Origin of the sequence: Streptomyces sp. NPDC091292 (assembly GCF_044757265.1) — a bacterium.
Lineage (GTDB): Bacteria > Actinomycetota > Actinomycetes > Streptomycetales > Streptomycetaceae > Streptomyces.
On the sequence record NZ_JBIVUQ010000031.1, the window covers coordinates 1 to 48,609 of the forward strand.

Here is a 48,609-nt window from a genome sequence, read left to right on the forward strand (position 1 = left end):
CGCCATCCTCGCCGGACAAGGCCGCGTCCTCGGCAACGACCTCGCCCACACCCCCACCCACACCCACTGCGAACTCGCCCACGGACACCCCGGCCCACACGCCGACCACGTATGGGACTGGAACCACCAACCCACCCACGCCCTCTGGGCCCGCTGGGACACCGAAAACACCACCCCCCACTACGACAACCTCCCCTGGTGCGAAACCCCCGGCGGCCCCGACGCCGACGCCTGCACCCTCTACCTCAACCACCCCCACCCCCACTCCTGGACCCTCACCGACGCCTGATCAGCGGCAGCGTCGAGCCGTCATATCTCAGTGCCCGATTGTCCCCGCCATGCCATACGCTGCACCTCCGGCAAGTGTCCACACACCCTTCACAGGTGTGAGGGGGGACGCGCGGCCGGTTTGTCTCAAGTCCGGGGTGCCGGGCTTCTTCTGTGGGGGGTCTCATCACTGTGCGTACGCGCAGCATCTCCATCGCGACGGCGCTCGCCGTCGTGCTCAGCTCCGCGGCTCTGGCCGTGGGTACGGCGGGTCCGGCGGCGGCCGACTCCGCCAAAGTGCTTCCGGTGAAGTCGGTCGGCGACATCGTCGTGGACGGCACACACCGGCGGGTGTACGTCTCCGATCCGACCGGAGGGAAAATCGTCGTCACGGACTACGCGGGCACCGTGAAGGCGACACTGACCGGGCTCTCCGGCGTGACCGGCCTCGCGCTGTCGGCGGACTCGGGGCAGGTGTACGCCGCCGTGAAGAACACCAACCGGATCGTCTCGGTGGAGACGGGCACGTACACCCAGACCGCGAACTACCCGGTCGGCGCGGCCCCGGGCGACCTGGAGGTCGTGGACGGCCGGATCTGGTTCGCCCACGGCACCGACTTCGGCTCGCTCGACATCTCCGGCGCCGAACCCGTCGTCCACCGCGCCCAGCGCGGCGACGTCGACTTCTCCGGCGCCTTCGGGATGTTCCTGGCCGCCGATCCGGCCGTGCCGGGCGTCCTGGTGGCGGGCAACGGCGGCAGGCTCGCCGTGTACGACGTCTCGGCCGACGGCGCCACCATGCGGGTCAAGGGCGACATGGACACCGGGGTGAAGCAACTGGACCTGACGCCCGACGGCAGCCAGGTGCTCACCTCGTGGGGCAACCCGGGCTACGGCTACGGCATCGGCGCCTACGCGACCACCGACCTCTCCAAGCAGGCCGGCTACCCCATCGACGCCTACCCGAACGCCGTACGGGTCGCGCCCGACGGCAGCGTCGCGGGCGGCAGCGACTCCTCGTACGACCCCGACGTCCACATCTACCGGCCCGGCGACCCGGTGCCGGTGCGGGAGTACGACTTCCCCAACACCGGTAACAGCAGCGGCGCCGACCCGCTCGTGGACGGCGCGCTCGCCTGGGCGCCCGACGCCAGCCGCGTCTTCGCCGTCTCGGTGAACACCTACGGCACCTACACCCTGCGCGCCCTGACGGACCCCACCAAGGAACTGCCCACCCTCAAGGTGTCGGCCCCCGCCAAGTCGGAGCGCGCCAAGAAGCTCACCGTCACCGGCAAGCTGACCTCGAAGACGCTCCTCGCCGCGGGTACCGCTCTGACGGTGACCCGTACGGACCTGGAGTCCCCGAACGGCAAGGCGCTGCCCGCCGTCAAGACCAAGGCGGACGGCACCTTCTCCTTCACGGACACCCCGCCCGCCGGCGGCAAGGTCACCTACAAGGTCGCGTACGCGGGCGACAGCACGCACGCCCCCGCCGCCGGCTCCGACGCCGTGGAGGTCTCGCGCAAGGCGACCTCGCTGACCCTGAACAACAACGGCAAGCTGTACGCGTACGGCAAGGACGTCACGTTCACCGCGCACCTCGGTTCGACGTACAAGAACCGCACCGTCTCGCTCTACGCGGACCCCTTCGGCACCGACAAGCCGAAGAAGCTGCTCAAGACGGCCAAGGTCAACTCCCGGGGCAATGTGTCGGCGACCGTCGACATGACCCGCGACACCACCGTCACCGCCGTCTTCGCCGGTGACGCCCGCTCGGCCGGCAAGACCGCGAAGTCGGTCGCGTACGCCCACGCGAAGGTCTCCACCTCCGTCTCCAAGCACTACAAGACGGGCAAGATCGGCTCCACGACGTATTACTACTTCCGCAAGAACACCGACCCGGTGTTCACCACGACGATGAACTACTACTCCGGCCGCAAGCAGCGTTTCCAGCTCCAGGTGTACTACCAGGGCCGCTGGTACGACGCGGGCTACGAGTACTTCCGCCTGGGCACCAACGGCAAGTCGACCGTGCGCCTGGAGGCCCCGGGCGAGTCCGGCATCCGCGCCCGTATGCGCTCGTCGTACATCAACGGCTCCTCCGGCGACAACGTCAACTCCACGACCCACGGCTCCTGGAAGTACCTCAACTTCACCGACTGAACCTCACCGACTGAATCTCACCAACTGGACCTCACCAACTGAACCCGCCCCGCCCTTTGCGGTGGGGCGGGTTCAAATATGAAGATATTCTCGTGGGCTCGGTGAATTGATTATGCCGAGGCCATAGGTGTTACGTGGCTCAAATTCGCGCTTTTGTCGCGGGGTTTTCTTGGGGAAACTGCCGAGAGGAAGGCGGTGGATTTCCCGATGATTCCGGGTCCGTTTCCAGGCGCCAGGACCGACACCGGTAACAGCGCCCACACCGACACCCCTACCCGTCCCCGTACCGCCACCGCCCTCCTCCGCGCCGCCGGCCTCCCCGCATCCTCCTGGGCCGCCGCCGGCAACCCTCACCTCTTCGCGCGGGCGACCGCCTACCACCGGGCCCGTCAAACCCTCGCGGAGCGGGCCCGCACCCTGGCCGACCTGCTCGGTACCACCGTCGTCCCCCGCCTCCCGCCGCACTCTCCGCACCGCCGCGCGGTCATCGCGCTCCGCAGACGCCTCCACTCCGGCGCCGCGCCCGACGCCGCCGACTGCCGCCTGCTGGCGCTGGGTACCGGGGTGCCCGCGGCCCGTTGGCGACAGGCGCATGATCTGTACGTCGCCGACAACGCGCTCGCCGAGGAGTACGACGCCCTCGCACGCGCCACGGCCGAGGAGTGGGAGCGAGTCGGGGAGCTGTGCTGGGAACTGGCGCGCGCCCACCCCGTCATGCGTGTCTTCCTCGACAGCACCGCCCCCGAGCTGACGGAGACCGTGCAACGCAGGCTCGACCGTGGGGAGCACTGGTCCAGCGCCCGCCTGCGCAGGAACAGCACCTTCCTGTGGCGCGCGCTGGCACGGGCCGCCATCAAGACGACCCCGCGTGACTGGGTGGGGCAGATCGCCCCCCTGCCCATCACCCCGACCCTCGATCGGACCCTGACCGTCCCCCGCCTCCTCACCCCCGGCTCCGTCCTCACCGCCATGGCCGCCGAGGTCTCCCACAACGTCCACACCCTCCGCACCCGGCTCAACGCCCTCGACCTCACCACCGCCGACGCCACCACGATGATCGCCCCGGCGCCGCTCCACTTCACCACCCCCGAAGGCAACGGCGCCTCGAAGAACGGCGCCCCGCACGGACACCTCCACTACGGCGTCATCGACCCCGCCCACCCCGGCACCCTCCGCCGGATCGACCTGGTCCGCACCCCCGCCCTGGACGCCGTGATGGCACGCCTCGCCACCGGACCCAGACCCGTCGGCGAGATCGAGACCGAACTGCTCGCAGGGATCACGGGCGAACGCGCCGAAACCGCCCGCCACGCGCTACGGAACTTCCTCGCCCACCTCCACCGTCTCGGCGTACTGGAGACCTGCGCCCCGCCCCACCGGGTCCACAGCGGCTGGACCGCCCCGCGCCCGAGAGCCGCCCCCCTTCCCCACCCCGCCCCCTGGCCCGGCGGCGTCACCACGGCCGTCCCCTCCGACTGGTTCCTCGACTCCTACCGCCGGGCCGAGACCCCCGGCCGCCGGCCCCTCACCGTCCCCGCCGAGGCCGTCGACATCATCCACACCGGACTGCGGACCGCCGCCCGGCTCACCGCACTCCGCCGAGCCGACCGCGCCGACACCCCCGACACCGGCACCCCACCCGACCCCCTCCCCGGCCTCGACACCGAGCCCCGCCCGCTCAGATCCTTCCTCGAACCCCCGGAACACCAAGGGCAGTCGGCGACGAGGAGGCCCTGCTACGAGGGCTGGCACCCCGCCCGCACCCCCGACTCGGGCTACGCACGCCTCCTCGACCACCTCCGCGACCAACGCGACCAGGACGGGTACGCGGACTCCTTCGACATCGATGACGCCCTGCTCGACGCGGTGGGCGCACCCCGCGCCGAGGAAGCGATGCCGCCCTGGCCGCTGGACTGTCTGGTACGACCGCTCGGCGGCCACGGACCCCTCGCCGTACTGGAGTCGGCGTCCCCGGCCGCCGTCCTGGACGCCCGCTTCGCCGACACCCTGGACACCCTCATCACCGGCCACGACAACACGGCTTACGACAACACGGCTTACGACAACACGGGTTACGACAACACCGCGCACTACCGAGGCTTCCTCACCGCGGTGGAACGCACCGCCGACATCCACTTCGTAGAAGTCCTCGTACCGCCCCTCGCCGAACGCGCCGCCAACGCCGTCCGCCGCCCCCGGCTCACCTCCTGGTGGACCGGCGACCCGGATCCGGCGCCGTACTACGGCACCACAGGGCTCACCGGCGCCCGGTACCTCCCCCTCGACCGCATCACCCTGCGCCGCGAGGGCACCCGGGTCGTCGCCGAGGCGGACGGGCGCCGTATCGTCCCCGTCCACCACGCCACCCGCACCCCGATGCCCCCGTACGACCACCTCCTGCGCGTCCTCCTGACGGCCCGTCACCCCGGCACGGGCACCGTCCTGCGGTGCGACGGGCTGGCCGGTGCCTTCCCCGGCGCCCGCCGTGTGCCCCGGCTGACCGTCGGCGGGCGGCTCGTCGTCGGCCCGGCGAGCCACCGCATCGCCGATACGCGGCTCTGGGACCCCGGCGACACCGACCGCGACAAGGTCATCCGGCTCGCCGCGCTGCGGGACGTGGACCGCCTGCCACGGTTCGGCTTCGTACGCGTGCGTAGGGACACCCCGCAGACCCCCGTGGACTTCGACGCCCTGCCCGCCCTCCGCACCATCGACCGCCTCCGTGCCCGGTACGGCAGAGACGGCGGTCTGCTGGTCGAGGAGGCGCTGCCCGCCCCCGGCGACCACCTCCTGCGCGACCGCGCACACCCCGGCGACCGCGCCACCGTCGCCGCCCAACTGCTCCTCAGATCACCGCACACCCTCGACACGCTGATCGAGGCGGCAGCGGCGGCACTCAACGCCTGACCCCCCTGAACGCCCCCTACGAGGCCGAGGCCGGGGCCGGGGCCGGTGTCTGCTTCATCCCGTCCACCACCGCCCGCTTGACGATGACGCTGGTGTGGTTGACCGTGCCGGGCTTGACCAGGCCGTCGTCGCCGCTGAGCTGCTTCACCTGGATGTTGCGCTCGCCGAGGAAGACATGGGTCTTCTTGTCGAAGATCCACTCCTCGCGCTGACCGCTGTACTCGTCAAGGCGGGCCACCGCGACACCGGGCCGGCCGATCGCGTCCTCCACGTCGTTCACGACGACGACCCCGGGGATCTTCGCGGCGGTCCTGAACAGCGCGGAGTACAGCTCGGCGGGCGGGTAGCTCTCGCCGAGCAGGTCCCCGATGGTGCTGAACGCCTGCTGGTCGGGGGAGTTGCCCTGCCCCTCGGTCTCCTTGTAGATCTTCGCGAGGAGCTTGTCGGGGTCGGTGGTCAGCTTGGTCAGGTAGTCGTACGAGGGACCGTTGATGTTCGCCTTCGGGATGTTGCCCTGCTCGTCGGGCAGGCTCAGGGTCTCGCCCTCGGGGCCGTCGTTGACCGCCGGATCGATCAGCCAGCCCTTGGTGCCGTCCGGGGACTTCCACACCTGGCGCTTGTGCAGCGCGTAGCTGGCCAGGCTGCTCTTGCCGTCGACGGTCTTGACGAAGGTGTCGGCCGTCCTGGACTCGATGTAGATGTACTGACCGGGCTTCACGGTCGGGCGGGACGAGTCGGCAGCCGCCGCCAGCGAGATCTGGTCGAGCAGGTGGGGCAGGCCGTCGGTGCTCGCGGCGCCGACGGTCGTCATCAGGACCGGTCCGGTGGCGACCCCGCCGTCCCTGACCCCGCCGCTGTCGGTCATCGCCGTCGCGGCGACGACCGCGCCCGCGACGACCGCGGCCATCGCGGGCAACGCGATGGCGGGGCGCGGCAGCCGGAACCGCCGCTGGCTCCGCTGGTCGTTCTGCCGCATGTCGTTGATCTGGGCCATCAGATGCTCCTTGTGGAACTGGTGACGGCCCGGTGGCAGGTCGCGCGCGGTACGGGACAGCAGATCCGCCGTCTCATCCGGGTGCTGCCGGGACGAGGTCTTCCGGGACGGGTTCGCGTTCATGGGCTTCCTTCCTGTGCGGGCCGGATCGCGTGTTCGTGATCGCCTCTTGTCTGTCGGGCGGGGCGGACGACTTCCCGATTCCCGCGAACTTTCCCGCGAACTTTCTCCCGGACCTTCCCTCGTACCTTCTTGTGCGCCGTCTCCGCCTCGGGCCGCGACAGCTCGGTCGCCGGGCGGGCCGTCGCGCTCAGGGGACGGGCCAACTCGGCCTCGGCCAGCGCCCGCAGCTTCTTACGGGCCCGGGACAGCCGGGACGCGACCGTGCCGACGGGGATGCCGAGCGCTTCCGCGGCTGCCTCGTAGTCCAGGCCCTCGCCGAGGCAGAGCGCGATGACCTCACGCTCCGGTCTGCGCAGCGCGGCGAGCGAGGTGAGGACGGTGGCGAGCCGGCGGCGGTCGTCGAGCCGCCCCGCCACCTCGTCGGCGTGGTCGGGCACCGACAGCTCGGCCGCGGCTGCGGCACCGGCGGCGGCCCGGTACCGGCGGTGGGAACGGAACTGATTGCGTGCGGTGTTGGTGGCGATGCCCAGCAGCCAGGGGCGCAGCGACCCGCCCTCGGGATCGACCCGGTCACGCAGCCGCCACGCCTCCATGAAGGTCGCGGCCATGACGTCCTCGGCGGTCGCCCAGTCGGCGCTCAGCCGGAAGGCATGGTTGTAGACCGCGCGCGCATAGCTGTCGAACAGCTCCGCGAACGCGGCCGAATCCCCGGCTCTGATCCGGGTACGCAGTTGAGTGCTCACCTCAGACAGCTGTCCGGCACCCCTCACCGACTTCCCGTGATCTACGCCACACGTACGGCTGTGGATGAGTGCGTACGGGTGTCAGCCGCGCGGACACCGCTCCTCGGTCTTGACCACCGTCACCGCGATCAGGGTGGTGAGGGAGTGGTCGCCGGGCTCCGGTATCTGGGAGCACACCTTCCAGTTGTCGCCGAACAGTTGGCTTCGGTCCTCCCGGGTGGCGTCCTGGGATTCGATGCGGTTGAAACCTTCGGCGCGGGCCTTGCTCTGGGCGAGGGACAGCTTGAGGCCGCGCAGGTCGGGCAGGGTTCCCCGCTGGCTCTTGCTGTGGTTCGACAGGGCCAGCAAGGCGGCGATGATCACGACGGCGACGAGTAACTTGCGCATCGGGCGCTCCCCCGGTCAGTGTCTGGGCCGGACGAGGCCGGCGTCGTACGCGAGGATCACGGCCTGGATGCGGTCGCGTGCGCCGATCTTCGCCAGGACCCGGCTGACGTGCTTCTTCACGGTCGACTCGGACAGGACGAGCCGTTCGGCGATCTCGGTGTTGGTCCAGCCGTTGCCGATCGCGACCAGGACTTCGTGCTCCCGGAAGCTGAGGTCCCGCAGCCGGGGGTCCCCGGCCGATGTGGGGTCGGGGGCGAGGACCTGGTGGGCGTAGGCGTCCAGGAGGCGCCGGGTCAGGCTCGGGGCCACGACGGCGTCGCCGGTCGCCACCGCCTGGATGCCCGCCACCAGCTCTTCCGGGCGGGCGTTCTTGAGCAGGAAGCCGCTGGCTCCGGCCCGCAGACCCTCGTACGCGTACTCGTCCAGATCGAAGGTGGTCACGATGAGGACGCGGGTACGCCCGCCGGACGCGACGATCCGGCGGGTGGCCTCAAGACCGTCCATGCCGGGCATACGGATGTCCATGAGGGCGACGTCCGGCCGCAGTTCGGCCACCAGACGTACGGCCGCGGCCCCGTGCGCCGCCTCGCCGACCGGGGTCACCCCGGGGGTGCCTTCGAGGAGCATGCGGAAGCCGAGGCGTTGCAGGGGTTGGTCGTCGACGATCAGCACGGTGGTGGTCATGGAGCGGGTCGGCCCTCCGTCCGGTGTGCGGGGTCGGTGCTCGGGTCGGTGCTCGGGTCGGTGGGCGCCTCGGTGCCCGCCCCGGCGCTCGCCTCAGTGGTGCTCGCCTCAGTACTCGCATCCGTCGTCGCGTCCAGCTGGACGTCCACGATCCAGCCGGGCCGGTCGTCGCGCGGGCCGAGGGTGACATTGCCGCCGTAGAGCGCGGCGCGCTGGCGGATGCCGATCAGGCCGTGGCCGGGCTCGTCGGCCGCCGACGCGGGCATCGCGGGCGCGGCGGCGCCGGGCGGGGTGCCGGTGTCGGTGACCCTGACCCGTACCGTCCCTGCCTCGGCGGTCACGGACACCTCCGTACCGGCGGCCGTACCCGCGTGTTTGAGGGTGTTGGTCAGGGCCTCCTGGACGATCCGGTACACGGCGAGTTGCAGCCCGCTGCCCAGCGTGCCGAGGGCGCCCGTGGTGCGGTACGTCACCGGGAGGCCCGCCGCGCGGACCCGGGCGAGGAGCGCGTCCAGGTCGCCGATGCCGGGCTGCGGGCTGAGCCGGGGGCCCGCGGCGCCCTCGTCGTCGCGCAGGATGCCCAGGACGCGCCGCAGCTCTCCCATCGCCTGCCGGCCGGTGTCGCCCAGGAGGCGCAGGGCCGGGGCCGACTGTTCGTTGTCGCGGGTGGCCAGGGTCGCGGCGCCGTCCGCGAGGGTGACCATGACCGAGAGGCTGTGGCCCACGATGTCGTGCATCTCGCGGGCGACCCGGGTGCGTTCGGCGGCGGCGGCGAGCCTGGCGCGCTGGTCCCGTTCGATGTCCAGGCGCCGGGCATGGTCCTCCAGCGCTGTCAGATACATCCGCCGGGTCCGTACGGTCAGACCGCTGGCGACCACCGCGACCGCCGCGACCCCCGCGGAGATCAGCTCGCTCACCCGGTGGTCCGCGGGCACCCTGACGAAGGCCCACAGCAGACTCTCCGCGACGAACGCCGAGCCGGCCCAGCCCAGCAGCACGAGGGAGCCGTGCCGGGCCAGTGCGTACAGGGCGACGAGCGAGCCGAGTACGGCCGAGTTCCCCAGGCCCAGCCCCATCTGCACCAGGGACACGGCCACGGTCACGAAGAACACGGTGGCCGGGGCGCGGCGGCGCCACCACAGCGGCACCACGAACGCGGCCGTCAGGAGGTACGGGAGCGCGGCCGGCAGTCGGTCGCGGACCCCGGCCTCCTCGTAGGGGGCGTTCGCACCTGCGGAGAGCAGGTCGGGCAGGCTCAGGCCGACGACGGCCAGGACGACCGCGGTGTCGAGCAGCCAGGGGCGCCGCTCGTCCAGCTCCCGCAGGCGGTGGCCGAGGCGCAGCAGACCGCCCAGGACCGGGTGTCCCCAGGCACCCTCCGACCCGAGCGGCAGCGGGGGTGTCGGCGCTGCCGTCGCAGGGGCCGTCTCGGGGGCCTTCGGGACCTTCGGGTCCTCGGGGGCCTTCGGGGCCGTGGGGAGCGATGGGTCCGTGGTCTTCGCGCGGTGCGGGCGCATACGCCTCATTGTCGCCGTTGTCATCGCCGTGCCCGTCAGACGTCGGTCCGCTTCAACCGGATGGCCGCCGCGGCCAGGGCCACGGCCACCCATACGGCGAACACCGTGAAGCCCGCGCCGGGCGACAGCGAGTCCGACGCCGTGTGCAGGGAGTAGATGGACGCACCCGCGTTGCCCGGGAGGTAGGGGTCGAGCGAGTCCTGCATGTCGCCGGGCAGTACGGCGGTCAGACCGGGCAGCAGCATCACGACGCCGACCAGGGCGGCGATGCTTCCGGACGTGGAGCGGACCAGCGAGCCGAGGGCCACGCCGAGCATCGCGAAAAGCGCGAGGTAGATTCCGGCGCCGGCCAGGCTGCGCAGCACGCCGTCGTCGCCCACGGCCAGCGCGATCTTCTCGCCGTGCAGACCCGCCTTGCCGAGGCCGAAGGAGATCAGCGCGGCGAGCGTCGACAGGACCAGCACCAGCGAGCCGATCACGGCGGTCTTGGAGGCCAGGACCAGCCAGCGCCGGGGCACCGCGGCGTACGTCGAGCGGACCATGCCGGTGCCGTACTCGCCCGCCGACATCAGCACGCCGAGCACTCCGACGATCAGCCCGGAGATGGAGGTGCCGACCAGCGCCAGGCTCACGGCGTCCGTCCCGGGGGCGGAGCCGTCCGACGGGGGGCTGTACACGGCGGCGGCGATCACACCGAACGCGATCATGACGACCACGGAGACCGCGAGGGTGATCCAACTGGAGCGCAGCGACCAGAACTTGCTCCACTCCGAGCGCAGCACGCGGGGGCCGGTCACCTTCCAGCCGGTCCGGTCGATGGACACGGAGCCGGCACCGGAGCCAGAACCAGGGGTTACGGGGGCGGGGGACCCGGGGCCGCCGGCGCCGCCGGGTGCGGCGCGGCGCGCGGCCTCGCGGAGACTGGCCAGGCGGAGGCTGGACGCCCGGCGGGTGGCCTCCCGGAGAGGGGACACGCGGTGCGTGGCCTCGCGGCGCTGGGGTCCGCGGCGAAGCGCGCTGGGGATCTTGGGGATGGCAGGCATCTCAGGCGGCCTTTCGCTCGGCGCCCACGGGGGCACTCTGGTACTCCACGGAGTCGTGGGTCAGCTCCATGAACGCCGTCTCCAACGAGACGGACTGCGGGGTCAGTTCCTCCAGCGCGACGCCGTACTGGGCCGCGACCAGACCGATGTCCCGCGCCGACCACCCGTGGATGACGAGTTCCGCGTCGGAGGGGGAGCTGATGGTGATCCCCGGTGCCGCGAGCAGATCCCGCAGCTTCATGGCCTCGTCGCTGACGACCCGTACGCCGCCGCCCCCGGCCTGGTGCGTGAAGTCCTTCAGCGAGCTGTCCGCGAGGAGCCGCCCCCGTCCGATGATCACGAGGTGATCGGCGATCAGCGCCATCTCGCTCATCAGATGCGAGGACAGCATCACGGCGCGGCCTTCGGCGGCCAGCCCGGACAGCAGGTTGCGTACCCAGAGCACGCCTTCCGGGTCGAGACCGTTGACCGGCTCGTCCAGCATGATCACGGCCGGGTCGCCGAGGAGGGCGGCTGCGATACCGAGGCGCTGGCCCATGCCGAGCGAGAAGGCGCCCACCCGCTTGTGGGCCACGCTGCTCAGGCCCGCCAGCTCGATCACCTCGTCCACCCGGCGACGCGGAATGCCGTGCGTGTGCGCCAGCGCCATCACATGGCCGAAGGCGCTGCGCCCCGGGTGGACGGACTTGGCGTCGAGCAGGGTGCCGATCTCGCGCAACGGTGCGGGATGCCGACCGTAGGCGCGCCCGTTGACGGTCACCGCACCGGTGGTCGGGGCGTCCAGTCCGACGATCATGCGCATCGTCGTCGACTTCCCCGCACCGTTCGGCCCCAGGAACCCGGTCACCTCGCCGGGCTTCACGGTGAACGAGAGACGGTCGACCACCGTCTTGTCCCCGTACCGCTTGGTCAGCTCACGTGCCTCGATCATCGCTGCGTTCCTCTCGTGTTCCGAAGGCGGGCCGCGAACCCTCCGCGACCTGCACTTCCGAGATTAGGAGCGCGATGAACGGCTTCCCTGGGCCCGAGGGAGCCACTTCGGGGCCCGACTGGTACCCCGGTACCACCGCCCCGTCATCCTCAGGTCTCCGCCGGGTCGTGGGTGATCAGGTCGCCCGGCTGGCACTGGAGGACGTCGCAGATCCTCGACAGGGTCGAGAAGCGGATGGCCTTGGCGCGCCCGTTCTTGAGTACGGACAGATTGACCACGGTGATGCCCACCTGCGCGGACAGTTCGGTCAGGGTCATGCCGCGCTCGGTGAGAAGGCGGTCGAGGTGGATCCGGATGGAGTGGACATCGGAGTGGACTTCCTCTTCGGGCATCAGATCGTCCCTTCCAGGTCCTCCCGCATCCGCACACCCTGCTGCATGATCTTCCCCATGACGACGGCGGCGAGGCCGGCGAGGATGAGCGGCGCCGTCGGTCCGGTGATCGCCGGCCCGGAGCCCACGAGGGGCGCCATGCTCCCGACGAGCCAGGACTGCGACCAGCCGACGACGAGACCGGCCAGCGGCGTGCCCAGGGTGACGAACCAGCCGAGCACGGTGAGCCGTCGCGCGACGGTGTCGGTGAACGGCCCGTCCTCCATGACGCCCTTCAGCAGCCGCGAGAAGAGCAGCAGCGCGAGGGAGCTGAACAGCGGCCAGGGCAGTCGGCCGCCGAGTTCTGCGGCGCGCTGACCGACGGAGGGGCTGTGCTGGCAGAGGCGCGTGGCACTGCTGCTCGCCTCCACGCCCTTGCCGACCGGTGTCTCGTCCGCGACTGAGGCATTGGCCCAGAACCCCGTCTCCACGCACACCGCCCCGTCATCGACCCCATGACTGACCCCGACACCGATGACGAACAGCCCACACAGCACCGCCAGTCCCCAGGCCACCGAGGCAAGCATCCTCGTCAGTCGCGTGTTCATCCCGACCCTCCCTATCGATTTTCGATATGCCGCAGACTAGTGGACCATATCGATATTCGACAAGTTCGAGGGTGGGGGGCAGGCGGGGGGCACACCTCTGCCGTCGAGGAACCGGGTCCTGGTCAGCTCGGCTCGACTCAGCTCGACTCAGCTCGGCCGAAGGGATCGGCGTCCGCCGGTGAAGTGTGCTGGTGATGATCTACCGTGGGTGCAAGTAACGCTACGCACAGGGAAGTTCCACAACGGACGACCGAGACGGGGGCTCTGATGCAAACCGGGTTTGTCGACCGCGTGGAGCACATGGACGAGTTGCGCTTGCTGCTGGCGGACGTGACGGCGGGACGCGGTGGCCGCGCGATCGTGGTCGATGGTGTCTCGGGCATGGGTAAGTCGGCACTGCTCCGGGCATTCGAGGCAGAGGTGGCCGCTTCCCGTGGACCGCGCGTATGCCGTGTGGTGTCCACGCGCTGTCAGCCGTCGATCGGATCGGGACTGCAGTACGGGGCGATCGTCGAGCTGCTCCTGCGGTTGGCCAAAGACGCGGAGGCGAAGCGGCCCGGCGTCTTCCGCAGGCTGCTGAGCTTCACCGGTCAGGGTGTTGTCCGCTCGGCGCCCGAGGTGTTATCCGCGATGGTTCCCGGGCTGGGTGCGCTGTTCACTCTCGGCAGAGAGGTCGCGAAAGCGTCTCTCGCCTCGGGATCGATGCCGTTCGACAGCCTGCTGCCCTTCCAGCAGGGAGCGGCCGTGCAGATCGTGGACGCCTTACTGGATCTAGTGCGGCAGGGTCCGCCGACGGTAGTGCTCATCGACGATGTCCAATACAGCGATCCCAGCAGCCTGCTGGTCCTCGACCGGTTGCTGCGGCGGCTGCCCGGCGAGCCGCTCGGCCTGGTACTCAGCCACACCACGGACGGGTCCTACGCCGATGGCCCGGGATCCATGGTCGAGGAACTGCTGCACGACTGGGCGAACGACGGCCTGCTGCGACGGCGGGCGCTGCCCGGCCTGCCACGCGACGCCGTCGCCGAGTTGGTGCGCTCCCGGCACCCCGAGGCTCCGCCGGCCCTGTCGGAAGAGCTGAGCCGTCTGACCGCTGGCCACGCCGTTTTTGTCACCCTCTGTCTAGAGGAGTGGCGACCGAACTCCGGACCCTTCGTCGAACTGCCCGGCAGCTTGTCGCGCGTGGTCGAGAATCGTCTCCGGCCACTCACCGGACCGGACCGTGAACTGCTCACGATCGGGGCGACCCAGGGCGAGTTCTTCCTGTCACGAACTGTCGCCGATGTCAGTGGAACACCGCACGACGAGGTGATGGAAAGACTGCGGGTCATCGCCCACCAGCAACAACTGATCCTGCCGGCCCGGCCTCCCGAATGGGCGCGACGGGACGCGTCCGACGGCTACCGGTTCCAGCACGGTGCTCTGTGGGGCGTCGTCCTCAACCGGCAGACCCCACAGCAGACGAAAGCCCGGCACGCCCGGATCGCGGCGGCCCTCACTTCCGGCCCGGTGGACGGGATGCCGCTGGAACGCCGGCTGGAGATCGCCCGGCATCTCCGCGGCGGAGGATCCGCATGCCTGCTCGCCTCGGCTGAGGTCCACTACGGGCTGGCCCGGGACGCCGCGATGGAGGGGCTGTCCTTCGCCGAGGCGGAACGGCACTGCGAAGAAGTGATCAAGGCGGTCCATGACCTGCCGCAGCAGGAGGAGACGCGGGACCGGTGGCTCGTCCAGGCCGTGGAACTGCTGCTGTCGCTGACGGAGGTGCGCTGGCGCGGCCGGCACCGGCCGGCGGGCGGTCCGGACATCGATGCCCTGGCCGCCGAGGCCGAAGCCGCGGCCAGGCGCTGCGGATCGCCCGAGCTGGAGATCCGTACGACGCTCCTGCGCGGCAAGACCCTGCTGGCGACACAGGGCCTGGTGCCGTCCCTGGAGAAGCTGCGCGCGGCCGTCGACCTGGCCGAGCAGCACGGAGACCCAGTCGCCCTCTTCGTGGCCCGGGTCGAATACGGCAGGCAGGTCTCCAAGCGACGGCTGGCCGACGGCCTGGCCCAGCTGCGGGAGGCCGAGCGGATGTACGCCTCCGACCCGCGCCTCGGCGATACCGATGACCCGGTTCTCCAGCACGCGCGCAACCTGGGAGAGATGCAGCTCGGCGTCACCCTCTTCGACAGCGGACACCTGAGCGAGGCGTTGACCAGGCTGAGCCGCTGCGCCGAGCGGCTGCGGGACGAACCGCTGAAGGCCGAGCTGCCCATAGCGCTCAACTATCTGGCGCAGGTGCACATGGGCGTCGGCGCGTACCGGGAAGCCCGAGAGATTCTGCGCGAGGCTCTCGACTTCGAGGCTGGCCGGGGAGGTGACAGTGGCTGGCACGCGTACAACACGGCGCTGCTCGCCCGCCTTCTCATCGAGCAGCCGACGAGGCGTGACCAGGCCCTGGAGCTGATCGCCGACGCCTGGGCCGAGACGGAGCGGACCTGGCTGGCGAACCTCGTTCCCCTCGTTCGCAACCTCTATGCCGAGGTTATGCTCCTCGCCTCCGACGCGTCCCCACAGCTCCTGGACCAGGCGGACCGGCTGGCGGTGGCCACGTGCGTCGAGACGCGGCGGAGCGGCATGATCCGCAGCGAGATCGCCGCGCACTCCCTGCGCAGCCGTGTCCTGCTCCGGCAAGGCGACACGGCAGGAGCCCAGGACCAGGCCCGGCAGGCGGTGCGCATCCTCGACGAGGTCGGGGACATGCCCGCTCTCCGTACGGAGGAGGTGTTGTACCAGTCCGCCGTCGTGCAGGCCGCCGGGGGCGCGGGAGCGGAGGCGCGCACGCTCCTCGAACGGGCCCGGCGCGAGGTCGCCCGCAAGGCCGACCTGGTCACCGATGACTCGCTGCGCGATCGGTTCCTCACCCAGGTCCTCCTCAACAGCGCCATCCTCGACGGTGCAGGGGTGGGCCAGTGACCAGGGCGGACGGCCGACAAGGGGCAAAGCCGGCGGGTGGCAGACTGGAGCCGTCATGCTGACCATCACCAAGGAGTTCCACTTCTCGGCCAGCCATGTCCTGGACCGGCTCCCGAGCTGGCACCCCTGCGCCCGCATGCACGGCCACAACTACGTCATCGTGCTGGAATGTCCGCGCATCTGCCCGTATGGATCTTCGACCTAGGGACCGACCGATTCCCGGAACTCACGGCGGTCAAGGTCTCGGAGACTCTCAAGACGTGGGCAGAGTAGCGACCGTCGCGATGAAGGGCGACGGTGCAGTGAGACGGGTGCCGACCGCAGTGCCCCGACACCCGGTTCCGGGGCTCACCTCACCGGGAACCCGAAGGCGTACCCCTGCTCCTTGAGTTGGGGGATGAGCCGGCGCAGGGCCTCGACGGTCTGGGAGCGTTCGCCGCCCGCGTCGTGGAAGAGGAGCGTCGGCCCGTTGGGCAACTCCCGCTCGACGGTGGCGACGATGGCGTCCGTGCCCGGCCGCTCGAAGTCCTTGGTGTCCACGTTCCAGCCCAGCGGTCGCATCCCGCGGGAGGCGGCGAGCGTACGGCTGTACGGGGTGAAGGCCCCGCCGGGCGCCCGGTAGTACATCGGCCGTACGCCCCCGGACGCCTCGGTGATCATGCGCTCGGCGTCGAGGATCTCCTTCGACTGGTACGCACGGGACTTCTTGTCCATGGTGGTGTCGTGCGACACCGAGTGGTCGCACAGCCGGTGCCCGGCCGCGACGACCTTCTTCACTAGATCCGGATAGGCCTTCGCCTGCGTCCCCGTCATGCAGAACGTGGCCTTCACCCCGTACTCCCGCAGCACGTCGAGTACTTGGGGGGTCCACGCGGGGTCGGGGCCGTCGTCGATGGTGAGGTTGATGCCGCGCGCCCCCTTGTCCGAGGCGTGCACGATGGTCTTCGCGACCGGCTCGACGTCACCGCTGCCCGGCTTCGCCGACGCGGTGGGCTTCGGCGCCGAGCCGCCGCCCGCTCCACCGCCCACGCCACCGGCCTGCGCGGTCCACATCGAGGCACCGGTGGCGAACAAGGTCACCCCGAGCGCCGCGCCGAGCACCTTGCCGTACCAGCCCCGCCCGCCGCCGTGCCGCGCCATGTCCGCCCCGCTCTCCCGCAGTTCCTCGCCGATTGCCGGCTGGTCACGTCGCGACCACCCAGCAGGACGAGGACCAACGGCCACCGGCTCCGTCCGTTACGGATCACGGACAATCCCGGGGTAGTTCCCGGACAACAGAACGAACAGCGATCCCCCCACCCCGCCGAACGGGTGACGCCGGCGAGATCACGCCCCCACGGCACCCACCCACCGGCCGATACGATGACCGCCCCCAGCGCCCCCAGCAGCCCCGGCCGTCACCCCGGCGACGACCCCGCTTCCAGCGACGACAGGACCCCGCAGTGAGCCAGCGATGAGCAGGCCCCGTCCCGCCCGCGCGGCTGTGCTCTCGGCCGGTTCCTGGGGTACGGCCGTCGCCAAGATCCTGGCCGACGCCGGTACGGACGTCACCGTGCACGCCCGCCGCCACGAGATCGCCGACGCGATCAACACGGTGCACCGCAACCCCGGCTACTTCCCGGACACCGACCTGCCCACCACCCTCACAGCCACGACCGACCCGGCCACCGCGCTCGACGGCGCGGACTTCCTCGTCCTGTCCATCCCGGCCCAGTCCCTGCGGACGAACCTCTCCTCCTGGGCGCCCCACATCGGTCCCGGCACCGTCATCGTGTCGCTGATGAAAGGTATCGAGACGGCCACCGGGAAACGGGCGAGCGAGGTCATCACCGAGGTGACCGGCGTGAACGCGGACCGCGTAGCCGTACTGTCGGGCCCGAACCTCGCCCGCGAGATCATGGCCGGCCGCCCCGCCGCCGCGACGGTCGCCTGCCCCGACGAGGAAGCGGCCGGCCGCTTCCAACAGGCTTGCCACACCCCGTACTTCCGCCCGTACACCAGCACCGACGTCACCGGCTGCGAACTGGGCGGCGCGGTGAAGAACGTCATCGCCCTCGCCGTCGGCATCGCCTCCGGCATGGACCTGGGCGACAACGCCGCCGCCATGCTCATCACCCGCGGCCTGGCCGAGACCACACGCCTGGCCACCGCCATGGGCGCCCACCCGGCGACCCTGTCGGGCCTGTCCGGCCTGGGCGACCTCGTCACCACCTGCTCATCCCCCCTCTCCCGCAACCGCACCTTCGGCACCCACCTCGGCCACGGCCTGAGCGTCGAGCAGGCGAAGGCCGCCACCCGCCGGACCACCGAAGGCGTCACATCGGCGGAGGCGATCCTCGCCCTGGCACGCACCCACGGCGTCGAGATGCCGATCACGGAAGTGATCGCCGCCCTGCTCCACGAGAAGGTCACCCTCGCCGAGGCAGGCGCCGCGCTGATGCAACGGCCCCCCAAGTCGGAGCGCTAGGCGCCGGGTTCGGCGATCAGCGCGGTCGCCACGGTACGGAAGCCCAGCCGGGCATAGATCCGGGCGACGGCGTCGTCGCCCGCCGACAGAAAGATGGTCTCGGCGCCGCGCGCTCGGGCATCGGCGACCAGTGCCGCGGTGACCGCGAGTGCGAGACCACGACGGCGGGCGGCCGGCAGGGTCCCTATCCCGACGACCTCACTGACGTTCCCGACCGGCTGGTGCTGTCCGGTGCACAGTGCCGTCCCGTCCTCGACCGCGGCGGCGACACAGGTCAGACCCGACCGGATACGTGCCGCCAGGTGCTCCACCGACCCGTCACCGGCGCGCTCCCGCACCACCTCGGCCAGTTCGCTGAGGCCTGCCTCACCGACGCGGGTCCCGAGGTCGGCGAAGGCCAGCCGAGGAACGGCCAACGCACTGGGCAGCACGGGGTCGTCGGCCCCGACGATCCGCACGACCAGACCCCCGGCCACCTCGGGGGCGGTCGCGGTGTCCGACCCGAGCACCATCAAGGGATGCTCATGCACCACGAGCCCGGCCTCCTCGACCGCGCCCCTCAGCGAGGGCGTGTTCTCGGCGACCCACTCGAAACTCTCCGGAACACCCAACTCCCGCTGCCGCTCCCGAACCCGCATCACATCGGCAGCACTCACCGCCCCGGACAGCCCCAGCACCGGACGGGCATAGAAGGGCCACCCCTCCCCCTCCCGAACGAACAACGTCAGCGCCCCGAAGCCCTCGACCCGTGCACCGGACCGCGGAACGGCGTCGTAATACCGCTCAATCCGCTCCAACAGCGCCCGACGATCCCCAAGATCCACAGAAGTCACACCACGCATCAAACCAGCGCCCCGCACAAGCAGGCCATCGAATTGGCCCACGCAATGAATAAGCCCCAGGCCATTGACCTGGGGGCTTCCATGTGGAGCGGGTGACGAGAATCGAACTCGCGCTCTCAGCTTGGGAAGCGAGGGTGCTGGAGTACTTGCGTCGCCTCTGGCCTGCGGAGACGTGGCTTGACGATGTCGGCGGGAATCTTCAGGACGTACTCCTGTTGACCGTGGTTGTCCGCTCCGATGTGCTCACGGTGGGCACGACAGCACCGAGCGGTCCGATGAGAGGCGGTGACATGTCCGCCCAGGGCCTACACCTGCGTGCCCTGGTCGCACGAAGAATCCCGGTCGCTTCCGCACACGATCCGCAGGAATCTGCGGGGCGCTAAGGCGCAGACCGAGCAGCCCTTCTGGATGCGGTGCGAGCGGGTCAGACCTGACTGAGATCGATCTCCACGGCGAAGGGGGCGGCGACCTTGACCACCCCGATGTACACGTCCCCGTTCCGGAAGGTCTTCGTCGCGGGATCGAGGACGTAGGTGTACACCAGGGGCACGCCTGTCGCGGCCTGCTCGATCCGCCAGTAGAAAGCGATGCCCGCCTTGGCGTACTGGTCGACCTTCACGATCCGGTCGGTGGTCTCCGAGCCCGGTGACACCACCTCGACCACCAGTAGTACATGTTCGGGCCGGGTGGGCGTGATGTCGATTGTGTCCGCGCGGTAGACGGTGACATCCGGACGGCGATTCGTGAGCGGGACGTCCTGCAGTCGGACATCGAAATCCGTGTCGGCGTTCCAATCGGGGCCGGCGGCGGCGTCCAGGGCGTTCGCCAGGAGCCGGGCCAGCCGGTTGTGCCGCTTGGACGCACTAGGGCTCACAACGACCATTCCATCCACGATCTCGATGCCGGCGCACTGCTCCTCGGACCACGACTCGTACTCCTCCGCCGTGATCTGCTCGTGCATCCACGCCGGGGCCATCATCTCGGCAGCCATGACATGCCTCCCGGACTTTCCTGGACTCTGTGCGGCGGGCCCGATCCCGTTGGGCTCAGCGTACTGTCCCCACCTCGCGGAAGCGCCGGTAGCGCCGGACGCGTCGGGTGCCTTGCACGCACGTGACACGCGAGGAGCCCGACTCCAGGAGAACTGTTAACCCCATAATCGAATAGGTCGAGGTTGCGTGACGGTCACCCGCGCGTAAATTGGTCCCATTTTGAGTCAGTTTCTGCGTGAGTAAACCATCTCTGAGGTGGCCATTGTCGTGTGGAGCGACTGCCGTGGCACTGAGATGGACACATTGAGCACTGTGAATGCGCGTTTGGTTCGTCTGCCCCCTTCCTCGTACGGTCCTCACATCGAAAGGTCAACCGGCACAAACAATCGGGAGTCGACGTGCAGTTGGCGCACGACGAACAGAACGGTCTTGTCACCAGAGCTCAGATCGCTGAGCGTGCGGGCGTGGAGCGTCCGGCCGTGTCGAACTGGGCCCGGCGGCACAGAGACTTCCCCACCCCTGTGCGCTCCGGCGATACGGAGCTCTTCCAGGAAGCCGAGATCGCGCGGTGGCTGATGAATCGCACCGTCCCTCAACCGCAGTTGCTCGAAGGGGAGCAGGCGGGAACCACCTACGCGGACCGATTCCTCCGCACCAGCGGAGACCGACGGTCAGCGAAGTCGGGAGCCATTCGCAGTACTCGGCGTATCGGGACCGAGGACAAGGAGGCCGTCGATCAGCTGATGGGCCGACTTGCGGACCGGGTCCGAGGCCCGGCGCCGATGGCGGACTTCGTGAATCTCTGTCTCATCGTGATGTACGTACGACATGCGGAACCGGAGCGGTGGCGCCGGATCGAGGACGTCATGTCGGCAGGTCAAGGGGCCCGAGACGGGCAATCACTGCTCCGTTCCCTCGGCGACATGGCGCAGGACACGCTGCGCCGGAACGGCGTCCGCGCCGACATGCGCAGCAGCTTGCTGCAACTGGAACCGCGGAGCTGGGACGACCTCACCACGGCAGTACAGACGGCGGCAGGCACAGGCATGGGCGCGTTTCAGCTCGTGTGGGAGTCCTTCAGCGCCCGGGAAGGGCTGCAGAGCGCGGAATTCTGCAGTCCGATGGGCCTGGCCTCGTTGGCCGCGGCACTCGTACTGACCCCGGGACAGAAGACCACAGTGCTCGACCCCTACATGCGAGGGGGAGAGATGCTGGCGGCCGCATACCGCCACATCGGAGGCGCGCGGGGGACCATGTACGGCGAGACCCTCGACGGCCGGCTGCAAGCGGTCGCCAGTCTGTACCTTCTCCACCTCGGCGTACGGGCGAAGCTGACCAGCACCCGGTCCGATCGATGGCCACCGAAGGGCGAACACGGTGTCGACGTGGTGCTGACGAACCCTCCGTTCAACATGAGCGACGCACCTGGCCCGGGGCGCAGGACGGGGAGCTGGCCGTACGGATCACCACCCCAGGGAAATGACAATTTCGCCTGGTTGCAGTACGCGCTGGGCGCGCTGGTTCCCGGCGGTCGCGCGGTGGTGGTCATGCCGGTCAAGGCGGGCAACTCGGTGAACGCCGCCGAGCGCGAGATCCGCCGTGCCCTTGTCCTTGGGTGGGCCGTGGAGTGCGTCGTCACGGTGCCGTCCCATCTGTTCTCCGCGACGCCTGTGCCGGTCTCCCTATGGGTGCTACGACGAGTGGAGCATCCGGCGAGGGAAGGCATCCTGTTCGTCGACGCCCAGGAGTTGGGGACTAAGGTCCGACGTCGGCGCGTACTGCGGGACTCGGATCGCGACGCGATCACGGCTGTGGTCCGCCCGTTTCTCGACGGGGAGCTGTGCCCGGACGGCGAGTACGCGGTGCGTGCTGCCGAGCGAGGCTTCTCAGCAGTCGTCGTGGCCCGCGAGATCGTCGCCGACGAGGAGTGTTCGCTTCGTCCTGCCGACTATCTGGGGGGTGGGAACTACGGTGCTGCTCCTGACAAGGCCCGATTGTGCGAAGCCGACGAGGAGGCGGCGGAGCATGTGGACATGCTTCGTCTGCTGGAGCGACGTGCGAGGGGAACGGGGAACGGCTACCGCACAGGTTCGGGACCCGGCAGCTGGAACGAGGCAGTGCTCAAAGACCTGTGCGAGATCCAACCCGGTCCCTCTTACACCCGCCTACCGGCAGCGGCACGCACAGCGGACGTCGGCACTCCGCTCGTCTTCCCGCAGGATCTCGTCGAAGGGAGGATCGTGGACGAAACCCGGCACCGCGTGCCGTGGCAGACGGCCGAGCGCTTCAAGAAGTTCGAGCTGCTCCCTCACGACGTCGTCTGCGTCCGCACGGGCGCGCAGCAGCAACCCGCGTTGGTCTCCGGCCCGCAGGCCGGATGGCTGCTCAGCTCGAACGTGATGCGTCTGCGCGTACGCCCGGAAGTAGGGATCGAGCCCCTGTACCTCCACGCATACCTGGGCCTCCGCTACGCGCGTGAGTGGATGTCCCACCGCGCGGCGGCGACGGCGGCTCCCTCGCTGAGCTCCGTGGCTCTGGGCCACCTTCCCGTGCGCTTTCCGTCGCTCGGAGAGCAGCGTCGGAGCGTAGCTCTTCTCGGTGAGCTCGGCCGACGTGCCGACGTGTACGTCTCGTACGCTTCGGCACTTGGCCGGCTGCGGGCCGAGCTGGCCGAACACCTGCTGCACGGCTCGGTCGAGCCACTGTGACGGCCTGCCACCGCTGTTTTCCCTCCACGCGTTCCTTCTCCTCCTCCCCTGTACTCTCGAAAGGATCGAGTCCATGCCCGAATCGACGGCGCGTTCCGCACGTACGTGGCAGCTGTGGCTGGCGCTGTACGTTGCCTGCTCCATGGTGGTCGGACTCTTCGTGAGCCTGTTGGTACTTCGGTCAGGCGTGGGCACGACGGATGTCGTTCTGGCAGGGGGAGGCGGCTTCGCCACCTCCTTCGCCCTGTGCCTCGCAATGCCTGCGGCCGTGCGCGAACTCAAACGACACGGCTGACCCGCAGCACGAGAGCCCCGGGTCTCTGACCTGGGGCTCTCGTCATCGAGTGTAGGGAGCGGGTGACGAGAATCGAACTCGCGCTCTCAGCTTGGGAAGCGTGGGCTCTTTAGCGGTCATTGACGGCTTGACCCTTCGTCTCGAAGCACCCCGGGCTGGTGCTTGTTGGGCCGCATCCCGCGGTGACCTACCTAACCCGCCGAGTCAGCAGGCGGTGTCTCCGGCGCTGGTGGCAAGACGCGGCTGTCCTCCAAGGTCTGGCCGAAGCTCTTGCAGAACTCTGCGAAGCTCCACTCGGCGCCAGGAGCTGGCGCAAACGAAGCGAACGATCCAATGCCCTCGCCGCCCACTGCCACATCCAAGGTGCCTTGCTCGCCGATGCGTGCACTCGGACATTCCCGGAGCTGCTGGGCCAACATGGGTTTGGTACGCCTCCCCTGTCCCAGCCATGCACCCCAGTAGATGGTCCGGTCGGTGAGGAAGAGGACGCCGTCCTGAGGACCATCCCACAGGTTCCGAGCGGGGGAACTGGCGATCTTCCGTTCCCCGGGCTCAAGTACCGGTTCAATGCTCCGCCAGTACTCGGCCTGCGCTTTGTCGTAGCGCCGCTGTGCCCACCGTCTCAACATGGCCGAGGCTTCCTCCCTCAAGTGCTCCCAGTATGGAGCGCTTTGCAGGGGCCAGCGCTGGGTTCGAGGGACATTGCGACTGGAGTCATGACCGCCCCGTAGGCACGAGCGCGGGCGGGGTGGTGCTCGTTTTGCCTGCCGTGTGGTCCAGCGCGAAGGTCATCAAGGTCAACCTCCCAGGATCGTCTTTCCGGCCGCTCGCGCCCAGGTGGCCTGCTGGCGCGTGGTGAAGCCCATGCCGTTCCAATGGAAGAGGGTGTGCCGGGCCAGGATGCCGCAGGTCGAGATGAAGGTTGCCCCCGCTTGCCGATTCGGCGAGGGCTCGGGCGCCGAACTCCATGCCGGTGGCCCATGTTTGCAAGGGAGCCAGAGGGCCGGCGTCGGCAGCCGGGAGACGCCGTAACGCGTCGACCGTTCTGCTGATCTGGTCGGGGAATACATCCACCGGCAGCAGGCTTCTCGTTTCGACCTGTCCCCAGACGTCTCCCTGTTCGCCCCACTCCAGTTCGGCTGCGCGCAGGAACAGGGCCGTGACGAGGAGCGAAGTCTCCCTGGCCCCCAGGAGCCCACTCGTGCGGTCGGCGGCGTGCTGGTGGTAGTCGAATACGCCGATGCTGTCGGTGTGGAACAGGTCGTGGGCGAGCGTCATGCCGCGCGGGCCGTCGAACGCGACGGTTTCCGGCTCGTACGGGTCGGCCGCCACCGTTTGGCCACGCCCCGGGACAGCGCACTGTCGAGGGCTTCGGTGACGCTGGTCAGCACCGGGCAGGGCGGCGCGGTGAAGCAGACCCTCGGAGCGCAGATCGCCCGCCCCGTCGGCGACCTGCCGCCGCGCTCCCGAAGGCGTCCGGGGCCGGCCGACGCGGACTTCGGGCAGGAACGGCGGTCGGGCTGCCGCGCCCCAGGCGAAGGGGGTGAGGATGGCAGCATGGGCGCGGTGCAGTTCGCTGACGAAACGGACGAGTGGGTGATGGCGCCGCTGAGTCCGACGGCGTTCATGATCGACGGCTCGATGAGCTGACCGGTGGAGAGGGACACCAGGCAGAGACGCCGGGAGTCGGTAACGACGCCGAGATTGTCCAAGTCGAGCGTGGCGTCGGTGTGGTGCTCATCGACCGAGAGGGCTTGCGGTACGACGGCCGGAGCGCGGCTGACGTTACGTGTCGGGAGCCTCAGCGGAGGGCTGGACACCTGCCCCCGCACGGCTCCGGCGGCCGGCGTCGGCAGGGTGGCGAACGTGGCCGTCATCCGGTCTCGGTCGCCCTGATCCAGCTCCCGGTCCTGGGCATGCGCTCCGCGCTGCTCCCCGACGCGGCGGTAGCGGTCGAGATCGGCGCGTCCTGGCGGGCCGGGGAGACGGCCGCGGTGCTGGACGTCCGGGCAGTACTGGCTCTGGCCGTCGCCCCGTTCGTCCTGCGCCGTACGGCCCGCCGCGAGTCGGGTTCGGACCTCGGCGCACGCCGGGAGAGGGCGCTTCAACGGGTGGGGTGACCGGTCACCCGGTATGCCCCACCCCGCCGCCTCACGACCTCACCGCCTCACGACCTCACCGCCTCACGGCCGTCCCAGCGCCCGATACGTCCAGCCCGCCTGCCGCCACCGCGACGGATCCAGCGCTCCCCGCCCGTCCACGATGCGCGGCTCCGCGACCTGACCGCGCAACCACTCCGGGTCGAGGGTGCGGAACTGCTCCCACTCGGTCAGCAGCAGGATCGCGTGCGCACCCCGTACGGCGTCGTCCAGGCTCTGCGCGTAACCGAGGCTGGGGAAGACCTTGCGCGCGTTGTCCATGGCCTTGGGGTCGTAGACGGTGACGTCGCCGCCCATGAGCTGGATCTGCCCGGCCACATTGAGCGCGGGTGAGTCCCGTACGTCGTCCGAGTCGGGCTTGAAGGCGGCGCCGAGTACCGCGATCTTCCGGCCGAGGAACCGGCCTTCGCACAGCTCACGGGCGAGATCGACGGTGCGAGAGCGGCGCCGCATGTTGATGGCGTCGACCTCCCGCAGGAACGTCAGGGCCTGGTCGACGCCGAGTTCGCCGGCGCGGGCCATGAAAGCGCGGATGTCCTTGGGCAGGCAGCCGCCGCCGAACCCGACACCGGGGCGCAGGAACCGGCCGCCGATCCGGTCGTCGTGGGAGAGCGCCTCGGCCAGCCGGCCGACGTCCGCGCCACTGGCCTCGCAGACCTCGGCCATGGCGTTGATGAAGGAGATCTTGGTGGCGAGGAAGGCGTTGGCGGACGTCTTGACCAGCTCGGCGGTCGGAAAGTCCGTGACCACCACGGGAGTTCCCTGCCCGATGACCGGCTCGTAGACCTCTTCGAGGGTCTTGCGGGCCTGGTCGGAGCGGGTGCCGAACACCAGCCGGTCCGGGCGGAGGGTGTCCTCGACCGCGAAGCCCTCCCGCAGGAATTCCGGGTTCCAGGCGAGTTCGGCCAGCTCGGCGGCCGGGGCGAGTTCGGCGAGCCGGTCCGCGAGCCGCTCCGCCGTGCCCACCGGCACGGTCGACTTGCCGACCACCAGGCAGGGCCGGGTCAGATGCGGGGCGAGCTGTTCGATCACCGCGTCGACGTACCGCAGATCCGCCGCGTAGCCGTCCCGGACCTGGGGCGTTCCCACGCAGGAGAAGTGCACGTCGCCGAAGTCGGCGGCCTCTTCGTACGAGGTGGTGAACCGCAGCCTGCCGCTCGCGACATGCTTCGCGAGCAGGTCTTCAAGGCCGGGTTCATAGAAGGGAACCCGGCCCGCCTGGAGTGCCGCGATCTTGTCGGGGTCGACATCGACGCCCAGCACCTCGTGGCCGATCTCGGCCATGCAGGCTGCGTGCGTGGCACCGAGGTAACCGGTGCCTATGACTGTGACACGGAAAGGCATGCGGCCCTCTCGGTCAGCCGCAGTGATGTGCGGTCGGTTGGCTTGATGTGAAGCCACACCTTAAGCACACACGTTCGCCACACGTCCCATGTGTCTTCTGCCCGCATGAATCCTCGAAAGGTTGTACAAAGTCGAGCTTCTGTTCGGATTCGATCCGGGAACAATCGTGTCTCACGACCTGAGAGCAAGCAGTGTCATGTCCGACTTATGCAAATTTGGCCCTTCACGACTCCGCTTAGTGTGTGTAGGCCCCATGAGGTATCTCGCGACGCAGCCGTCGCGAACTCGCCACACTTTCCACACACGATGATGGATACGAGCGGTCGTGCCCTGCGCCCAATCGCCGGCTCCGGGAATGGCCCATGCTCGCGTTTCTGCTTGAGATCAGAGAATGGTGGAATCACGGGACGGTCTACCCGTTCGCCGTTTTCATGACGATGATCTGGGCGTTGTGGGTGCTGCGCATCCTGCTCGCCCGCCGCTACAAGCCGTGGACACGACCCTACTACGCGACCACATCCGTGATTATTCCGGTGGTGGACGAACCGGAAGATCTCTTCCGGTCCGTGCTGCGACGCATCATCGAGCAGCAGCCCACCGAGATCATCGTGGTGATCAACGGCCGCCGTAACCCCAACCTGGAACGCATCTGCACCGATGTCGGCGTGATGTGGCTGTGGACGGAGATACCCGGCAAGCGCAACGCCCTGCGGGTCGGTCTCGAACACGCCACGGGCGAGATCTCGGTCCTAGTCGACTCCGACACCATCTGGACCAAGGACACGCTCAGCGAGCTGATCAAGCCGTTCCGGGAGCGCAAGGTCGGCGGTGTCACCACCCGGCAGCGCATCCTCGACCCCGGCCGCGCGGTCCTGACCCGCTGGGCGGACTGGCTGGAGAGCGTGCGCTGCCAGTACTCGATGCCCGCCATGAGTGTCCTGGGCACGGTCGGCTGTCTGCCGGGCCGCACCATCGCGTTCCGCAAGCACATCCTCGACAAGTGCATGGACGACTTCCTCAGCGAGAAGTTCCTGGGCGTCTTCCTGGAGGTCAGCGACGACCGGACGCTGACGAACTACACGCTGAAGGCCGGCTACAAGTGCGTCTATCAGTCGACGTCACTCGTGTACACGGACGCGCCCCTCGAACTGAAGAAGCTCGCAAAGCAGCAGTACCGCTGGGCGCGCGGATCGCAGTACAACACCCTGCGGATGTTCTGGTGGATGCTCCGCCACGCCAAGATCCTCTGGCTGTTCTACATAGCCGACATCCTTGTCCCGTTCGTCCTGATCGGTACGTTTGCCTCCTGGGTGGTGGCGGCCTTCTCGCGGAGCAAGCCCGGCATCTACAACGAACTGCCGCTGCCGGAGGTCGCCTGGCAGTCCCTGGCCTTCATCCTGGTGCTCGCCGCGATCATGTCCCTGCTCTCCATGGCGGTCCGGTTCGGCCGGCACTTCGCCTACCGCCCGCAGGACATGTTCTTCCTGCCGATCTTCATGGTGATCAACACGCTGCTGCTGCTGCCCGTGCGGCTGCTGGGCTTCTTCCGCATGGCGCACAACGCCAGTTGGGGCACTCGCGCCGACAGCTTCGCCGGTGAGCGCACCCACAGCCCGCTGGTCGTCATTCCCTATCTCCTCGGCGGCGCCATCCTGTTCGGGTCGGTGATGATGAGTGTCTAGGGCGAGTAACAACCCGCGCCGCAAGAAGCGGCTGCACTTCTGGAACCGGGGCACCGGCATCCGGCTGCGGCTGTGGATGGCGTTCAACGTCGTGGTCCTGTCCGCGCTCAGCTACGGCGTCTATGTGCTGGTCCAGTCCAACTCCGGCCCCTCCTTCGCCGGTTTCGGGCGCGAGGAGAACAAGCCGGGCATCACCGAGCGGCTGAAGAACGGCTCGGAAACCCAGGCGATCCCGGCCCGGGACAGCTTCCTTGACCCGAAGGGCAAGCACTTCGGGGTCAGCACCTTCGAGGCTCCCTGGTCCACCGACGAGATCGACAAGGTCGCCGCCGCGGCGGGCACCCGGCCGACCATGGTCGAGTACTTCGTGAAGTGGACGGAGGACTTCGAACCCGAGACGGTGGACGCCTCGTACCGGCAGGGCATGCTCCCCCTGCTCGCCTGGGAGCCCTGGGCCGGTAAGAAGGCCGGTGTCGACCAGCCCGCGTACTCCCTCGACTCCATCGCGTCCGGCGAACACGACGCGTACATCAAGCAGTTCGCCAAGGGCGTCGCCGAGCACAAGTGGCCCATCGCACTCCGCTTCGCGCACGAGATGAACGGCGACTGGTACCCCTGGTCCGAGAAGCGCAGCGGCAACAAGCCGGGCGACTACGTGAAGGCGTGGCGCCACGTTCACCAGCTCTTCGACGAGGCCGGGGCCGACAACGTCATCTGGCTGTGGAGCCCGAACATCCTGCGGCCCGTTCCGGATGTGAGCCTCAAGGCTCTCTATCCCGGCAAGAAGTACGTCGACTGGGTCGGCATGGTCGGCTACGCCGTGGAGGACAAGACCGCGTCCCAGGTCTTCGACGCCACCCTGAAGGCCCTGCGGAAATTCACCGACCAGCCGGTACTCATCACCGAGACCGGGGCCCAGCCGGGTTCCCGCAAGGCCCCCTGGACCTCCGACTTCTTCACCTGGCTCGCCAAGAATCCCGACGTCATCGGGTTCGTCTGGTTCGAGCGCAGCGAGGAGGAGGGTGGCGGCGCGGACTGGCGCTTCACCTCTGACGCGGCGACCACCCGGGCCTTCAAGTCGGGCATCGGCGGGATCGACCTCGTATCGGCCGCCGCCGGAACGTCCGACTGATCCGGCCCTTCCCTCTCTCTCACTTTCCCGTAGCGACCCCAGGGCACGGCGGCGACGCCGTGCCCGGAGAGTGCCATGCCTGCCACCTTCCCGCGCGCCCGCAAGGCCGTCATCCCCGCCGCCGGTCTGGGCACCCGTTTCCTGCCGGCCACGAAGGCCACGCCGAAGGAAATGCTCCCCGTCGTGGACAAGCCGGCCATCCAGTACGTCGTGGAGGAGGCCACCGACAGCGGCCTGGACGACGTCCTCATGGTCACCGGCCGCAACAAGCGGGCCCTGGAGGACCACTTCGACCGCGCCTACGAACTCGAACAGCTCCTCGAACTCAAGGGTGACAAGGAGAAGCTTCTGCGGGTCCGCGCGTCCAGCGAACTCGGCACCGTCCACTACGTCCGCCAGGGCAATCCGCGCGGTCTCGGGCACGCGGTCCTGTGCGCCGAACCGCACGTCGGCGACCAGCCGTTCGCCGTCCTGCTCGGCGACGACCTGATCGACGCGCGCGACCGGCTGCTCACCCGCATGCTTGACATCCAGCAGCGCTACGGCGGCAGTGTCGTCGCGCTCATGGAGGTCGACCCCGACCGCGCGCACCTCTACGGCTGCGCCGCCGTCCGCCCGGCGGGCGACGCCGAACAGGACGACGTCCTGCGGGTGACGGACCTGGTCGAGAAGCCGGAGCCGGGCACCGCGCCCAGCAATCTCGCCGTCATCGGCCGCTATGTCCTCGCCCCCGAGGTCTTCGACGTGCTGCGCCGCACCCCACCCGGGCGGGGCGGAGAGATCCAGCTCACCGACGCGCTGCGCGAACTGGCGGCCGATCCGTCGCTCGGCGGGCCCGTCCACGCGGTCGTCTTCCGGGGAAGACGCTACGACACCGGCGACCGGGGCGAGTATCTGCGTGCCGTGGTCCGTCTCGCGTGCGAGAGGGAGGACCTCGGGCCGGACTTCCGGGCCTGGCTGGCCGACTTCGTGGCCTCGGACGCAGCGGCGACCAACGGCGCACCGGTCGGAACCGGCGAACCCATCCGCACAGGCGAACCCGTCACGGTCGGCCAACGGGCCTGACCCGCCTACCCGTTGAGTCGATCGGGCCGTTCTACTCGGGCTCTTTCGACGGTACGGGCTCGCCGTCCGGAGCATCCGCCAGCTCCAGGCCGGCGAGCCCGCCGCGGAACGCCCGCTGGGTCCCCGGGGTCTCCGCGAACCGCCAGTCCTGCTTGCCGCCGTGCTCCGGGCTCCGCTCGAACCAGACGAACCCGATCACCTCGGGACGACCGCGCAGCCAGCCGAAGAAGTCCGCGATCCAGGCCGCCTTGTCCTTGCCCGGACGGGCCCCCGTCTCGGAGATCAGCACGGGCCGCTTCGTGAAGGCGCGGATCTCGCTCAGCGCCGGATCGAAGACGTCCGCCGCCCGTTTCTCGTACTTCCGATAGCCGCTCAGCCCGACGAGATCGACGTACGCGTCCCCGGGATACAGGGGCCGCAGCCGCGTCTTCTCGATGGTGCGCAGGATGTTCGGGCTCCACTGCCACACCACATTGCGCACGCCCGCCTGGGTGAAGAGGTCGTGGACATGGCGCCACGCCTTCACATACGAACCGGCGTCATTGCCGTTGGTGTTCTCGGCCCAGGGGAACCAGGTGCCGTTCATCTCGTGCGCGAACCGAAGGATCAGGGGGCGTCCATGGGCCCGTACGTCCTCGGCGAACCGTTTGACGTACGCGTCATGACGGCCGTCCGCGATCTCCGCCAGCGCGTAGTCCGGCTGATCGTTGCCGGCCTCGACCGACGCCCACGGCTCCCAGGTCAGCAGCGGAACGCCGCCCTGCTTGTACGCCTCGTCCACAGCGCCTCGCCGGTAGCCCTCGTTCCATTTGACGAAGTACTCCAGCAGATTCGGCTGCTTGCCCGCCCGTCGCGCGACCGCGTCGGTCTCCGCGGGCGACCAGGGCGTCTTGAGCGTGCTGATACCGAAGTACCGGCCGCTCGTGGGGATCAGCCGCTGGGCCGCGGTGCCCGGCGGCGGCGTGGCCGACGCGGAAGGCTCACCCTGCCCGGAACCGCGCGTCGGCGCGGAGGACGAGACGGCGGGTCTGCCGTCGTCACCCGAGCCCGAGCCCGAACACCCGGTCAGCGCCAGCGCGGACGCCAGTACCACCAGCAGCGGACGCCGGAGCGACGGCCTCCGCACGGCGCGGGGAGAGGCGACGGCACGGACCTGGGGGCATGAGGGGCCGAGGGGGCGGGACACACGAGAAACCTACAGGTCGCCCACACCGGTTCCACATCGGCCGGGGGCCCGGCCGCGTCCCCGGGCCGGACGACTGGACAAGCAAGAAACCCCAGGTCACGGACCTGGGGTTTCAAAATGGAGCGGGTGACGAGAATCGAACTCGCGCTCTCAGCTTGGGAAGCTGATGTTCTACCATTAAACTACACCCGCGCGAATAGCCCGGTGGAACCGGTTTCGCATCGTTGCACACTCTACCCCATGCCCCACCTCCGCCGCCCGAAGGGCGGCGTTCGAGGTGTGGACGCGGGTGCGGTCGGCGGGAGTTGGGGCGTAGCGTGTCGCCCGTGGTTCAGGTGCGGAGTGCCGTCCACGAGCCCGTCCTATTCGTCCCGTAATGTGGCCTCCTCGTCAGTCGGGCGGGCGCCACGGCGGCCGTCCGTACGCGGCTCTTGGGGAAGGGACTCAGAGGACTTGTCAGAGGACTTGATCGAGCGCACCGTGGTCCGATGTGCCGAAGGGCATGTGTTCCGTACCGCTTCGTTCCCGATGCAGCAGGCCGACCGGCTCGGTCCCGGCCGGCTCATCCGCTGTCCACGGTGTGCCCGGCTGCGCCACGCCGTTCCCGTACCGGTTTCCGTACCGGTTCCGGTTCCCGATCCCGTGGAGCCCGGTCGGCGGTAGCGGTGGTGACGGGCGCCCCCTTCCCCCCGGGGGCACCGGGGGCGCCCGCGTTGCGGCGGAGCCGCCTACTCTGCGTATCCTCGACGCGTGCTTCTCTCAGACAAGGACATCCGGGCCGAGATCGACGCGGGGCGTGTGCGCATCGACCCGTACGACGAATCGATGGTGCAGCCGTCGAGCATCGATGTGCGGCTGGACCGCTACTTCCGGGTGTTCGAGAATCACCGGTACCCGCATATCGACCCCTCCGTCGAGCAGGCCGATCTCACGCGGCTCGTCGAGCCCGAGGGTGACGAGCCGTTCATCCTGCACCCCGGCGAATTCGTGCTCGCGTCGACGTACGAGGTCGTCTCGCTGCCCGATGATCTCGCCAGCCGCCTGGAGGGAAAGTCCAGCCTCGGCCGCCTCGGCCTCGTGACGCATTCGACCGCCGGATTCATCGACCCCGGATTCTCCGGACACGTCACCCTTGAGCTGTCGAATCTCGCGACGCTCCCGATCAAGCTCTGGCCCGGCATGAAGATCGGCCAGCTCTGCCTGTTCCGGCTCAGCTCACCCGCCGAATTCCCGTACGGCGCTCAGCGCTACGGCTCCCGTTACCAGGGGCAGCGCGGGCCCACCGCCTCCCGGTCCTTCCTCAATTTCCACCGGACGCAGGTGTGAACTCCGTGGACCAGGACGCCCAGGACGCCCAGGGCACGGATTCCGGTCGCGAGAATCTGACCTACTCGGACTTCGGCACCGCCGTCCGCGAACTCGCCCAGTCCATCGCCGACGACGGATTCGAACCCGACGTCGTCCTCTCCATCGCCCGCGGCGGCGTCTTCGTCGCCGGCGGTCTCGCCTACGCCCTCGACTGCAAGAACATCCACCTGGTGAATGTGGAGTTCTACACGGGTGTGGGGACCACGCTCGACATGCCCGTCATGCTGGCGCCCGTACCCAATGTCATCGACTTCACCGACAAAAAGGTACTCATCGCCGATGACGTCGCCGATACCGGCAAAACCCTGAAACTCGTCCACGAGTTCTGTCTCGACCATGTCGCCGACGTGCGCTCCGCCGTCATATACGAGAAGTCGCAGTCCCTCGTGAAGTGCGAGTACGTCTGGAAGCGCACCGACGCCTGGATCAATTTCCCGTGGAGCGTCGATCCGCCCGTCGTCCGCCGCACCGGGCAGATCCTCGACGCCTGACCCGGGTCACCCGCACCTTCCGGTCAACAGATCAGAACGTCCCCAGCTTGATGATCGACAGCAGCGCGATCAGCTGAATCGCCGACGCCCCCAGCGCCTTGGGCCACGGCAGGTCATGGGACTTGCTGACCATCATGGTGAACAGCACCCCCGCCCCGATCCACGTCGCCCAGCCGATGAGCTGGACGAATGACGCGTCGCCGCCCAGGAACATCGCGAAGAGCAGCCGCGGGGCGTCCGTGATCGACATGATCAGCATGGACAGGCCGACCGTCGGCTGCCACGCCCCGTCACCGCCGAGCTGGCGGGCGAGCGTGTGGGTGACGACACCGAGGACGAAGGCGCTGAGGACCAGCGCGATACCCGTCGTCAGGACATACGGGATCGCCGTCGACAGGGTCGCGTTGATCACGTCCTCGCGGGCGCCGTCGAAGCCGAAGATCGCCAGCAGGCCGTAGAGGAAGGTCACGATGAGGGCGGGGCCCCACATCGTGTAGTCGCGCATCCGGAGGAAGGTGGGGGCGGGGCGCAGCACGATGCCGCTCAGCAGCTCCTTCCAGTGCAGCGGCGGCCCGGCCGGCGGCGCGGACGCCTGGCCCGCGCGGTAGGTGTCGCCCTGGTTGTACGGGTCGTCGATCGAGAACGCCTGGGTGTGACCCGCGTTGTTCGCCGCGTACGGGTCCGGCGCGGCCTGCGGATGCCCGTCGCCGAAGTACTCCGGCTCCCCGTGCCCCCCGCCGGCGGCCGACCACTGCCCCTGCTGCCCCTGCTGCCCGTACCCGCCACCCTGCGGCCCGTACTGCGAGGGCTGTCCGTACTGGGGCGGCTGCCCGTACCCGCCCTGCTGCCCGTACGGCGGCGCCGCGGGGCCGCCGTACGGTGCCTGGCCGCCCTGCGGGGCCTGCTGTCCGTACGGCTGCCGCCGCGGGCTCTGCTGCGGGTGCTGCTGCGGGTTCTGCGGGCTCTGCGGTCGCCCTTGCGGTGCGCGGTTGTCCCGGCCGCGTCCGTTCCTGAATCCAGCCACGTCATCGAACGTACCTGGTCCCGGAGAGTGACGGGTCGGCGCCGAGGGAAACCACGGGTCATTGCGGCCGACCTGTGACATCCCCTAGGGGACCCCGGGACCACGCGTCAGGGACGTCAGTCCGACAGGTTCACGCCGAACCGGGGCTGCCCCGCCGTCGAGACACCGACCCCGGACGGGTACACACCGGCGGACGCCGTCAGGGTCCCGTTCGCCCGGGAGATCAGCGGGTACACGGCCCCGTTGAAGTCGTTCTCGCCGTACGCGCCGACGAGGACATCGCCGCGGCCGTCGCCGTTGAGGTCGTCCACGTGGATGTCGAGGCCGAAGTAGTCCCCGGTCTCACTGGAGTTGGGGACGCCGGGGGTGTCCTGGTTGAGGGCGACGGCGCCGTCGGTGGAGATGCCGGAGCCGTCGCCGGCGCCGTACAGGATCGTGACCGCGCCCTGGTCCTTGCCGCCGGTCAGGTCCTCGCCGGGCACGCCGATCGCGAGGTCGAGGTTGCCGTCGCCGTTGATGTCGCCGAGGTCGATCTCGGTGCCGAAGAAGTCCTTCGTCTCGCTGGTGCCGGGGACGCCCGGGGTGCTCTGCGAGAACGACTGCCGCTCCCCGTACGCGGGCCCGCTCGCCGTGCCCTTCGCGATGAGGACCTTGCCGCCCTTCTGGGACTCGGCGATCCCGGAGTCCCAGTCGATCCCGAAGACGATGTCCCCGTAACCGTCGTTGTCCGTGTCACCGACGTCCGTGATGGTGCCGGTCGGCAGCTTCTGGGCGCCGCTGGTGGTGACGCCGGAGGAGGTGCCGGGCAGCCAGTAGTTGGAGTTCCAGTCGTCCTCCTTCGAGTACCCGTTGACGATCAGGTCCTCGCGCTTGTCGCCGTTGAGGTCGCCGGAGTGCAGGTTCCAGGCGCCCGCGCCGTCGCCGCTGTAGATGTTCGGGACGACGGTGGAGCGCGCCGCGGGGGCGCCGGTGCGCTTGAAGCCGCCGCGCAGGACGTCGAGCGTCGCGTACGTGCCGGAGGCGATGGCGAGGTCGTCCTTGCCGTCGCCGGTGAAGTCGCCGGCCTCCAGGAGCCGGCCGAACCCGTCGTGCTTGGTGGGGCGCGGGTCCTGGATGGTCGAGCCGCCCTTGAGGCCGGACGCCGAGCCCCAAAGGATCACGGCGGTTCCGCCGTCCTTGTCGCTGCCGACGTCCTCGCCGCTCGCGCCGACCGCGAGGTCGTCGTAGCCGTCGTTGTCGAAGTCGCCGTACGCGGTGTCCGAGCCGAAGAAGTCGTTCTTCTCGGCGCCGCCGGGCACACCGGCGCTGTTCTGGCTGTACGAGGCGTACCGGTTGCCGGTCGCGCCGCCGTAGATCGCGGTGACCTGGCCGGCGCCCGACTGTCCGGCGACGGTCGCGCGACCGGCGGAGACGGCGACGTCCGCGTATCCGTCGCCGTTGAAGTCGGCGTCGGACGCGGCGAGCGGCACGGCGGGGGCCGCCTGGGCCGGGCCCGCCGTGAGAGTGAGCAACCCGCCCGTCAGGGCCACGGACGCTGCCGTGGCGAGGGCGAGTCTGATGCGCTGATGCATGCGGTCTCCTGCGGTGGGGATGCCTGGCGGGCATCCGCAGTCGAATGGGAGCCTTTACTCACGTTTGCCGGGATGTTGCCTCAGCTTTACGGAGTGTTCGGCTCACAGAAGACTCCCGATGGGGCCCGAGGGTTGTACGGGACAACTCTTTTGTCCGCGGGGCTACTTCATGCCCAGGAACATCGCCGTCGAGAACGTCACCTTCGGGGCGTCCGCGAGCAGCCCGTCCGCCGCGCCCGGGTACACCGCGACCGTGTCCCGGGTCTCGTCGCGCGCGGTACGGACCACCAGGTCGGCGCGCCCGTCCCCGTCGAAGTCGGCGACCGCGAGGACCCGGGTCGTCCCGCGCGCCTTCGGCTCCACGACGACCTCGCCCGCCTTCGAGAGGCCCGACGCCGAGCCCGGGAAGATCCGCAGCCGGGAGCCGCTGGACACCAGGTCGTCGAGCCCGTCGCCGTCGAAGTCGCCGGAGTCGAGGACGGTGCCGGGCACGGCGAGCGTGGCGCGCGCGGTGCCCGGGATCCCGTACCGCAGGGCCGTGCCGCTCTGGGAGCCGATCGCCGCGTCCATGCCCTTGCCCCCGCCGCCCCCGCCGAACCGGCCGAAGGCCACGTCGACGCCCGACGGCAGCAGGACGCCCGTCTCGGCGGGCCCCTTCGGACCGCCGAACACGACGGCCGACTTCGAAGGACCGCTCTGCGTGCGGACGACGAGGTCGTCGTAGCCGTCGCCGTTCACGTCGACCGCGGGTCCGGCCGGTACGTTGCCGGGCGCGGGCAGTGGCGCGCCCGCCGCGCGCGGTGCTCCCGTACGCGAGAACGGGCCGCGCAGGAAGGTCAGCGAACTGTTGCTCGCGTGTACGACGAGGTCCATCGCGCCGTCCCCGTCGAAGTCGCCGCAGACCGGCTGGTCGGGCCAGTCGTTGCCGATCCGGGCCCGGCCGGGGATCCGCACCTTGACGGCCTTGGCGCCCTTGGTGTCCTTGGCGGCCAGTCCGCCGGGTGAGCCGAACAGGATCTGGAGCGGTACGGGGGGTGCGCCCTGGCCGTCGTACGGCGGGTCGGTGGAGACGACGAGGTCGGTGAACCCGTCGCCGTCCAGATCGCAGAACGCCTCCGCGTCGAAGGTGGCCGGCACCTGGCCGTCGGTGGGCGCGGCCAGCTCGGCCGGATTCAGCAACTGCCGGGTCGCGGGCCGCAGTCCGGTGCGGGAGCCGTAGACGATGCCGATGCCCGCGTCGTCGCCGTGGCTGTCGTCGGGGCCTTTCACCAGGTCGTTGATGACGAGGTCGGGGTAGCCGTCGCCGTTGAAGTCGGCGCCCGCCCTGCTCACCTTGTTGCCCTTGCCGCCCTTGCCCCGGGGCACCGGCAGCGGCGCGGGCCCCTCGCCCGCCGCGATCCCCACGGGCCGACTGGCCTTCGCCCCGCTCCCGTCGGCGTCGCCGGACGACCCGCAGGCGGTGAGGGCGGCGGCGAGCAGCAGCACGGAGGCGCAGAGGGCGGTCGCCCCCGTACGACCCGTGCCCGTCCCGCGCCCCGGGCGCCCCACCCCGTCACGTCCCGCGCGCACCATCCGCCCCACCCGTCCGTCCACCCACTCTTCCGACTCGGCCCACTCCGAAAACGCCGCGCCCATCATCCGCCCGTTGGGCAGGTACGCAACAGACGGGTACGCAACAGGCCGGTCCCGCCGGAGGGGGTGCGGGCCCGGCCTGTCGTCCAAGGGGTGCCGGGGCTACTCGTCGATCGCCGCCCCGAACAACGCGTCCGCCGCCGGCGCCCCCAGCGACCTGGCGCCGTACGTCCACGAACCGGTCGCCGTCACCCCGCCCGAGCCCGCCGACAGGACCCAGACCACGCCGTCGTCCGTGTTCTCGCCGGGCGCCGCCGCGAGCAGCCCGTAGCGGCCGTCCCGGTTGGGGTCGGTCAGCCGGACCTGGGCGCCCCACTTGTCGCCCTTCTCGGCGGCGCCGGGCACGCCCTTGCTGTTCTGGTCCCACGACTTGGCACCGGTCGCGGTCAGCCCGCCTTTGCCGCCGCGCAGAATCCATACGGCGCCCGCGTCGGCGACGGTGCCGATGTCCTCGCCGGGCGCGCCGATCGCCACGTCCGCGTACCCGTCGCCATTCGTGTCCGCGACGGACAGGTCGGCGCCCCAGCCGTCCCCGCGCTCGGCGACCCCGGGCACCCCGGCGGTGTCCTGCGTCCACCACTGGGCCTCGGCCGCGGGACCGTCGGGACCGCCGTACCGCACGCCCACCAGACCGCCGGTCAGGCTCTCGCCGCCGTCGTCGGGGGAGTGCGGCTCACCGGTCACCAGGTCGTCGTAGCCGTCGTTGTCGATGTCTCCTGATGCCACCGCCGGCCCACCACGCAGCTCCCGCTCGTACGTGAGGAAGCCCTCGCTGCCGGAGAAGTACGCGGACCAGCCGTGCCCGGGTTCGGCGCCGGTGGTGACACCGGAGACGACGAGGTCGGCGTAGCCGTTGTCGTCGTAGTCGCCGGTGGTGAGGGACTTGGGGAGGATGTCCCGGTCGGCCGCGAGTCCGGCGAGGCGCTGGGTCGCCCGCTTCTTCAGCGGTGACCGGTCGTCGGCTGCGCCCTTCGCGGCGCGGGCCTCGGGCGCGTACCCGAAGGTGTGGAGGCTGTTCTTGTCGAGGACGGCGATCAGGTCGCCCGGGTTGTACGCGGTGAAGTGTGCGGCGGCGACCGCGAGGCCGAACTGCGCGCCCTCGGCGGGCTCCACGGCCTGGATCCAGTCGCTGGCCGCGCCCGTGAGACCCGCCTTGGAGCCCCACAGGACCGCGACCCCGCCCGCGTCCTTGCCTTCGTACAGATCCTCGCCGGGGATGCCGATGAGCGCGTCGTCGTAGCCGTCGCCGTCCAGGTCGCCGGTGGCGACGGCCTGCCCGAAGTGGTCGCCCGCCTCGGCGGCACCGGAGACTCCGGCCGTCGACTGGCTGAACCGCGCCACGTTCTTGGTGCCGATGCCCTTCGGCGACCCGTACTGCACGGTGACGAGTCCGGCGCCCTTCTGTCCGCTGACGGTGGCGCCGGGCGCGCCGACCAGCACGTCCTCGTACCCGTCGCCGTTGAAGTCGCTGTTCCGGTCGCTCGCGTGCGTACCACCGGGGGTTCCGGCGTACGCGGCGGGCGCGGTGGCCAGGGCCATCCCCGCGCCGGACAGCAGGAGGAAAGAGGCCGCCGCGAGGGCGGTCGAACGGTTCTTGCGCATGTGCGGCTCCCGTGAAGAGGATGACCGGGCAGGCGCGGGGGTTCCGGCAAGGGCCCGTTCCTTGTCCGGCAACCTGTTCGACACGGAGTGGGGCGGAAGGGTTGTACGGGGGCGTAGGCGGGCGGACGGGTACGGGACGGTCCGGATACGGGGAAGGCCGGGATCCCGTACAGGCGACCCCGGCCTCAACAACCCACCCGCGCGGGCTACTTCACCGGCTGCGGCTCCGGCGCGTCCGCCGACTCGGCCTCACCGGTGGGCGGTTCACCGTCGGCGGGTGTCCGTACCGAGTCGAGCAGCAGCTGCGCCACGTCCACGACCTGGAGGGATTCCTTCGCCGCGCCATCGTTCTTCTTGCCGTTGACCGAGTCGGTCAGCATGACGAGGCAGAACGGGCAGGCGGTCGACACGATGTCGGGGTTGAGGGACAGCGCCTCGTCCACGCGCTCGGTGTTGATCCGCTTGCCGATGCGCTCCTCCATCCACATCCGGGCACCGCCGGCGCCGCAGCAGAAGCCGCGCTCCTTGTGCCGGTGCATCTCCTCGTTCCTGAGGCCGGGCACCTTGGCGATGATCTCGCGGGGCGGTGTGTAGACCTTGTTGTGGCGGCCGAGGTAGCAGGGGTCGTGGTAAGTGATGAGCCCTTCGACCGGCGTGACGGGGACCAGCTTGCCGTCGTCGATGAGGTGCTGGAGCAGCTGGGTGTGGTGGATGACCTCGAACTCGCCGCCGAGCTGCGGGTATTCGTTGGCGATGGTGTTGAAGCAGTGCGGGCAGGTCGCGACGATCTTCTTGGCTGCCTTGGGCTTACGGGTGGCCGGGTCTTCGTCGTCCTCGCCCCAGGCCATGTTGAGCATGGCCACGTTCTCCTGGCCGAGCTGCTGGAACAGGGGCTCGTTGCCGAGGCGGCGGGCGGAGTCGCCGGTGCACTTCTCGTCGCCGCCCATGATGGCGAACTTGACGCCCGCGATGTGCAGCAGCTCGGCGAAGGCCCTGGTGGTCTTCTTGGCCCGGTCCTCCAGGGCCCCGGCGCACCCGACCCAGTAGAGGTAGTCGACCTCGGAGAGGTCTTCGATGTCCTGGCCGACGACGGGCACCTCGAAGTCGACTTCCTTGGTCCACTCAAGCCGCTGCTTCTTGGCGAGCCCCCAGGGGTTGCCCTTCTTCTCCAGGTTCTTGAGCATCGTGCCGGCCTCGCTGGGGAAGGCGGACTCGATCATCACCTGGTAGCGGCGCATGTCGAGGATGTGGTCGACGTGCTCGATGTCGACGGGGCACTGCTCGACGCAGGCGCCGCAGGTGGTGCAGGACCACAGGACGTCGGGGTCGATGACCCCGTTCTCCTCAAGGGTCCCGATGAGGGGCCGCGCGGCCTCGGCGAGCGCGGAAGCGGGGACGTCTGCGAGCTGCTCGGCGGTGGCCTTCTCCTCCCCCTCCATGCTCTTGCCGCCCCCGGCGAGGAGGTACGGGGCCTTGGCGTGGGCGTGGTCGCGCAGCGACATGATCAGGAGCTTGGGGGAGAGGGGCTTGCCGGTGTTCCAGGCGGGGCACTGCGACTGGCAGCGACCGCACTCGGTGCAGGTGGAGAAGTCGAGCAGGCCCTTCCAGGAGAAGTGCTCGACCTGGCTGACGCCGTAGACGTCGTCCTCGCCCGGGTCCTCGAAGTCGATGGGCTTACCGCCGGACGCCATCGGCAGCAGCGCGCCCAGCGCCGTACCGCCGTCGCTCTCGCGCTTGAACCAGATGTTGGGGAAGGCGAGGAAGCGGTGCCAGGCGACGCCCATGTCGGTGTGGAGCGCGACGGTGATCATCCAGATGAAGGAGGTGGAGATCTTGATCATCGCGACGAGGTAGACGAGGTTCTGCACGGTGGAGACGCTGAGCCCCTTGAAGGCGGCGACCAGCGGATACGACACCAGGTAGGAGATGTCGTAGCCGTCGACGTGGTGCAGTACGCCTTCCAGACCGCGCAGCGTCAGGATGCACAGGCCGATGATCAGGATGACGGCCTCGACGAAGTACGCCTGACCGAAGTTGGAGCCCGCGAAGCGGGACTTGCGGCCCGCGCGGGTCGGCAGCGAGAGCTGGCGGATCACGATGAGGGTGAGGATGCCGAGCGTGGTGAGGAGCCCGATCAGCTCGGTGAACACCTCGTACGGGGGCCAGGTGCCGATGACCGGCAGGGCCCAGTCGGCCTGGAAGAGCTGACCGAAGGCGTTGACCAGGGTGAGGACGAGGGTGAAGAAGCCGACCGCGACGAACCAGTGCGCCACGCCGACGATGCCCCAGCGGTTCATCCTGGTGTGGCCGAGGAACTCCTTGACCACGGTGAGGGTGCGCTGCTTCGGATCGTCCGTGCGGGTACCGGCCGGGACCGGCTGGCCGAGCCGCACATAGCGGTAGATCTCTGCGATGGCCCGGCCGAACAGCGCCACACCGACCACGGCGAGCACCAACGACACAATGATCGCGGCGAGTTGCATGAAGGCTCCTCGAACCTGCGCGAGCTGATTACTAAGCGGTAACTTATGCGGTTCGTTCGAGACTACCGACTAATCGCGCCGCGCTGTAGTTAGCGACGCGGTGATCTGCGTCGCTGTGGGGCACCACAGAGTCACGGTACGCGCCGCGGGTGGACCGGTGGGGAAGGTGAGGGTGCGTCTGAGGCGCCGGTTGCGCAGTTCCCCGCGCCCCTTGAGGAGTGGGTGTCTGGGGTGGTGGGGGAGGTGCGGGCCGGTGGGGGGTGGTTGCGCAGTTCCCCGCGCCCCTTGGGGCCCGCGCCGCTTATGGGGTGCTGGGCTTCTCCGGGGTGCGGCCCGGTCGCTGGCCGATCATCATCACGACGAGGCCCGTCAGGAGTAGGGCGCTGCCGGACAGGGTTCCCCACTGGCGGATGTCGATGTCGCTGATCATCAGGCCGAAGAACACCTGACAGAACAGGGCGAAGGCGGCGATCAGCTGGCCCCAGCCGTGGATACGGGGGCGGTGGATCGTCCGGCGGTTCCTGGGGAGTACCCAGCCGTGCGTCACGTGCGCCACACCGGATGCGGCAAGGAGCGCCGCCGCCAGCAGGCACGGCAGGATGATGTAGTACTTCATGATCCCCTCCCGCGGTCGACCCCGCGGCCGACATGAAAACGACCCCGCCGGAGTATTTCGGCGGGGTCGAATGCCCTGGTGGGGGCGATGGTGGCTGGGGCCGGGATCGAACCGGCGACCTATCGCTTTTCAGGCGATCGCTCGTACCAACTGAGCTACCCAGCCACGCAGTTCACTTGAGTGATCTGCAAGCGGTCCTGACGGGATTTGAACCCGCGGCCTCCACCTTGACAGGGTGGCGAGCACTCCAAACTGCTCCACAGGACCTGGTGTGTGTGCCGACACAGTCTTGCATATCGACACGCGTGCCCCCAACGGGATTCGAACCCGTGCTACCGCCTTGAAAGGGCGGCGTCCTAGGCCGCTAGACGATGAGGGCTATCGGCCCGCCTGGGCGCTTCTCAGCGCGTCGGGGACGTGTTGAAGCATATGGGATGGCGGGGAGTATCGCCAAAACGGTTTACCGGAACGGTTCAGCGGCGGCCCGGCGGTGTCGGGCTCGGCGTGGCGCCCGGCTGGTTCTCCTTCGGGAGGTGGCGGCTCACCTCCGCCGTGGACAGGCCCAGACCGCCGAGTTTGATCTCGTCCCACGCCTGGAGCTGCCGCGTCCCCCGGTCCAGGTACAGGATCGATGCCTCGATCGGGTCCGGGTACTTGCCCTCGACCGCGCGCAGCCCGCTGCCGCCCGTCGACCCCTCGACCCGCAGCCGGGTGCCCAGCGGCATGACCTCCATGTCGCGGTGGTGCAGATGCCCGGACAGCACGATCGGTACGGTGCCGTCCGTCTCGCGCGCGGCCACCGGTTCGTGGACCACCGCCATGTCCACCGGCGTACCGGCCGCCGTCTGGTCCCGCAGCGCGGACGCGAGCCGGATGCCCGCGAGGCGGTTGGCCGCGTCGCCCCCGGCCGGTACCGAGCGGTCCGGTGTGAACTGCGGGTCCCCGGTCCCGGCGAACCGCACCCCGGCGACGGTCACGGCCCGGCCCTCGTCCAGGACGTGCACGTTCTTCATGCCCTGGAGGTACTTCTGGGTGGCCCGGGAGTCGTGGTTGCCGCGTACCCAGACGTAGGGGGCGCCGAGGTCCGGGATCGGGTCGAGGAAGGCGTTCTCGGCGGGGCTGCCGTGGTCCATCGTGTCGCCGGAGTCCACGATCACGTCGATCTTGTACTGCTCCACCAGCGAGGAGACGATTTTCCAGCTCGCGGGGTTGAGGTGGATGTCGGACACATGCAGGACGCGGATCGTGGACGGGTCCGGCTGGTACGCGGGCAGCGTCGACGTGACGTCGTACAGCTTGGTCACATTGGTGACCAGGCGCGCCAACTCCTTCTGGTAGACGTCGAATTCGCTGACGATGCTGCGGGCGTTGCCTACGACCGATGGCGCGCTGCTGAGCAGTCCGGAGAACTTCGGCTCCAGGACCGAGTTCGGGTTGAACGTCGCGAAGGCGGTGGCGCCGGACGCGGCGAGCAGGGTGAGCGCGAGTCCGCCGGCGGCGAGGGCGCGGCGCGGGCGCCGGTAGACGACCAGGCCGAGCGCGGTGGCCCCGGCGACGACGGCGACGCAGGAACGTACCGCCAGGTCGAGCGTCCCCTGCCCGACGTCCCGGGCGACCTCGTCCTGGAGCCCGGAGATCCGTTCGGGGTGCTTGACCAGGGCCTCGGCGCGTACCGGGTCGAGCTGGTCGACGTCCACGTCGAGGCGGATGGGCGCGGTGTGGGTCTTCAGTTCGAGGGCCCCCAGCGGCGAAACGTTGATCTTCGTACCGCCGGAGAAGGAGGCCCGAAGCGTCATCCGCGTGTCCATCGGCCCGACGGGCACCCGCACACTCCCGACGACCAGCAGCCCGAGCCACGCCCCGACCAGCACGACGCCCACCAGACCGAGGGCGCGACGGTACGGGTGCGGGTCGCGGCCCAGCTCCGGCAGGGTGCGGCGGGCCCTGCGCGGGAGGCGTACCCGGCGGAGTGCGCGGAGTGCGGACAGTGCTGCGGCTGCGCGGTCGCGGGGCATTGGTCCCGTATGCCCAGGGGCGGGGTGGGGTATGCGGCGCGGTGGTCGACAATGGGGCTGTGCTGGAGATGACGCGCGAGGAGTTCGAGGAACTGGTCGCCGAGGCCCTGGACCGGATCCCGCCTGAGCTGACGCGGCTCATGGACAACGTGGCGGTGTTCGTCGAGGACGAACCGCCCGCCGACGATCCCGAGCTGCTCGGGCTCTACGAAGGGACACCGCTCACGGACCGGGGCGAGTGGTACGCGGGCGTCCTGCCCGACCGCATCACGATCTACCGCGGCCCCACCCTCCGTATGTGCGAGTCCCACGAGGAGGTGGTCGCGGAAACAGAGGTGACGGTCGTCCACGAAATCGCCCACCACTTCGGAATCGACGACGAACGCCTGCATGCGTTGGGCTACGGCTGATCGGAGGGGGGTTCCGTAGGGGTTGGTGTGGGTGTGGTTGGTGCGGGCGTGGGTGGTGCTGCTGGTGTGGGTGGTGTGGGTGGTGTCGGAGTGGTGGGGGCTCCCGGGTGTGCCCGGCCTGATTCCCGCTTCCGCGCGGCGGTCATCTGCCACCGGGGTGGGTGTCCGGCGGCATGGGCGCCGGGTGGTGTGGATGGTGCTGGAGTGGCGGCAGGGGCTTCGGGCTCCTGCCTGATGTTCTTCCGCCGATGTCGTGACATGCAACGGTGGCGGGTGTTCGGCGGCATCGCTACGGGCGAGTGGGGGTGCGTTCGGGTGCTGGTCGGGTTTCGGGGGCTGCCTGGCCCTCTTTCCGTCGCAGTGGTGATTCGCCACGGCGGTGCTTGTTGGGCGCCTTGGTCGCGGGCCGGTGTGGGTGGTTTGTGATGGTGGGGGGTGCAGGGCGCTGCCCGATCCTCTTTCCGTCGCAGCGGTGCTGCGCCACGGCGGTGCTTGTTGGGCGCCTTGGTCGCTGGTCGATGTGGGTGGTTTGTGGTGGTGCGGGCTTTCGGGCGCTGCCCGGCCCTCTTTCCGCCGCAGCGTTCATCCGCCACGACGGCGGTGTTCGGCGGCATTTTCGCGGGCCGGTGGGGGTGGGCTCGGGTGTTGGTCGGTGGTGGTGGAGGTCCAGGGCGATGCCCGGTCTTCTTTCCGCCGCAGCGTTCATCCGCCACGACGGCGGTGTTCGGCGGCATTTCGTGGACCGGTGTGGCTCGGGTCCGTCCGGTTCTTGGTGTCTTGGTGTGAGGTCGTCGCGGACAAACCCCGGCGGAGCCGGGCAATGTGACACGGGTGCCCGTAGGCGGGGGTGGGGGCCGGGTCGGGAGCGGGACGGCGGAGTCGTCCTGGCGCGTGTCTTCTTGTGGGTGACGGGAGTTGGGCAGCGCGAGTCCTTGCCCCGTGCCCCGGAGGTGGCTGCCCGTGCGCCCCTTGTACGTTCCCGTCCGCCTGGCCGTCGTGGCGGCGGCCGTCGCGGCGACCGCCGGCTGCATGAGCGTCGGCGACGACGCCGGGCGGCCGAACCCCTCGCACTCCGCTGGGCCACGGGGCGGTGCGGCGGCACCCGACGGCGGTACGGGCGCCACGGGCGGCGGCACCGGACACCACGACGAGCACGGCGTCAAGGAGGACGGCCGCCCCGGCGCCGACGGACCCTCCCCGTCCGCCTCGGTCACCGGCACCGAGTCCCCCTCCGCTTCGGCGCCCGGCAAGCCCCCGAAGAACGGGAAGCCCGACGTCCCGGGCAAACCCGACGTACCGACCCCGAGCCACCCCGACCCGACCCCGCCCAAGGACACCCCGGACCCCACGCCGACCAAGCCGGACCCGGAACCGTCGCCCCCGGACCCGACGACCGCCGAGCCGTCCTCGTCGGCGCACGAGAACGGGCCCCTGAACGACCAGGCGGGCCGGTTCATGCGGATGGAACCCTCACCGGAGGCCGGGGAGCCGGTATGAGAACCGGCGTGAACGGCACCCGCCTACCGTCTGTGTTCGACTCGTGATCGGAGTCACGCAGAACCGGTTTGCCTCGGGGGCCGAGGGGTGCGTATGGTGGTAGATCGTTTGATCCCATTTGCCCGGCGCACTCCTCACAGAGCGAGGACAGAAGCGCGCCGCGTGTGGCGCGTACTCTCCCTTGCCGTGGCCGGACCGCATTGAGGCGGTCGATTGCGACTTCACGGAGTTTGGGCGCGTGCCGTGAACTCCGGAAGGTTCGCATTTCGCATGTCTGTTTCCAGTACTGATCACGTCGTCGTGCCCGAGAACACCTCGGACAACGAGGTCGTCGAGACCGTCGAGATCATCGATGCCGCCGAGGTCGTAGAAGCCATCGAGGTCATCGAGTCCGACGACGACGCGACCGGCACCCCCGAGGCCCCCGAGGCCACGGACACCCCCGAGACCCCCGCGGGCCCCAGCTTCAGTGACCTCGGCCTCCCCGACGGCATCGTCCGCAAGCTCGCGCAGAACGGTGTCACCACCCCGTTCCCGATCCAGGCCGCGACCATCCCGGACGCCCTGGCCGGCAAGGACATCCTCGGCCGTGGCCGCACCGGCTCCGGCAAGACCCTCTCCTTCGGCCTCCCGCTGCTCGCCACGCTGAGCGGCGGCCACACGGCCAAGAAGCGCCCCCGCGGCGTCATCCTCACCCCGACCCGCGAACTGGCGATGCAGGTCGCCGACGCCCTCCAGCCCTACGGCGACGTCCTCGGCCTCAAGATGAAGGTCGTCTGCGGCGGCACGTCGATGAGCAACCAGATCTACGCCCTGGAGCGCGGCGTCGACATCCTCGTCGCCACGCCCGGCCGGCTGCGCGACATCATCAACCGCGGTGCCTGCTCGCTCGACAGCGTGCAGATCGCCGTACTCGACGAGGCCGACCAGATGGCCGACCTGGGCTTCCTGCCCGAGGTCACCGAGCTGCTCGACCAGGTTCCGGCGGGCGGCCAGCGCATGCTGTTCTCGGCCACGCTGGAGAACGAGATCGACTCCCTCGTCAAGCGCTACCTGAAGAACCCGGTGACCCACGAGGTCGACCCGTCGGCCGGTGCGGTCACCACGATGACCCACCACATTCTGGTCGTGAAGCCGCGCGACAAGGCCCCGGTCACCGCCGCGATCGCCGCCCGCAAGGGCCGCACGATCATCTTCGTCCGCACCCAGCTCGGCGCCGACCGCGTCGCCGAACAGCTCCGGGACGCGGGCGTTCGCGCCGACGCGCTGCACGGCGGCATGACCCAGGGCGCGCGCACCCGCACGCTGGCCGACTTCAAGGACGGCTACGTCAACGCGCTCGTCGCCACCGACGTCGCCGCGCGCGGCATCCACGTCGACGGCATCGACCTCGTCCTGAACGTCGACCCGGCGGGCGACCACAAGGACTACCTGCACCGCTCGGGCCGTACCGCCCGCGCGGGCCGCTCCGGCACCGTCGTCTCGCTCGCGCTGCCGCACCAGCGCCGGCAGATCTTCCGGCTGATGGAGGACGCGGGCGTGGACGCCTCGCGCCACATCGTCGGCGGCGGCGGGGTGTTCGAGCCGGAGGTCGCCGAGATCACCGGTGCCCGGTCGATGACCGAGGTCCAGGCGGACTCGGCTGACAACGCCGCGAAGCAGGCCGAGCGTGAGGTCCAGGACCTCACCAAGAGCCTGGAGCGCGCGCAGCGCCGCGCCACCGAACTGCGCGAGGAGGCCGAGCGGCTGACCGCGCGGGCGGCGCGGGAGCGGGGCGAGGAGCCGGGGGCCGCGGTTACCGAGGGATCCGAGGTGCCGGGTGCCGTTGACGCGGAGGCCGTGGTTTCCACGGAGGCTCCGGCGGCTTCGGTGGCTCCGGTGCGCAACGAGCGTCCGGCGTACGAGCGTTCGTCGTCCTCGTCCTCGTCCTCGTACGAGCGGCGTGATGGTGGTGACCGTGGTGGGTTCCGCCGCGATGACCGTCGGGACAACGACCGTGGCGGGTTCAACCGGGACCGTGGCGGGTTCCGCCGCGATGACCGTCGTGACGGTGACCGTGGCGGGTTCCGTCGGGACGACCGTCGTGACAACGACCGTGGCGGGTTCAACCGTGACCGTGACCGGGACCGTGGTGGCGACCGTGGCGGGTTCCGTCGCGACGACCGCCGGGACGACCGCCGTGACGGTGACCGCGGTGGGCGTACGTTCGAGCGGCGTGACGGCGGTGACCGTGGTGGGTTCCGCCGCGATGACCGTCGTGACGGTGACCGTGGCGGGTTCCGTCGGGACGACCGTCGTGACAACGACCGTGGCGGGTTCAACCGTGACCGTG

The 48,609-nt window shown here is 69.8% G+C and carries 40 protein-coding genes, 4 tRNA genes and 1 pseudogene; 18 read left to right on the plus strand and 27 right to left on the minus strand.

Translation table 11 applies throughout. The features are described from left to right. The 3 genes from ACIQNU_RS40595 to ACIQNU_RS40605 all read left to right on the plus strand — a co-directional run. Positions 1 to 289 (plus strand): hypothetical protein (locus tag ACIQNU_RS40595; protein WP_401376758.1); only part of this gene is annotated, 289 nt, incomplete at its 5' end. A gap of 170 nt (positions 290 to 459) precedes the next feature. Then, positions 460 to 2,430: a YncE family protein gene (locus tag ACIQNU_RS40600; RefSeq protein WP_401376761.1), complete on the plus strand. Its 1,971-nt coding sequence runs from the start codon at positions 460 to 462 to the stop codon at positions 2,428 to 2,430. Positions 2,431 to 2,637: 207 nt separating this feature from the next. Then, positions 2,638 to 5,337: a lantibiotic dehydratase gene (locus tag ACIQNU_RS40605; protein WP_401376763.1), complete on the plus strand. Its 2,700-nt coding sequence runs from the start codon at positions 2,638 to 2,640 to the stop codon at positions 5,335 to 5,337. Between the two features lie 16 nt (positions 5,338 to 5,353). On the opposite strand, the gene ACIQNU_RS40610 is transcribed toward ACIQNU_RS40605, so the two are convergent. From ACIQNU_RS40610 to ACIQNU_RS40650, 9 genes are all read right to left on the minus strand, one after another. Further along, a complete protein-coding gene (locus ACIQNU_RS40610) occupies positions 5,354 to 6,454 on the minus strand; it encodes a CU044_5270 family protein (protein ID WP_401376766.1) in 1,101 nt (366 codons plus the stop codon). Continuing rightward, the gene (locus ACIQNU_RS40615; RefSeq protein ID WP_401376769.1) at positions 6,451 to 7,197 is read right to left on the minus strand and encodes an RNA polymerase sigma factor; all 747 of its coding nucleotides are present in this window, start codon (positions 7,195 to 7,197) and stop codon (positions 6,451 to 6,453) included. The genes ACIQNU_RS40610 and ACIQNU_RS40615 overlap by 4 nt, the downstream gene beginning before the upstream one ends. 81 nt (positions 7,198 to 7,278) lie before the next feature. Beyond that, positions 7,279 to 7,584: a hypothetical protein gene (locus tag ACIQNU_RS40620; protein ID WP_401376771.1), complete on the minus strand. Its 306-nt coding sequence runs from the start codon at positions 7,582 to 7,584 to the stop codon at positions 7,279 to 7,281. 15 nt (positions 7,585 to 7,599) lie between these two features. Further along, positions 7,600 to 8,268, minus strand: a complete 669-nt coding sequence (locus tag ACIQNU_RS40625) for a response regulator (protein WP_401376774.1) — start codon at positions 8,266 to 8,268, stop codon at positions 7,600 to 7,602. Further along, positions 8,265 to 9,785: a sensor histidine kinase gene (locus tag ACIQNU_RS40630; protein WP_401376776.1), complete on the minus strand. Its 1,521-nt coding sequence runs from the start codon at positions 9,783 to 9,785 to the stop codon at positions 8,265 to 8,267. Before ACIQNU_RS40630 ends, ACIQNU_RS40625 begins: the two co-directional genes overlap by 4 nt. A 35-nt stretch (positions 9,786 to 9,820) precedes the next feature. After that, positions 9,821 to 10,609, minus strand: coding sequence for an ABC transporter permease (locus ACIQNU_RS40635; RefSeq protein ID WP_401376778.1), 789 nt, complete (start codon positions 10,607 to 10,609; stop codon positions 9,821 to 9,823). A 220-nt stretch (positions 10,610 to 10,829) separates the two neighbouring features. After that, positions 10,830 to 11,759, minus strand: a complete 930-nt coding sequence (locus ACIQNU_RS40640; protein ID WP_401376781.1) for an ABC transporter ATP-binding protein — start codon at positions 11,757 to 11,759, stop codon at positions 10,830 to 10,832. A 149-nt stretch (positions 11,760 to 11,908) separates the two neighbouring features. Continuing rightward, on the minus strand, positions 11,909 to 12,151 hold the full coding sequence (locus ACIQNU_RS40645; protein WP_401376783.1) for a helix-turn-helix domain-containing protein: 243 nt from the start codon (positions 12,149 to 12,151) through the stop codon (positions 11,909 to 11,911). Next, complete coding sequence (locus ACIQNU_RS40650; protein ID WP_401376785.1) at positions 12,151 to 12,738, minus strand: DUF2975 domain-containing protein; 588 nt, start codon at positions 12,736 to 12,738, stop codon at positions 12,151 to 12,153. Before ACIQNU_RS40650 ends, ACIQNU_RS40645 begins: the two co-directional genes overlap by 1 nt. A gap of 267 nt (positions 12,739 to 13,005) precedes the next feature. Here ACIQNU_RS40650 and ACIQNU_RS40655 point away from each other — a divergent pair, with 267 nt between their 5' ends. Continuing rightward, positions 13,006 to 15,696 carry an AAA family ATPase gene (locus ACIQNU_RS40655; protein WP_401376788.1) on the plus strand — a complete coding sequence of 897 codons (2,691 nt, stop codon included), beginning with the start codon at positions 13,006 to 13,008 and terminating at the stop codon, positions 15,694 to 15,696. Positions 15,697 to 15,751: 55 nt separating this feature from the next. Next, a complete protein-coding gene (locus ACIQNU_RS40660) occupies positions 15,752 to 15,901 on the plus strand; it encodes a 6-pyruvoyl trahydropterin synthase family protein (RefSeq protein ID WP_401376790.1) in 150 nt (49 codons plus the stop codon). A 143-nt stretch (positions 15,902 to 16,044) separates the two neighbouring features. Here the strand turns inward: ACIQNU_RS40660 and ACIQNU_RS40665 are convergent, their stop codons facing one another. Beyond that, a complete protein-coding gene (locus ACIQNU_RS40665) occupies positions 16,045 to 16,836 on the minus strand; it encodes a polysaccharide deacetylase family protein (protein ID WP_401376793.1) in 792 nt (263 codons plus the stop codon). Between the two features lie 313 nt (positions 16,837 to 17,149). On the opposite strand from ACIQNU_RS40665, the gene ACIQNU_RS40670 reads away from it, so the two are divergent. Continuing rightward, on the plus strand, positions 17,150 to 18,163 hold the full coding sequence (locus ACIQNU_RS40670) for an NAD(P)H-dependent glycerol-3-phosphate dehydrogenase (protein WP_401376795.1): 1,014 nt from the start codon (positions 17,150 to 17,152) through the stop codon (positions 18,161 to 18,163). Here the strand turns inward: ACIQNU_RS40670 and ACIQNU_RS40675 are convergent. Continuing rightward, entirely contained in the window at positions 18,160 to 18,840 is a 681-nt protein-coding gene (locus ACIQNU_RS40675) for a GNAT family N-acetyltransferase (RefSeq protein ID WP_401376798.1), read from the minus strand. The genes ACIQNU_RS40670 and ACIQNU_RS40675 overlap by 4 nt on opposite strands. 589 nt (positions 18,841 to 19,429) lie before the next feature. Next, on the minus strand, positions 19,430 to 19,996 hold the full coding sequence (locus tag ACIQNU_RS40680) for a Uma2 family endonuclease (RefSeq protein ID WP_401376801.1): 567 nt from the start codon (positions 19,994 to 19,996) through the stop codon (positions 19,430 to 19,432). A gap of 924 nt (positions 19,997 to 20,920) precedes the next feature. Between ACIQNU_RS40680 and ACIQNU_RS40685 the strand changes: the two genes are divergently transcribed. Both ACIQNU_RS40685 and ACIQNU_RS40690 read left to right on the plus strand, forming a co-directional pair. Beyond that, the gene (locus ACIQNU_RS40685) at positions 20,921 to 22,705 is read left to right on the plus strand and encodes an N-6 DNA methylase (RefSeq protein ID WP_401376804.1); all 1,785 of its coding nucleotides are present in this window, start codon (positions 20,921 to 20,923) and stop codon (positions 22,703 to 22,705) included. 73 nt (positions 22,706 to 22,778) lie between these two features. Then, on the plus strand, positions 22,779 to 23,000 hold the full coding sequence (locus ACIQNU_RS40690; RefSeq protein ID WP_401376806.1) for a hypothetical protein: 222 nt from the start codon (positions 22,779 to 22,781) through the stop codon (positions 22,998 to 23,000). 714 nt (positions 23,001 to 23,714) lie between these two features. Here the strand turns inward: ACIQNU_RS40690 and ACIQNU_RS40695 are convergent. Then, on the minus strand, positions 23,715 to 24,551 hold the full coding sequence (locus tag ACIQNU_RS40695) for a thiopeptide-type bacteriocin biosynthesis protein (protein WP_401376921.1): 837 nt from the start codon (positions 24,549 to 24,551) through the stop codon (positions 23,715 to 23,717). Then, positions 24,543 to 24,877: pseudogene (locus ACIQNU_RS40700) on the minus strand (lantibiotic dehydratase); the annotation flags it as partial. The pseudogene ACIQNU_RS40700 and the gene ACIQNU_RS40695, both read right to left, overlap by 9 nt. 39 nt (positions 24,878 to 24,916) lie before the next feature. Between ACIQNU_RS40700 and ACIQNU_RS40705 the strand changes: the two are divergent. Continuing rightward, positions 24,917 to 25,120 carry a hypothetical protein gene (locus ACIQNU_RS40705; RefSeq protein WP_401376808.1) on the plus strand — a complete coding sequence of 68 codons (204 nt, stop codon included), beginning with the start codon at positions 24,917 to 24,919 and terminating at the stop codon, positions 25,118 to 25,120. Between the two features lie 63 nt (positions 25,121 to 25,183). Here the strand turns inward: ACIQNU_RS40705 and ACIQNU_RS40710 are convergent, their stop codons facing one another. Then, a complete protein-coding gene (locus ACIQNU_RS40710; protein ID WP_401376811.1) occupies positions 25,184 to 26,503 on the minus strand; it encodes a UDP-glucose dehydrogenase family protein in 1,320 nt (439 codons plus the stop codon). Between the two features lie 362 nt (positions 26,504 to 26,865). Here ACIQNU_RS40710 and ACIQNU_RS40715 point away from each other — a divergent pair, with 362 nt between their 5' ends. The 3 genes from ACIQNU_RS40715 (at position 26,866) to galU (ending at position 30,382) form a co-directional block, all read left to right on the plus strand. Further along, the gene (locus ACIQNU_RS40715) at positions 26,866 to 28,185 is read left to right on the plus strand and encodes a glycosyltransferase family 2 protein (protein WP_401376814.1); all 1,320 of its coding nucleotides are present in this window, start codon (positions 26,866 to 26,868) and stop codon (positions 28,183 to 28,185) included. Continuing rightward, positions 28,178 to 29,317 carry a glycoside hydrolase family 26 protein gene (locus ACIQNU_RS40720; RefSeq protein WP_401376817.1) on the plus strand — a complete coding sequence of 380 codons (1,140 nt, stop codon included), beginning with the start codon at positions 28,178 to 28,180 and terminating at the stop codon, positions 29,315 to 29,317. The genes ACIQNU_RS40715 and ACIQNU_RS40720 overlap by 8 nt, the downstream gene beginning before the upstream one ends. A 75-nt stretch (positions 29,318 to 29,392) precedes the next feature. Then, entirely contained in the window at positions 29,393 to 30,382 is a 990-nt protein-coding gene (gene galU, locus ACIQNU_RS40725; protein ID WP_401376820.1) for a UTP--glucose-1-phosphate uridylyltransferase GalU, read from the plus strand. A 31-nt stretch (positions 30,383 to 30,413) separates the two neighbouring features. On the opposite strand, the gene ACIQNU_RS40730 is transcribed toward galU, so the two are convergent. Together ACIQNU_RS40730 and ACIQNU_RS40735 are read right to left on the minus strand one after the other, a co-directional pair. Then, positions 30,414 to 31,568, minus strand: coding sequence for a glycoside hydrolase family 26 protein (locus tag ACIQNU_RS40730; RefSeq protein ID WP_401376823.1), 1,155 nt, complete (start codon positions 31,566 to 31,568; stop codon positions 30,414 to 30,416). A 118-nt stretch (positions 31,569 to 31,686) separates the two neighbouring features. Continuing rightward, positions 31,687 to 31,760, minus strand: a tRNA-Gly gene (locus tag ACIQNU_RS40735). 276 nt (positions 31,761 to 32,036) lie between these two features. Between ACIQNU_RS40735 and ACIQNU_RS40740 the strand changes: the two genes are divergently transcribed. The 3 genes from ACIQNU_RS40740 to ACIQNU_RS40750 all read left to right on the plus strand — a co-directional run bounded on the left by ACIQNU_RS40740 (position 32,037) and on the right by ACIQNU_RS40750 (position 33,427). Continuing rightward, positions 32,037 to 32,231: a hypothetical protein gene (locus ACIQNU_RS40740; RefSeq protein WP_401376923.1), complete on the plus strand. Its 195-nt coding sequence runs from the start codon at positions 32,037 to 32,039 to the stop codon at positions 32,229 to 32,231. 87 nt (positions 32,232 to 32,318) lie between these two features. Next, entirely contained in the window at positions 32,319 to 32,894 is a 576-nt protein-coding gene (gene dcd, locus ACIQNU_RS40745; RefSeq protein WP_401376826.1) for a dCTP deaminase, read from the plus strand. 5 nt (positions 32,895 to 32,899) lie between these two features. Then, on the plus strand, positions 32,900 to 33,427 hold the full coding sequence (locus ACIQNU_RS40750; protein ID WP_401376828.1) for a phosphoribosyltransferase: 528 nt from the start codon (positions 32,900 to 32,902) through the stop codon (positions 33,425 to 33,427). Between the two features lie 31 nt (positions 33,428 to 33,458). Here the strand turns inward: ACIQNU_RS40750 and ACIQNU_RS40755 are convergent, their stop codons facing one another. From ACIQNU_RS40755 to ACIQNU_RS40800, 10 genes are all read right to left on the minus strand, one after another. Continuing rightward, positions 33,459 to 34,532, minus strand: coding sequence for a YIP1 family protein (locus tag ACIQNU_RS40755; protein WP_401376831.1), 1,074 nt, complete (start codon positions 34,530 to 34,532; stop codon positions 33,459 to 33,461). 35 nt (positions 34,533 to 34,567) lie between these two features. Next, positions 34,568 to 36,022, minus strand: coding sequence for an FG-GAP-like repeat-containing protein (locus tag ACIQNU_RS40760; protein ID WP_401376833.1), 1,455 nt, complete (start codon positions 36,020 to 36,022; stop codon positions 34,568 to 34,570). A 162-nt stretch (positions 36,023 to 36,184) separates the two neighbouring features. Continuing rightward, on the minus strand, positions 36,185 to 37,594 hold the full coding sequence (locus tag ACIQNU_RS40765) for an FG-GAP repeat domain-containing protein (protein ID WP_401376836.1): 1,410 nt from the start codon (positions 37,592 to 37,594) through the stop codon (positions 36,185 to 36,187). Between the two features lie 162 nt (positions 37,595 to 37,756). Continuing rightward, on the minus strand, positions 37,757 to 39,256 hold the full coding sequence (locus ACIQNU_RS40770) for an esterase (RefSeq protein ID WP_401376838.1): 1,500 nt from the start codon (positions 39,254 to 39,256) through the stop codon (positions 37,757 to 37,759). Positions 39,257 to 39,462: 206 nt separating this feature from the next. Further along, the gene (locus ACIQNU_RS40775) at positions 39,463 to 41,739 is read right to left on the minus strand and encodes a (Fe-S)-binding protein (protein ID WP_401376839.1); all 2,277 of its coding nucleotides are present in this window, start codon (positions 41,737 to 41,739) and stop codon (positions 39,463 to 39,465) included. A gap of 301 nt (positions 41,740 to 42,040) precedes the next feature. After that, positions 42,041 to 42,355, minus strand: coding sequence for a hypothetical protein (locus ACIQNU_RS40780; protein ID WP_401376841.1), 315 nt, complete (start codon positions 42,353 to 42,355; stop codon positions 42,041 to 42,043). Between the two features lie 88 nt (positions 42,356 to 42,443). After that, positions 42,444 to 42,520 (minus strand) — tRNA-Phe (locus ACIQNU_RS40785). Positions 42,521 to 42,547: 27 nt separating this feature from the next. Further along, a tRNA-Asp gene (locus ACIQNU_RS40790) sits at positions 42,548 to 42,622 on the minus strand. A 39-nt stretch (positions 42,623 to 42,661) separates the two neighbouring features. Next, positions 42,662 to 42,734, minus strand: a tRNA-Glu gene (locus ACIQNU_RS40795). Positions 42,735 to 42,828: 94 nt separating this feature from the next. Then, positions 42,829 to 44,370, minus strand: a complete 1,542-nt coding sequence (locus tag ACIQNU_RS40800; RefSeq protein ID WP_401376843.1) for a metallophosphoesterase — start codon at positions 44,368 to 44,370, stop codon at positions 42,829 to 42,831. 59 nt (positions 44,371 to 44,429) lie between these two features. On the opposite strand from ACIQNU_RS40800, the gene ACIQNU_RS40805 reads away from it, so the two are divergent. From ACIQNU_RS40805 to ACIQNU_RS40815, 3 genes are all read left to right on the plus strand, one after another. Beyond that, complete coding sequence (locus ACIQNU_RS40805; protein ID WP_401376846.1) at positions 44,430 to 44,780, plus strand: metallopeptidase family protein; 351 nt, start codon at positions 44,430 to 44,432, stop codon at positions 44,778 to 44,780. Positions 44,781 to 45,740: 960 nt separating this feature from the next. Continuing rightward, the gene (locus ACIQNU_RS40810; protein WP_401376849.1) at positions 45,741 to 46,277 is read left to right on the plus strand and encodes a hypothetical protein; all 537 of its coding nucleotides are present in this window, start codon (positions 45,741 to 45,743) and stop codon (positions 46,275 to 46,277) included. A 270-nt stretch (positions 46,278 to 46,547) separates the two neighbouring features. Continuing rightward, positions 46,548 to 48,609 (plus strand): DEAD/DEAH box helicase (locus tag ACIQNU_RS40815; protein ID WP_401376852.1); only part of this gene is annotated, 2,062 nt, incomplete at its 3' end.

Bases quoted from the DNA above. Each gene is read 5' to 3' on its own strand.
- ACIQNU_RS40765 (WP_401376836.1), bottom strand. From the start codon at position 37,594: ATGGTGCGCGCGGGACGTGACGGGGTGGGGCGCCCGGGGCGCGGGACG.
- ACIQNU_RS40660 (WP_401376790.1), top strand. From the start codon at position 15,752: ATGCTGACCATCACCAAGGAGTTCCACTTCTCGGCCAGCCATGTCCTG.
- ACIQNU_RS40645 (WP_401376783.1), bottom strand. From the start codon at position 12,151: ATGCCCGAAGAGGAAGTCCACTCCGATGTCCACTCCATCCGGATCCAC.
- ACIQNU_RS40685 (WP_401376804.1), top strand. From the start codon at position 20,921: ATGGCGCAGGACACGCTGCGCCGGAACGGCGTCCGCGCCGACATGCGC.
- ACIQNU_RS40690 (WP_401376806.1), top strand. From the start codon at position 22,779: ATGCCCGAATCGACGGCGCGTTCCGCACGTACGTGGCAGCTGTGGCTG.
- ACIQNU_RS40715 (WP_401376814.1), top strand. From the start codon at position 26,866: ATGCTCGCGTTTCTGCTTGAGATCAGAGAATGGTGGAATCACGGGACG.
- ACIQNU_RS40610 (WP_401376766.1), bottom strand. From the start codon at position 6,454: ATGAACGCGAACCCGTCCCGGAAGACCTCGTCCCGGCAGCACCCGGAT.
- ACIQNU_RS40710 (WP_401376811.1), bottom strand. From the start codon at position 26,503: ATGCCTTTCCGTGTCACAGTCATAGGCACCGGTTACCTCGGTGCCACG.
- ACIQNU_RS40620 (WP_401376771.1), bottom strand. From the start codon at position 7,584: ATGCGCAAGTTACTCGTCGCCGTCGTGATCATCGCCGCCTTGCTGGCC.
- ACIQNU_RS40625 (WP_401376774.1), bottom strand. From the start codon at position 8,268: ATGACCACCACCGTGCTGATCGTCGACGACCAACCCCTGCAACGCCTC.
- ACIQNU_RS40640 (WP_401376781.1), bottom strand. From the start codon at position 11,759: ATGATCGAGGCACGTGAGCTGACCAAGCGGTACGGGGACAAGACGGTG.
- ACIQNU_RS40665 (WP_401376793.1), bottom strand. From the start codon at position 16,836: ATGGCGCGGCACGGCGGCGGGCGGGGCTGGTACGGCAAGGTGCTCGGC.
- ACIQNU_RS40755 (WP_401376831.1), bottom strand. From the start codon at position 34,532: ATGTCACAGGTCGGCCGCAATGACCCGTGGTTTCCCTCGGCGCCGACC.
- ACIQNU_RS40630 (WP_401376776.1), bottom strand. From the start codon at position 9,785: ATGCGCCCGCACCGCGCGAAGACCACGGACCCATCGCTCCCCACGGCC.
- galU (WP_401376820.1), top strand. From the start codon at position 29,393: ATGCCTGCCACCTTCCCGCGCGCCCGCAAGGCCGTCATCCCCGCCGCC.
- ACIQNU_RS40760 (WP_401376833.1), bottom strand. From the start codon at position 36,022: ATGCATCAGCGCATCAGACTCGCCCTCGCCACGGCAGCGTCCGTGGCC.
- ACIQNU_RS40705 (WP_401376808.1), top strand. From the start codon at position 24,917: ATGCGCTCCGCGCTGCTCCCCGACGCGGCGGTAGCGGTCGAGATCGGC.
- ACIQNU_RS40650 (WP_401376785.1), bottom strand. From the start codon at position 12,738: ATGAACACGCGACTGACGAGGATGCTTGCCTCGGTGGCCTGGGGACTG.
- ACIQNU_RS40670 (WP_401376795.1), top strand. From the start codon at position 17,150: ATGAGCAGGCCCCGTCCCGCCCGCGCGGCTGTGCTCTCGGCCGGTTCC.
- ACIQNU_RS40605 (WP_401376763.1), top strand. From the start codon at position 2,638: ATGATTCCGGGTCCGTTTCCAGGCGCCAGGACCGACACCGGTAACAGC.
- ACIQNU_RS40800 (WP_401376843.1), bottom strand. From the start codon at position 44,370: ATGCCCCGCGACCGCGCAGCCGCAGCACTGTCCGCACTCCGCGCACTC.
- ACIQNU_RS40770 (WP_401376838.1), bottom strand. From the start codon at position 39,256: ATGCGCAAGAACCGTTCGACCGCCCTCGCGGCGGCCTCTTTCCTCCTG.
- ACIQNU_RS40780 (WP_401376841.1), bottom strand. From the start codon at position 42,355: ATGAAGTACTACATCATCCTGCCGTGCCTGCTGGCGGCGGCGCTCCTT.
- ACIQNU_RS40775 (WP_401376839.1), bottom strand. From the start codon at position 41,739: ATGCAACTCGCCGCGATCATTGTGTCGTTGGTGCTCGCCGTGGTCGGT.
- ACIQNU_RS40680 (WP_401376801.1), bottom strand. From the start codon at position 19,996: ATGGCTGCCGAGATGATGGCCCCGGCGTGGATGCACGAGCAGATCACG.
- ACIQNU_RS40655 (WP_401376788.1), top strand. From the start codon at position 13,006: ATGCAAACCGGGTTTGTCGACCGCGTGGAGCACATGGACGAGTTGCGC.